Genomic DNA, 57,671 nt, shown 5'->3' with positions numbered 1-57,671 from the left:
TCGTACAGCCCTCGACCAGCACCCGCCGCAAGCCCTTCAGCGGTTGCCGAAACGTCGCCGTTTGGCTGCCTTGCTCCAGCCTTGGCGGGGCGGGTCTGCCGGGGCGGGAGGCCGGGGTGCGGGGCGGTGGAGGAGGGTGAGGCCTTCGTGGTCGGTGGGGTGCCAGGCGTGTTCGTGGGTCGCGAAGGCGAAGCCCTGTTCGTTGTCGGTCTGGTAGGCGAGGAGAGCGCGGCCCTTTCCGCGGTATTCGCGGACTTCCCGCCACAGGATGTCGCGGACGCGGGCGGAGGGCGCACCGAGGAACACGCCGGGGGAGATCTCCAGGAGCCAGCGGGTGAGGAAGCCGCGGAGTCCGGCGGGGCAGTTGGCCAGGACGATGACGGTCACCAGAGCGGTTCCTCCCCGGTGGAGGTCTCGGTGGAGGTCTCGGTGGAGGCCTCGGCGGAGATCGCCTTGGCGTCCGCCGACGTCCTGCCCCCGTAGTTGCGCCCGCCTTCGACATGCCGGTCGCCGTCGGACTGCAGAGTCACCTGGTCCGCCGCCTCGTCCGGTCCAGGACGACCGTGGGGTTCGAGGAGGCCCTTGATGTCCGCCACGCAACGGTCGAGCAGGCCCGCCGTGTTGATGCGGTCCCGCAGGGCCCGGCGGGTGCGGGAGGCGACGTCGTCGTCGCCCTGGGCCGCCGCGTCGAAGGCGGCGGGGATGCCGATCTCGGTCTTGTAGAGGTCGGCGATGTCGAGGACGAAGGAGCGTTCGTGTCCGGAGTGGATGAAGCCGAGGCCGGGTGAGCAGCCGAGGGCGGCGACGACCGCGTGGGCGATCCCGTACATGCACTGGGCGGCCGCCGTCACGGCTTGGTTGGCGGCGTCACCGGCGGTGAAGTCACCATGGTGGTACTCACGTCGGCGCCAGGGCACGCCGGTGCGGGCGGATTCCTGGCGGTAGCACTCCTTGACCCTGCGCCCCTCCATGTTCAGGAGCTCCTGCCTGCTCCGGGCCGACGGGTCGTCCTGCGGGAACCGCAGCCGGTACATCGCCCGTGCCACCTCGAGGCGAGTCCGGCGGTTGGCCCACGCGCCGGCCTGGGCCTCGACGAGGCGGGACGAGCGGGTCAGCGCCCGCCCGCCCGCGTAGAAGCGGACGCCCTGCTCGCCGACCCAGACGACTCCGGCTCCGCACTCGCCCAGTACGGACATGGCCTGGTGGGTCACGCGCGTACCCGGGCCCAGCAGCAGCGCCCCGACGGTGGCGGAGGGAATGTGCGTGACCCCGTCGGCGTCCGTGGCCGTGATGGCGTTGTCCTCGCGGTGAATCGTGCACCGCTCCAGGTAGACGAAGGAGATTCGGTCGGCTACCCGGGTCAGTTCACGCGGCGAAGAGGCGCCCCTGCCGCTGACGGTGCTCATGAGGCCGGTACCGGGGCGAGGGTCATCAGGCCGCAGCCGTACGCCTTCGCCTTGCCGAGCCCGTGCGTGAGGGTGCGGCGGAAGGCCTCGAGGTCGGTGATGCGCAGCCGCCCGTCGAAGGTGACCCGCGTGAACTGCACCGGCGGCGGACCACCGGACTTCCTGCCTGTGCCCGTCCGTCGGCCGGCGCCGCTGACGGGGCCCACCGCGTCATCCGCGTTCCCCTTGCGGAACTGCAGGGGAAGCCGGTCGTGCACGACCACTTGGTGCTCGTGACCGTGCTCGGTGAGGCGCTGCTCGGGCGGCGTGCGGAGGATCTCGAACCCGGCCGCCTCCTGACGCTGGAGCAGCCAGCCGATCTGGTGCGCCGGGGTGACGTGCGCGGCGCGCTTCGTACGGGACTTCGGGTCGTCGTCCGGCTTGCGCACATTGCGGACGGGGTTCGCGGTGAGGCGGAAGCTCCAGCTGCCCCCTGCCGCGAGTGCGTCCAGGAACTCGCCGTACGCGAACGTGTCCCACCCTCGCTGTTCGAGACCGGGCCAGCCCGCCTGCTCGACGAGGTGCGTCAGGTCGGGGCGGCCGGGGCCGACGATGAACAGGTCGGCACGTCCGGCAGCGGTGGGGTCGACGCGCCACAGCACGCGCGGCCCCTGGCCGTCCCGGGGCGGCGGATCAGGGAAGGACATGTTGACCGCCCCGTGGAGCAGGTGGGGTGACCCGAGGAGCCGACGGGCCTGCGGACGGCCGGTGTTGAAGCGGAAGCGGGTCAGGTACATCAGGACGTCCTCGAGGGCGGATCGGCCGGTCCGGTCGTGTCGATGAGGCGCAACCCGGGTGTCGGGTCGTGCGCGGGTGGGGCCGGGGGAGAGGGCTCGCGCGGGGGCGGGGCGCCGACGTGCCGGGTGAGGACGCCCCGTAGCGCGTACTGCCGGTGGCGCGGGTCGTAGCTGACCGGGGTGTCCCGCAGAGACAGGTGCGGCGTCTCGCCCGGCGGACAGTCCAGGAGCACGTCAAGGGCCTCGGGTCCGACCGGGGCCCCGCCGTGCGCGGCGGCCCGCTCCGCCTGCTGCACGTACCACGGAGATGCCTGCCACGGCGCGTCCCGCAACGCGTCCTCCATGCCGACGTCCCCCTGCGGCGGACCCATGTCGAGCGGACGGGACGGCGGGCAGGACCGGCGGCCGAGGAACGGCAGGAACCGTGGCGCGAGCACGGCCCGATGCAGGCGGTGGAGCAGCGCCGCGTCCCCCTCGACTCCGGCGACGAAGACGGCGTCGCTGAGGTAGAACCGCTCGGACAGCGGCATGGCCTTGCCCGAGTCGGCGTGGTGGGCGGTGTGGAAGTCCCGCAGGCGCGAGCCGGGTTGATCGATCCGCACGCCGAACCGCAGTGCCACCAGGTCGGACAGGTCCGCGTCGCGCGGTCTGCCCTCGGCCGCGGCCAGCATGCCGAGCACACCGCTCTTGGTGGGCGCGTTCTCCGTGCTGCGGCGGGCGAAGCGGGCTGCGGACCCCCACGACTGCAGCGGACCGGCGAGCCGCAGCAGCAGCACCGTCATGCCCCGGACCCCAGCCGCCGACCCACCGTGGCCGTCACGTCCCGCAGCAGCGTTTTCAGGGTGACGCCGGAGCCGAGCGGGGCCAGCGCCTTCGTGTCGTCGCCGACCCGGAAGACCCAGCTGTGCTCGGTGGACTCGATGCCGTACTGGCGCTCCAACTCCGGTACGTACGCCGCGAGACGGGCGCAGCTCTCCCGCAGGAAGCCGCCACCGGCCCCCTGCGGCACCGGCTCCTCGAAGGCGCCGACGAAGCTGACGGGGCGGCGTTCGCGGAGCTTGACGACGACGGCCGCGGGCAGGGTGTGGTTGCCGAAGGTGTTGATCTTCCCGGTGGGGAGGGAGGTGATGAAGGCGTCCAGGAACGCGCCGACGGCCTTCTCCACCGGAGCGCTCGGTGATTCGCCGTCCTGGAGCCCGGCACCGAGATTGCGCTGCAACTCGTCCACGTCCACGGCCGCGTAGCGGTAGAGCGTGGCGGAGTTGAAGTCGACGGTGCCGATCATTCCGGCGCCGGACTCGTCGTCCGGGCTGAGGTCGTCCACAGCTGTGTAGTAGTCCGACTCGATCTCCGACTTGTGCACGCCGATGGCGTGCGCCACCTGGACCGCCGCCTCCACGTTGAGGTCAGCGGAGTCCGCGACCATCCGCCCGAACAGCGCGATGTCCACGGAGTGCCGCGTGTCCACGGCCTGCTTGGCGCTCGCCTTGTTGTCCTTGACCTTGAGGTGGGCATCGAGCGTCTTGACGTCGCCTGCGGGGGCGCTACCCGTCACTGCCAGTTCGGCGAGGGCGTCCAACTGCCTTCTGCTCAGGAACATCAGGTACGAGGACTCGGGCGGTGCGGGAGCGTCCGCACCGTTCTTAGGCTTCCGCCCCGGCGCCGCGACCTTGGAACCCGTGGCTGTTTCGATCATCTTCGCCGCAAGATCGAGAGCCACCGCGTCGAGTGACTTGTCCCTGGCGACGATCCGTTCGGCCAGCGCCTCGACGACCTTTTTCGTCCTGACCCCGAGTGCTTCGGCCGGCAGCAGGTCGTCGAACGCCTTCCGTGTGGCGCGCTTCCACGCCTGGCTGGAGACCCTGGCCCGCCGCACCCCGCCGAAGACGGCTGACTTGGGCGTTCCGGTGTCGTCTCGGTTGAGGTTGCTCGGTGGGACGGTCTGCAGGATGTGGATGTCGAGGATGGTCCGGGTCACCGTGGTTCCGTTCTTCTCGGACTGCCCGCGCTTCACCCGCGACAGGCAGATGGCTGCATGGATGAGGACCCTGGGGCGGGTGGGCCCTCATGGCGCTACGAGGCCCCTGGTGTGCTACTCGTCCAGATCCGAGGCCACAGGATCCGAGCCCTCGGCCGGGGAGTCGGGTGTCGCTTCCGCGTCCGGCGCGGACGGGGCGTACACACGGTGGAAGCCCCGTCCCCACTCCCGCCTGACGTCGGCCCGGAACGCGGCCTGCTGCCAGCGGTCGAGCTGACCGGCGAGGAGGCCGTAGTCCAAGGGGATGCGGGCCGCACGCAGCAGCAGCACCATCTCGCGGAGCCGGACGCCCAGCGTCTCCACGTCGGTCGAGGTGCCGATGCGTACGAAGCGCGTTCGGACGGAAGAGCTGAGGTCCGTGTCCTGGACCGCCGCGGGCGGCTTGCCGCCACTCACGGCGCCGGTGGGATCGGCGCCGTGAGTGGCGGCGGTGCTGTCGGCACGGTCCTGCGTGCCCGTCCTGCCCTCGGCCAGACGTCGTGCGGCGCGGCCGAGCGTCCAGCGATGCACATGCATCGGTTCCTCGCGCAGCGACTGCTGGTGCAGTGCCCAGAGGGTCACCGCCAGGTGGACCGCCCGGTCCTCCCGCACCTGTACGTCCTCCCGCCAGCTCACCATCGGGTACGAGGCCGGGTCCGCCGAGTCGTCCTCCGCACGTCGTGCCGCCTGGTCGCGCAGCCTCGTCAGGGCCTCCAGGTCGTCCACGCCCCAACTGGTGGGCGTGCTGTGGGGGTCCCGTCCCGCCTCGCGGCGCAGCCTGGCGACGGCGGCGACCGATGCCGGGAGGTGGGTTCGATACCCCGTCTGCAGGCGGCCGATGGTCTCCTCGGCCGCCTGCCTGACGAGAGTGGGCGTGTCGGCCCTGGGAGCTGATGTCATCGGTCTGCCTCCGTACGTTCGTCGCGGGAGGTTCGGGATGCGGTGGAGGAGCGCGCCGCCGGAATTCCGGTCGGGGGCGGTCCCGCGGGCGGGCCGAGGACCTTCTGGAGCCGGGTGCGGAACCAGCTCTCGGCGCGGCCCGCGTCAAGGAGCCGCACCCCCAGCCTCGGGATGTCCACGAGACGCCCCTCGTCGGCGGCGGGTCCTGCGGAATCCAGGAGTTGGCTGCCGAGGCGCGTCACGTGCCGTCGTACCGTCGCGCGCCACTCCTGGCGGGCGATGTCCAGGTCGGGTTGGGCGAGCAGGTCTTTCAACCATGCGCGGTACGGGCCGTCGAGCGCTCCGAAGCCCATGTCGCGTGCGGTGGCGGTGGCGGAGGCGGGTTCGGTGCCCGCGGCGCGGGCGAGGTTCGTGGCGAGCTGTCCGAGTGCGGAGACCGCGCTCTCGGCGTCACTGACGGCGTCCACAGCGGCAGCGCCGTAGACCGGGTTCGCCTCGTGCAGGGTGATCATCGGCAGGACGACGGAGTCGTCGACGATCTCGTCGATCACGGATTGCTGGGTGCCGTACCTCGCTCCGATCAGTCGCAGTCGCACCAGCTTGCCGGGGGCGACATCGCCGTCCGTGATCACCTGAGTGATCCAACGAGTGATCCCGGAGCGCTGGGTGGCCGCCGCTTCACCGTGTCTCCCGGTGTCCGTCTCCTGCTGGCGCGCGGGCAGCAGGGAGGCGAGCCCGCGCCACGCTGCCCGGCTCGGGTCGTGCCGCTGGGACGTGTACACCAGCGGGCGCTGCTGCTTCTTCTCCTGCGCAGGGCTGCGTCGCCAGCCCGACATCGGCTCCGTCGTCGAGGGGGACGGCAGAGCGAGTGGGTCGCCGTAGCCGAGGACCACACCCGTCACCGCGCCGGCCTCGGGGTGCAGGCGGATCCTTCGGGTCTGCCAGGTGTACAGGTCCCGCAGCCCGTGCGGCCCTCCGGCAATGTCGTCGCGGGGTGCGGCACCGAGGGGTGGGCGTCGCCACACCGGCTTGTCGTCGGCCGTGCCCGGCAGGCCGGTGCCGTAGACCTCCTTGATCGCGATGAGGTTGAGCAGCAGCGTCTCCCGCAGCGTGTCGCCCTCGGCGAAGATCCCGCCGAGATCCCCCAGCGACCCCACGCCCAGCGGATAGACCTTGCCCGCCTTCCCCCTCTCGTCGCCCACCATGGCGGACTTGATCCCGGACGTGTCGTAGGCGTGGGCGTGCACGAGCCAGCGGGCCGCCTCCGCGTACGAAAGGCGGTCGATCCCGGGGCGGCGCATGGCGAAGAAGGGATCTCCCACGGGAACATCCGCGACGATGCGGGTGAGCGGGGCCAACTCGTCCTTCGCGGTGCGCAGATCCGCCACCTGGAAGAACGGGTGCCGGGGATGGAAGAGGTCGAAGCGGTCCCGGTGTCGTTCCAGGTAGTCCGGTACCTCGGCGAACGGGTCGGTCGCCAGCCAGAGGTCTTCCCAGTCCTCCAACTCGGCAGGAAATCCAGGCGAGTCCTCCGCGTCGGCCGGGTGCCCCAGCGCGTCGTACAGAATCGCGAGCAGCAGCCGCAGCAGGGCCGGATCCTGAGTCGGTATGTCCCCCACGAGCCGCCGCAGGCCGTGGGCCTTCTCGAAGAGGCCAAGGAGCGAGACCTCTTCCACGGTCCCGTCGGCGCGCTGGACGGGAATCCACGGCGAGGACACCAGGTCGAAGGACGGGGGTCCGGCGGCCTGCGCGGTCATCGAGGCCTCCGGAGACTCCGGCTGTGCGGTACCCGGAGCGAGGTGGCCTTGCTCGATGCCGATGCCGATGCCGATGCCGTCGGGCTCGGTAAGTCCCCTGAAATCTCCACAGCTTGGGCTCCTGTTCTCTGCATGCTCCTGTGGCCCGGCGTCTGTCACGGGGCGGTCGTCCGCCGTTGCGCCGGGAAGCGCCACCCGCAGTCCGTCGACCGGGCTGTAGGTGAGAAGAGAGCCTGACAGACGGGTCTGACAATCGGCGTCCAGAACGAGAATCAGCTCGTCCGCGAGCGAGGGGCACTCCTTGGCCTGCCAGGCGGGGACCAGGAAGCGTTCGAGTTCAGCGATGCTCCGGTCAATCATCCAGGGCGTGCTGAAGTGCCTCGGGAGCGTGAGAGCGCTCGCCGCCACCGCCTCGGCGGCGCGGCGCGGCGGCGGGAAGTCGGTCGGCAGTTCAATGCCGCCCCGCCCGCCCTCGGCGCCGCCGTCCAGCCACGGCACGGTGGTGAGCCGGCCGTCGGTCTGTCGCTGAACGACCAGTACCTCCAACGTCTGCTCGTTATCCCGTACTTGGGCACGCCCGCCACGTTCGTCGTCCGCCTCGCCGGCGTGTGCCTCGAGCCACCCGTACACCGGTCGTCCGGGCCGCCGCACCGGACTGAGGAGGAACCCCTCGGCCGCCTTGCGCTTCTCCGCGAGCAGCCGCTCGTGCTCGACCCGTGCCGCGGCCAGCCGGTCCGCCCACCTGTCCGGGCCGACGGGATCCTCGCCGTAGGCAGCCTGCACGAGAGGACTGATCCCATCGGGCAGCACCAAGGGCTCTCCGTCCAGGAATGGTCCGAGCACGGCCAGGGACCGCAGCAAGGTGTGCTCACTGCGGTAGACGGCCAGCGTCCCGGCCACGGGCTCCGGCGGATCCTCGTCCCACGCCACACCCGTGATGAGGCAACGCGGCCGCGCCAGGCGCGGGGGTCTCGACCGGGTGTGCCGGTGCAGGCGCCCCATGCGCTGCAGCACCAAGTCCACGGGGGCCAAGTCCGTGACGAGCAGGTCGAAGTCGACGTCGAGCGACTGCTCGAGGACCTGGCTCGCCACGACTACGTGCCGTCGTGGCCGATCCGTGGCATCCGGCCCGAACATCCCCAGCAGGGCGGTGTCCTTGGCGGCCCTGTCCGCGGCGAGGAACCGGGAGTGGGCCACGGTCACCACGTCATCGCCGAGCCGCGCCCGCAGTGCGTCGGCGGCCTCGAGGGCGCGGTTGACGGTGTTGCGGACGACCAAGGCGCAGCCGCCGTCGGCGAGTTCGCTGTCCAGGCGGTCGGCGAGGACGGTGAGGTCGTCGTCGAGCCGTTCGACGAGTACGTCGCTTCGGCGGCCGGAGGCGGCCGGGGGAGTGGAGGTGAGCGGTGGGTGTCCGGGGGCGGCTGCTGTGAGCAGCGGATAGGCGGTGTCGGTGGCGTGATCCCCGCTGGTTCCGCTGACCCCGCCGCCGCTGCCGCCACCGCCGTCGCTTCCCTCGCTGCCTGAGTAGGCGGCGACGAGGGCTTGCCTGCGGGCCGCCGGGAGGGTCGCCGAGAGCAGCACGACCGGAACACGGTAGGCGGCCAGCCACTCCAGCACGCGGTCCAAGTACCGCCCCATATAGGCGTCGTACGCGTGCACCTCGTCGATGATGACGACCTTCCCGGCCACGGCGAGGTGTCGCAGCGCGAGATGCCTGCTCTTCAGTCCGGCGAAGAGCACCTGATCGATGGTGGATACGGCGAAGGAGGCGAGGAGCTGCTTCTTCCGCCCGCGTAGCCACTGGTGGGCGTGGAGTCCGGCAGGTGGTAGGCCTGTGCGCTCAGCGCCCTCGTCGCCGTCGAGGTCCACGGCGACGACGGCCCGCCGCCCCTTGTCCAGCAGTCCGGCCCATTCGTCGTTGAGCGCGGCTTTCGCGTGCGCGAGAGCGACAGAATGCCCCGCCTTCCCCTCCCCGTCCGCCGGAAGCCGGTCCAGCCACGCCATCACCCGGGAGAACATGGCGTCGCTGGTCGCCCGGGTCGGCAGCGCGACCAGCACGCCACCGGCCCCGGAACGCGCGGCGAGAACCTCCGCCGCCGCGAGGGCCGCCTCCGTCTTGCCCTCTCCCATCGGCGCCTCGATGACCACAAGGCCGGGCGTGGGCATGGCGCGTGCCAGCCGTACGGCTTCGGTCTGCACGGGGCGTATCTCCGCGCCCGCCAGCCGGGGGAACCGCTCGGCGAACAACTCCGACGGAGTGCCCGGCGGGTCTACCGGCGCCCAAGGCCTCGGAAGGGCGAGACCCTCCCAGGCCGCCCACAACCGCCGCCGCTCACCGACGGGCCCTTCTGGCCGCCATGTCTCCGGGTCGTACGGGAACAGCTCGGGCGAGCTGGCGATCCAGTCGGCCAGGATCACGACGGCGGTCAGGGCGACCTGCGCGGGCTGGGGCAACCGGACATCGCCCCACTCGGGCAACCTGTCTGTGACACCTGCCAGTTCGGCGCAGCCGTCCATGAGCTCGTACTGCACGCGGCGCCAGGTTGCTTCGCTCGGCCCTGGGTGCCGCAACAGATGGGGCCGCAGCTGCAGATCGTGAATCTGCTGATGGTCGGGAGGTGTCCCGTGATGCCCACCGGCAACCACCGCGAACTGCCCGGCCACCCGGCCGCCCAACCCGAACCGCTCCCCCATCCACTCCTGCAACAGCAACTGCCCGGCAAGCCCGTGCGGCGCGAGCCGCCGGTCCTTCCCGTACTCCTTCTCCATCCGCATGTCGAGCCCGACGTCCCGCATGAGCCCGGCGAGCGATTCGACCTGGCAGGCGAACGCGGGTGTTGCCTTACCGGCGTCGTGAGCGGCCCCCAGAAACCGCACCAGCCGCAAGGCGTCCTCCCCGCCACCTGGCAGTGCCGCGCCCACCAACTCCACGACGCCCCGCGGCACCCACCGCTCCCACAACTGCCCGGCCGCCGCGGCACTGTCGGCCATGTGCCTCCACAGGGGCAGCGAACTGTCCGACGAGCGCTCGTGCTTCGCCCACACCTGACGTGCGGCCGGCGAGAGTCCGCTGAACGGCGCTGAAGCAGTCGTGGCTGTCGGGCTCATGCGTGCATGAAACATGGCTGCCTCATGGGGCGTGCGGAGCTGCGGGAAAGTGGCCAATTGTGGGTGGGGAAGTGCTACGGGCGCGGGGTACCCCGGTCAGGCGCCGGGTGACACCGGGACCTGTCGGACCGCTCTCGGTCTGGGGTCGGGTGAACACCGCTGGGGCCACCCCCCCCCGCGTGCGCGGGGACCACGCCTTGACGAACGGCGTCAGCCCCGGCAGGGCGGGGCTACCCCCGCACGCGCGGGGACCACTTCGCGTTCCTGATCACTCCGTGACTGGTGCTGGGACCACCCCCGCACGCGCGGGGACCACGCGACTGGTGCGCCGCTCCGACGGACGTCGCCGGGACCACCCCCGCACGCGCGGGGACCACTTCGCGCCGACCCGTGTGGTCTCGGCGAACTCGGGACCACCCCCGCACGCGCGGGGACCACCCGGTCGCACCAGACGCAGCAGCGGGTGAAGGGACCACCCCCGCACGCGCGGGGACCACGAGCTGGATGCGGTGATCCGGACGCACAAGGCGGGACCACCCCCGCACGCGCGGGGACCACCCGGATTCCGCCATGCCGACGGCTGCCCACACGGGACCACCCCCGCACGCGCGGGGACCACATGTACTGAGCGCGGTACTTGCCCGCGTCGCGGGGACCACCCCCGCACGCGCGGGGACCACACCCACTCGACGGCGAACGCGTCGACCTCGTCGGGACCACCCCCGCACGCGCGGGGACCACCTTCTTGGCCGCACTGTCCAGATTCTTGGACAGGGACCACCCCCGCACGCGCGGGGACCACCTGGATGGTCCTCGCCACCGCGCTCACCGGCGTGGACCACCCCCGCACGCGCGGGGACCACAGGCCGCGACCTGCGGCTTTATGCGGCGGCTAGCCTGTTTTTCTTCACTTCTTCCGATTCCGGCATTTAGCCCCTGAAGCCACAAGTTCACGCATCCTGCGCGCATCGGGTACGCGCCAGCTTGCCAAGACCAATTGTCGAAGCATTTCAGCTCGGACAGTCCTATTTCTATCCCCAGCGTTGGTCGATGGTGAGAGTGTCCGCAGCGGGCATGAGGAAGGCCCGGACGGCCTCGGCCGCATCGGTCATGTCCACCGGGGACGTCCCTTGTCGGCGGCAAGCCGCGCTGCGCGCACGGCCCGGCGCAGCCGGACACCCTGGCTGCACTCGACGCCCTTGCGGCAGCCCGGGCAGTCGTCGAGGTGGCGGAGTTGGATCCGGTACAGCTCGTCCGCATGCGCTGTCGCGCCGTCGGTGACGGTCATGACCCGGCCGCCTTCATCGCCTCGGCGAGCGTGAGCAGCGCGCGCAGGCGGGCGGTGGAGCACAGGTTCCCCGGGTATCGCGGGGGCACGACCCAGTGTGTGATCATCGAGGGGTTCCCGACGCGCGGGACGACGAGGAAGCTGCCCTTGCCGAGGCGTTCCTCCTGGCCGTTCCACTCGGCTCCGGGTGCCACGAGTACGTAGTAGTCACCGCGGGAGGCCCGCAGGTCGCGGACGACAGGCCCACCTAGCCAGTCGTCGAGGGCGGCGCCACCGTCGCCGGGTCTTCGCTGCACACGCAGCGGTGAATGCGTGATGCCGGGACGCGTACCGCGTCGAACCGCACGCCCAGAGGCAGCAGTGAGACGCCCCGATTCGCCCACTCGGTGACGGCCTCGCGGGGGGACGGATGAGCCCTCGCGAGCCAGTCGGCGATGGCGCCGCAGTCGGGCTTCCGCTCCCGTGTGCTGCTTCTCGGGCCTGGCGTGGGGGCCATAGCCTCGCCCATGTCGACTCCTCAATATTCGGCCATGCCCCCGGAATCGTTCGCGCTGTCGCCGGGGTCGTCTGTTCCGTTCACCATCAAGGGTCGTCTTGTGCGTGCAACTCCGGAATGACCGGCAGGAGTTACCGAGGCGGTAATACACTCGTTCCACTCGTGGAATCTTGCTTCGCCGTGCCTGCCCTGATGCGGAAGTTGCTGCCATGACCGCCACGAACCCTGGTCCGCTGCCCGCCGGAATCCTCGACCGGGTTGACGTGCAGCGCGCCCTCGCGGAACACGACTTCGCCGCCTTCTTCGCGCTGTTGAAGAAATACGGTGGCATATCCCAGAACAAGATCGCGGCAGCGTGTTCGCTTACTCCCGGCAAGGTTTCGCAGGTCGTAAACGGTGCGCAGCAGATTACGAGCTTCGAAGTGGTTTCGCGGATCGCCGACGGGTTACGAATCCCCGGCAAGCTGCTCGGACTCGCGGAACGTCCGTGGGAGTCGAGGAGAGAAGCGCCCGAGGAGACAATTGTCGAGGGGGCTTCGATCGACGGGACCGACGACATGCCATGGCGGCGCGAGACCACGGTGATCATGGCCACGCGCATGACCAGGAGTGACCTTGTGATGGATCGTCGTGCGGCGTCGAAGGCGATCGCCGCAGCCACAGTAGGTGGCGCCGCTCTGCTCGAACCGCTGGAGGGGTGGCTCCTGCCCCTCGATGCGTCGAGCGTCACCGTCCCTGTTGCTCTGCCCCGTGGGCGGCTTGGCGCACGGGAGTGTGGCGAGCTTGAATCGACAGCTCGCAAGTTCCGGGAGTGGGATCACGCGTACGGGGGCGGGCTGCGTCGGAAGGCGGTGATCGGGCAGCTCGCTGAGGTGTCGGACGCGCTCGACGGTCACCAGACCTCGGTGATCGAGCGACGTCTGCTCGGCGTCATGGCACAGCTCGCGGGCATGGCCGCGACGATGTCGTGGGACTCGGGCATGCAACGGGACGCACAGAAGTACTACCTACTCGCCCTGCGCTCCGCACACGCCGCAGGTGACGTCGAGTTCGGCACGAATGTGATCGCCGGGATGGCGCGCCAGATGCTCTGTCGCGGCCGTCCGAAGGATGCGGGTGACCTTGTTCGGCTGGCCCAGGACGGAGCCCGTGGAAAGGTCGGCCCCAAGGTACGGGCCATGCTCCACACGCGTGAGGCGTGGGCGTACGCCGCGATGGGACGCGTAGCGGCTTTCCAGCGCGCCACCCTGCAGGCGACCGAAGCGCTTCACGACGCGAAGGGGGCCGATACGCCCTTCTGGATTGCCTACTTCGACGAGGCCGAACTCGCAGGGGTCACCGGTGGTCGGCTGCTCGACCTCGCGCGGCAAGATGCGAGCAAGCATGCCGAGACGGCCGCAGGGAAGATCCGTACAGCTCTGGAACATCGTGGTGCAGAGGCGGGACGCAGCCACGCACTGGACCACGCCGGTCTCGCTGAGTGCTATTTCCTGATGGGTGACATCACGTCAGGCGTCGAGCAGACGCACAGAGCAGTCGACGCCGCCGAGCGGACGCAGTCGAAACGCGTACGCGACCTACTTGGCGAGCTGTACCCGTACACCGTGGGGCGAGACGCGAACCGCGGCATGAGGGAAGCGCGGGATAGGGTTCGCGGCCTGTTGGCGAGCTGACGAGAGGGGTACAGGCATGACGACGTACGCCGTTACCGGACACATGGACTTGACCGACAAGAGCGTCGGACTCGTGCGCGACGCGTTGCGCGAGATCTTTGCCCGGCACACCGAGGGCGACCTCGTCGGGATCTCGTGCATCGCTGCCGGTTCGGACTCGATCTTCGCCGAGGAACTTCTCGCTGCCGGCGGGCGTCTCGTCGTCGTGCTGCCGTCGCAGGACTACCGGCGGACGAAGGTGAAGCCCGAGCATGCCGAGACCTTCGACCGTCTTGTCGAAGCGGCCGCGGAGGTCGCCGTCATGCCGCACGAGACCGCGAACCGGCAGGCGTACGAGTCGGCGAACGGCGAGTTGCTGCGCCGCGGCGACCGACTCGTCGCGGTCTGGGACGGTACTCCGCCGTCCGGCAAGGGGGGAGGCACGGCCGACACAGTTGAGCAAGCACGCGCCGAGGGGCTTGCCGTCGACGTCGTGTGGCCGGAGGGCGCGGCGCGCCGGGGCTGACGAATCAGATCGGCTTCTGGTCTGTCTGGTTCTGCCCCAACGCTGGTCAGCGCCGGTGCGGTTGTACCCCTCGACGCGGCACGGACGACTGGATTCCGCCGAGACGCATCTGCGGGCGAGTTCGGAGACGCACTCGGTGAACGCGTAGACGGGTATGCGAAGTCGACCAGACCGTGGGCACGGCCATGCGGCTGCTCGACACAGTGCAGGGCATGGAGTCTCACCGGCTGTACGACCGCCTCGCTGGTGTCCGCCGCAACCTCGCTGGCGACGCGGAGCGGTGCGACCACTGAGGTCATCACCCAGATCGACGACACCCTCCGCATCCTGCTACGGCCACTGCGGCCACTGAGGTCGGTTGAGACGTGCCTGACGAGAGGCGGCAGCGTGTCAGTGTGGCGGAACCTCGGCGAACGCATCGTGGACGAGGACCGGTGGGCAAGGGCGGGGAATGTCCAGGGACCTCCCCCGCACGTGCGGGGACCACGAGCGAGAACGCGTCGGAGAGGTCGAGGTGGACGGGCCACCCCCGCACGCGCGGGGAACACTGCCACGCGAATTTCGCGATCGCGGCCTTCGCGGGACCACCCCCGCACGCGCGGGGACCACTCACGGCGCGGGCCTTCCGTGGGGTTAGGGCAGGGACCACCCCCGCACGCGCGGGGACCACATGGCGATCGGCTGCAGGCCAAGGGACTTGTCGGGACCACCCCCGCACGCGCGGGGACCACCCCGTGAGCCTGAGCCAGGTGCGGAGCGAGGAGGGACCACCCCCGCACGCGCGGGGACCACAGGCCACGACCTGCGACTCTATGCGACGGCTAGCCGGTTTTTCCTTACTTCCTTCGATACCATCATTTCGCCCTAAATCGCATAAATCAATGCATTCAACATGCGCAAGGCACACGGCAGTTCACCAATGAAGCCGCCGCAAGCCCCACGGCTGAACCACCCCCTTCATACCGTTCGCCCCGCCCCACCGGCGGGCGAAACAGCAGCGCACCCCCACTCCCACCCCCTCACCTCCCCCGAAACACAGCCCCCCGCCTCTCCACAAACGCCGCCACCCCTTCCTTCGCATCCGCCGAAGCCATATTGATCTCCTGCGCAGCAGCCTCCGCCGCCAACGCCGCCGCGCGGTCCGTGTCCAAGGACGCGTTCACCAGCTGCTTGGTGAGGGCCAGGGCCCGCGTCGGGGACGTGGCCAGGCGGTCCGCCCAGGACTGGGTCGTCTTCTCCAGGTCCGCGTCGGGGACCACTCGGTTCACCAGGCCCAGGCGTTCCGCCTCCGGCGCGGGGAGTGCGTCGCCGAAGAACATGAGTTCCTTGGTGCGTTGGGGGCCGATCAGGCGGGGGAGGAGGTAGGCGCCCGCGCCGTCGGGGACCAGACCGCGGCGTACGAAGATTTCTATGAAGCGGGCCGATTCGGCGGCCAGGACCAGGTCGCAGGCCAGGGCCAGGTGGGCGCCGAGGCCCGCCGCCGTGCCGTTCACCGCCGCCAGGACGGGCTTCTCGCAGTCCAGGATCGACGTGATCAGGCGTTGGGCACCCTGGCGGAGGGTGCGGGAGATGTCGCCCGCCGTGCGTTCCGTCTCCGGTGGGGGTGTGCCGGAGCCACGTAGGTCCGCGCCCGTGCAGAAGCCCTTGCCTGTGGCTGTGAGGACCACCGCTCGGATCGAGGGGGTCGACGTGGCCTCTTCGAAGAGGGCGATCAGGTGGTCCCGCTGCTCCGCCGTGATCGCGTTCAGGACCTCCGGGCGGTTGAGGGTGATCCAGGAGACGCCGTTGGGGGTGAGGGTGTGGAGGACGGGGGTGGGATTCGGGGTGGGGGCCTGCGTCGTCATCAGTGGCACACCGCCAACGCGTCCAGCGCCACCGCCCCCTGCCCCCGGGGCAGCACCAGGAGTGGGTTGATGTCCAGTTCGGCGAGCGTGTCGCCCAGTTCCAGGGACATCCGCTGGACCCGCAGGACCACCTCGACCAGGGCGTCCAGGTCGGCCGGTGGCGCGCCGCGGACGCCGTCGAGGAGGGCGCGGCCGCGCAGGGAGGTCAGCATGCGGCGGGCCTCCTCCTCGCCGAACGGGGGGACGCCCACCGCCACGTCCCGCAGGACCTCCACCAGGACACCGCCGAGGCCGACCGTGACGGTGGGGCCGAAGAGGGGGTCGGGGGAGACGCCGACGACCATCTCGACGCCGCGTTCGACCATCTGGCAGACCAGGACGCCGTCGAGGTCGACGCCTTCGTAGCGGGCGATGTCGGTGAGGTCGCGGTACGCGTCGCGGACCTGGCTGGCGGAGGTGAGGCCGACCTTGACCAGGCCGAGTTCGGTCTTGTGGGCGATGCGGGTGCCGGAGGCCTTCATGACGACCGGGTAGCCGACGAGCCCCGCGGCGCGCACGGAGGCCGCCGCGCTCGTGACCAGTTGCTCGCGGGGTACTCGGATCCCGTACGCCCGCAGGAGCTGCTTCGCCGCGTGTTCGCTGAGCCGCTGTCCGGGGCGCAGCAGGGCTTGCGCCTTGCGGTAGGAGGGGGAGACCGCGCGCGGCGCGTCGTCGAAGGGGGAGCGGTAGGAGGCGGTGAAGCGATGGTGGTCGAGGTAGGCGCGCACGGCGCCGATGCAGTTCGCGAAGGTGCGGAACGTGGCCACGCGGGACGAGCCGAGCAGCGTCTCGCGGTACGCAGCCTCCGTACCCAGCGGTGAACCCCACACCACGCACACCAGCTTGTCCGTCCGCTCCGCCGCGGCCACCAGGTCCTCGGCCAGCTTGTCGCTCATCGGAGGGAAGGGGCCCGTGATGGGGCAGATGAGGACGCCGACCTCCGGGTCCGCGAGGATCGCGTCGATGATCTTCCGGCCGCGCCAGTCGCCCACGGGATGGCCGCCGTTGTCGACGGGGTTGGCGACGTTCAGGTAGTGCGGGATCCAGTCGTGGAGTTCGGCCTGCTTGGCGGCGGAGAGCGTCGGCAGGCGCAGGCCCGCCTCGGTGGCCAGGTCGGCGAAGTGCGCGCCGGTACCGCCGGAGATGGAGTACACGACCACCCCGTCGGCCCGCGGCGGCCGCGCCCGCGCCAACAGCGTGGCCGTGTCCTGGAGTTCGTCGAGGCCGTCGACGCGGATCACCCCGTACTGCCGCATCGCCGCGTCCACCACCGCGTCCGCCCCGGTCAGCTTCCCGGTGTGCGAGGCGGCCGTGCGCGCCCCCGTCTCCGTCCGGCCGACCTTGACAGCGACCACCGGCACGCCGCGCCGCGCCGCCCGGTCGGCCGCGAGCAGGAAGGAGCGGCCGTCCTTGAGCCCCTCCACGTAACAGGCGATGGCGCCCACCTCGGGCCGCTCCGCGAAGTACGAGAGGAAGTCGGCCGTCTCCAGATCCGCCTCGTTGCCCGTCGGCGCCCAGTGCGAGAGGCGTACGCCCAGCTCCTGGAGCGTGAAGACGGGGCGGCCCTGGTGGCCGGACTGGGTGATGAGGGCGATGGCCGGGCCTTCGAGGTCGTCGCGGAACCGCTCGAAGGCGTTGAGGTTGGTGTTCGGGCCGAGCAGGCGCATGCCCGAGCGGCTGACGGCCGCCGCGAGGCGCTCCTGCGCGAGCGCGCCCGCCTCGCCGGTCTCCGCGAAGCCGGACGCGAACGCCACCGCGAACTTCACCTTCGCCTCGGCCAGTTCCTCGATCACCGGCAGCGGGTCGCCCACCAGGAGCACCGCGAGGTCGATGGGTTCGGGCAGGTCGGCGACGGCCGGGAAGCAGGGCCTGTCGAACACCGTCGCGCGGGTGGGGTGCACCGGGTGCAGCCGCGCGCCCACGCGCTCCGCCCACGCCACGAGCTGGCGCGTGATGCCGGTGTTCGGCCGCCCCTCCGCGTCTGACGCGCCGATCACGGCGACCGACTCGGGGCGGAAGAAGCGGTCGAGGTCGGGTACGTCGGCGGCCAGCGGCCGGCCGCCGACGTCCAGGTCGCCGGTCGCCGCCGCGCGGCCGTGCACGGTGGCGGCGGGGAGGTTGCCGCAGGCCACCGCGCGGGCGCGGCGGGGGTCGGAGGTGAAGGTGCCGTATGTCGATCCAAGCATCGGTCCGCCCGCTCCTGTGTGACAGCAACATAACTGACGCATAGTCAGATTACTGAACTGACGCTGTGTCAGGAATGGGGCTGCGGGTTTTGTACGACGGCGCGGGGGAGGCCGACTTGCCGTGGCACGGGGAGCCGCATGGGTGCGGTGCGTCTGCGGGGTGCGGTGAGCTGTCCGGGGGCGAGGTGGGTGGTGCTGTCGGGGTGGGTGCGACCGGGGCGTACGCCCGGTAACACCGGTACCACCACGGAACCGCAGAAGCCCGCCCCTGCCAAGGGTGCGGAAGCGAACTGGCCGGTTACTTGCGGCGCTTCGCCACCGCCCCGGCGATCTTCCCCGCGTCCCTGCCCAGTTCGCGCAGCATCCCGCTGATGGGGTTGGTGAAGCCGGTGAAGTACAGGTCGGGGGCCTCGGGGGCGGTGCGCGGGCCGCGCACGCGGGGGTGACCCCGGCCGTCCAGTACGTCGAGGTGGCCGAGCAGGGGCTCCAGGGCGCGGACGTAGCCGGTGGCGGCGACGACGGTGTCCGGGCCGACGCGGGTGCCGTCCGCGAGGACCACCTTGTCGTCGTCGAAGGACTCGACGGCCGCGACGGGCTCGACGCGCCCCTTGCGGACGGCATCGATCAGGCCGACGTCCTGCACCGGGATGGCGCCCTGGCGGGCCCGTGTGTACAGGCCCGCCTCAGGTCGCGGCAGCCCGTGCGCGGACAGGTCGGGCACGCTCACCTTGGCGATGGCGCGGCCCAGGCGGTCGACCACGGGCACCGGCAGCCTGCGGCACAGGATGCCGGAGCGCTGTGCGGGCCACCCGGCGGTGGAGCGGCGCACGATGTGCGGCGCCGTGCGCACCGCGAGCCGCACCCGCGCCGCGCCGCCCTCGGCCAGGTCGACGGCTATCTCGGCGCCGGTGTTGCCGACGCCGACGACGAGCACGTCCTTGCCCGCGTACGGGGAGGGCTCGCGGTAGTCGCTCGCGTGCAGCAGCTCGCCGGTGTACGCGGTGCGGCCCGGCCAGTCCGGCAGGTGCGGGGTGTGGTTGTAGCCGGTGGCGACGACGACCGCGCTGCCGGTCAGCTCGCGGCCGCCGGTGGCGTGCAGCAGCCAGCCCGCGCCGTCGGCGGTGCGCTCCAGGCGGGAGACCTCGACGCCGGTGACGACCTCAAGCTCGTGGTACTCCGCGTACTTCTCCAGGTAGCGCAGCACGTTGTCGCGCGCGACCCACCTGCCGAAGGAGCGCGGCATCGCGAGGCCGGGCAGGGCGGACAGGCGGCGTGTGGTGTGCAGGCGCAGCCGGTCGTAGTGGCCGCGCCAGGAGGCGCCCACGCGGTCGGACTTCTCCAGGACGACGGCGCGCACGCCGCGTGCGCGCAGGGCGGCCGCCACGGAGAGTCCGCCGGGGCCGCCGCCGATGACGTACACGGGGCGGTCGTCGGCCGGGCGGCCGGGCGCGGGGTGCCGGCTGCGGCGCGCTTGGGGGGTGGTGGAGTCGGCCATGTTCTGGAGAGTAACCACGCCGTCACTTGATGGGTGACGGACAAGTCCGAAACCGGTTGCGATCCGATCACGCGCCCACGGACCCCGCCGCGCCCCCGTCTTGCGCCCCGCCGCCGGGTGCGCTGAACTGACGTACCGTCAGAAGAGCTCGAGTCCTGTCCGTTACGTCCCCTCGCGGGATGTATGCGGCGCGCGGGGCGAGGGCCGGCGGCCGTCTGGCGTGGAGAACTGAGAAGAACTGGCGGGTGCTGACGGGAACTGGTGAGAACTGGCGAGGCCTGGGGAGGGCGTGGCGTGGACGGGATCTGGCTCGGCGGTGGTGGTGGAGGGCTCGGTGTGCCCGGTATCGGGCAGGGGGTGTGGTGGTCGGCGAGTGGGTGGTGTGCGGGGGAGAAGGGCTGGTTCGGGAGGGGTGCGGAGGGTGCGGGACGCGTCGGGGGCGCGGGCGTCGCGGTCGGGCGTGCGGGGCGTGCCGAGGGCGCTGGTGTCGCGGCCGGACGTGCGGGGCCTGCCGGGGGTGCGGGCATCGCTGCCGGGTGCGGGCGCGGGTGCGGGGTGTTCCGGTGAGCGGGGCGGAGGCTTCGGGCGTACGTTTCGACCTCCCCGAGCCCGACCCCTTCACCCGCCCCTACTGGGACGCCGCCGCCGAGGGCCACCTGCTCGTCCGCCGTTGCCACGCCCCCGCCTGCGGCCGCGCGCACCACTACCCCCGTGAGTTCTGCCCCCACTGCTGGAGCGAGCACGTCACCTGGGAGCGCGCGAGCGGCCGAGCCACCCTCTACACCTGGTCCGTGGTCCACCGGAACGACCTGCCGCCCTTCGGTACCCGCGTCCCCTACACGGCCGCCGTCGTCGACCTCGCCGAGGGCCCCCGCATGATGACGGAACTCGTCGCCCCCGCCGACGGCCCCCGCCTCGCCCCCCGCCCCGGCCTCCCTCTCCAGGTCACGTTCCGGGAGGTCGCCGAGGGCGTGACGGTGCCGGTGTTCCGGCCCCGGGGGGCGCTGTAGCGCGCCGTAGCGCACTGTCTGCGGTGACCGTGGTGACCGTGGTGGCCGTGCAGCCGTCGCGGCCGTCGACCACCGTGCCCGGCCGCCCATCCGCCCGGCCACGCCGTCAGCGCGTCGCGACCCGCTTCACATAGCGGTGGCACGGCACATGGATCGGGCCGCTGTCGCTCGCCGCCAGGTACTCGAACAGGCCCTCGTCGGTCCAGCCGTTGCGCTCGTAGAACCTGCGGGCCCGCGCGTTGCCGTTGACCACCGCGAGCCACGCGCGGGTGTGGCCCTTCGCCGCCACCCGGCGCTCCGCCTCGGCGAGGAGCGCGCGGGCCACTTCCGTGCCCCGGTGGCGCGCGTCGACGTACACCTGCTCCACCTCGTCGTCGACCACCATCACGAAACCGGCCACCTCGCCGCCGACCGTCGCCACCGCCGTGTCCGCGACCCGCTGCGGCGCCCGCATGCCGAACGACTGCGCCGTGCGCACCGCCACCAGCGCCGCCGGTACGTTGCCGAGGTGGCCGTCGGCCCAGCCCTCGTGCCAGATCCGAGCGATGGCCGCCACATCGGCCGGTGTCGCGGGGCGCAGTTCCACCACGGGTTCCTCGTGGGTCGTCACGGCCACATCAACTCCCTTGCCCAGCCCCCGTTTCCAGCCGCACGGTAGCGCAGCCGCACATGCCGCCTCCGCGCGTCACCCTGGAAGAATTCCACCTCTTGGGGCGCCAGCACGTACAGCGTCCAGCTCGGCGCGTCGGCGTCCGGTTCCCGCGCGGCCCGCTCCCACGCCGCGTCCGAGGCCCGCTCCAACTCCACGTACGCCGTGAGGGCTTCGCTCTGCCGCCCCACGAGCGCCGCCGCGAGCGCCCCCGCCGACCTCGCGTGCAGGTCGGCCAGGGCCTCGGAGTGCGGGGCCGTCCGCACCGGGCCACGCACCCTGACCTGGCGTCCTCGCGCCGGCCAGTAGAAGTGCAGTGCCCCGTACGGGTGCGCCGCGAGCTGTCGGCCCTTGACGCTGGTCGCGTGCGTCGCGAAGTGCCAGCCCTCTTCGTCGACGTCGTGCAGCATCACCGTCCGCACGTCCGGGTCGCCCGCCGCGTCCACCGTCGCCAGACCCATCGTGTGCGGCTCCGGCTGCCCCGCCCGCGCGGCCTCCGCGAACCAGCTGTGGAACAGGCCCACCGGGGCGGGCGGCGCCTTCTGAGGGTCGAACTCCGGCAGCAGCTCCTCGAACTCCGGCAGCCGGACGTCCCACACCTTCTGGGCGCGCAGCAGCCGCCGGAACTCCGTCGCGGGCACGGCAGGGGACTCGGACTCGGGCGTGGGTGTCGTCATGGGGGCATTGTCGTCCCGCCCGCCCCCGTCCCCGCCGCACGCCCCGCCATCGCGTCCACATGCGCGCCGCAAAACCCCGCCGTCACGTCCACATCCCGGCAACGGCGTGGACCGCCTATGTTCATGATCAACTACACAACTCCCTTCATATGCCTCTGGTCTAACGGGATGTACCGAAAGCACCACAGCGCACCGACATCCCGAAGGGCACTTCCGTATGCGCACCTACAGGACCCTCACCGCCACCGCCTCCCTCGTGCTCGCCCTCGGCGGAGCCGCCCTCGCGGCGCCCGCCGCCCAGGCCGCCCCGGCGACCTCGGCCGCGGTCGTCCACGACGGCGACGAACTCGTCTACAAGGCCACCCCCGGCCAGAAGAACCAGCTGAAGGTCGACGAGAAGATCGTCAGCCGCGGCGAGTTCGAGCAGTACCACGAAGTCACCTTCCGCGACCGCGCCGCCATCACCATCAGCGCCGCCGCGGCCGAGTGGGACGAGTGCGTCCACCCCTCGCCGGGCGACCGCACCGTCGTCCGCTGTGCCTTCGAAGTCCCCCTGGGCTCCGACGACTCGGACACCTACCAGGTCGACCTCGGCGACCGTGACGACACCGCGACCCTGCCCGCGGACGGCGAGGCGTGGGGCCGGGTCCACGGCGGCACGGGCGACGACCGCCTCAAGGGCTCCGCGAACGCCATGCTCCACGGCGACGCCGGCAAGGACCACCTCGACGGCGGCGGCGGTCCCAAGGGCTTCGGCTCGTACGGCGGTTCCGGGGACGACACCCTTGTCAACTGCGGCCAGGACTGCTTCGGCGGCACCGGGAACGACTCGCTCTCCGGCACCCGCGAGGAGAACAACCTGCACGGCGACGACGGCAACGACGTCCTGCGCGGCAAGGCGGGCGCCGACACCCTCTACGGCGGCAAGGGCAACGACAAGCTGTACGGCGAGGCCGGCAACGACGCGCTGTGGGGCAACAGCGGCGACGACGTCCTGTGGGGCGGCACCGGCACCGACAAGCTCAAGGGCGGCTCCGGCCGCAACGAACTCCACCAGGACTGACCCGTCCCGGGCGTGTGTGGGGGAGCGGGGGCTCCCTCACACACGGCGCCGCGTCACCGCCTCCGCGACCCGCTGCGTCATCGTCGGCTGCCCGGCCGCGCTCGCCCCGACGGGGTTGTACGCCAGGACGAACCTCCGCCGGCCGTCCACCGTCGAGAACGCCGCCGACGCGTAGCCGTACTGCTCGCCCGTCTTGCCCCACAGCTCCACGCCGTTGACCGTGGCCGTCTGCAGGCCCGCGCCGTACCGCGCCGGGGAGCCGTCCAGCATCCGCACGTCGTCCGGCGGCAGCGTGTGCATGAGCCGGAGCAGGTGCGGCGGGAGCAGGCGGCCCGCGAACAGCGCGGTCAGGAAGCGGTCCAGGTCGTCGCCGGTGGATATCAGCTCGCCCTCGCCCCACGAGTAGGACTGGTCGTACTCGGTGAAGTCCTTGAGGCTGCCGTCGGCCATCGTCAAGTAGCCGCGGACGTGCGGGCCGTGGATGCGGGGGTCGTGGCCCGGTGACGTGACCTCCGTCAGGCCCAGGGGGCGGGTGACGCGGCGGTGGATCTCCGCTCCGTGCGAGCGGCCCGTGAGTTCGCGGATCAGCAGGGCCAGGAGGACGTAGTTCGTGCCGCGGTACTCCTGCGCGCTGCCCGGGCGGAACTTCGTCCGGGGCTCGCGTGTGACCGTCGCGAGCAGGCGCTCCGGCGTCCAGCGGTCGTGGCGGTGCGCGTCTATCGCCTCCGGCGTGGACAGGTCCGGCACGTCCGGGCCGCTCTCGTTCGGAAGGCCGCTGGTGTGCGTCAGGAGGTGCGTGATCCGCACCGGTGCGTAGGTGTCGGGGAGCAGGCCCGGCAGGTAGCGCTGGACCGGCGCGTGCAGGTGGAGTCTGCCCTCGTGCGCCAGTTGCAGCACGACCGTCGCCACGAACACCTTCGTGATGCTGCCGATCCGGAAGCGGTCGTGGCGGCCCACCTCCCGGCCCGTCGTGACGTCGGCGACACCCGAAGTCCCGTACCAGGACGTGCCCGAGCTGCCCGTGCCTCCCATGTCGGCCACCCGCAGGTGCGCCGCCGTGGCCCGCGGGTGGGACAGGTCCGCTATCGCCGCCCGCAGCGCCGCCGGATCCAGCGGTGCCAGGTCGTCGCTACGACGTGAGGCCCGTCCCGTCCGCCCGGCCGCGAAGGCCGGTCCCGTCCCCGCCGACCCGGCCGTCGCCGCGAGCACGCCCCCGGCGACCGCACCCCGGACGAGGGCTCTGCGGGAGGGCCGGAGCCCCGCTGCGGACGGGGAAGCGGTCGGGGAAGGAGCGGACGAGGAGCACGGACCAGCAGAAGAAGTAGCCATGCCTCAAGGCTCCGCCGATTCGCCCCCGCAGTGATCAGGGACAGCCCTGGCCCGACCCTGAAACACCCCTTAGGGCAAGGGAGTTGCACGGGCCCCGACGGACCTACAGGCACCGCCGGACGCACGACCCCCGACAGACGTACCGCACCCCGCCTACCTCCCCAACACCACCGTCCCCGAAGAACAGAACCACCCACCCGTCCCCGACACCACCGCCACCTCCGGCAGCCGCTCCCCGCCGTACGGGGCGGCCCGCCGCACCTGCCGTGCCTCCCCCGCGTCGCCGCGCAACTGCCGTACCGCCTCCACGATCAGGAAGAGGCCCCGCATCCCGGGGTGCTGGGCGGAGAGTCCGCCGCCGTCGGTGTTGGTCGGCAGCTCGCCGTCCCGCAGGAGGCGGCCCTTCTCCACGAACGCGCCCCCTTCCCCCTTGGCGCAGAAGCCCAGGTCCTCCAGGGTCACCAGGGTCATGTAGGTGAAGGCGTCGTAGATCTCGGCGATGTCCACGTCCGCCGGGCCGACCCCGGCCCGTTCGAAGGCGAGCCGCCCGCTGACCGCCGCCGGGGACACCGTGAAGTCCTCCCACTCGGACATCGTGGTGTGCGAGACGTGCTCGCCGGTGCCGAGGACCCACACCGGCGTGGACGCGCAGTCCGCCACGTACTCCTCGGCGGCGAGCAGCACCGCGCAGCCGCCGTCGGAGCGCAGACAGCAGTGCAGCTTGGTGAAGGGGTCCGCGATCATCGGTCCGGTCAGGACGTCGTCCACGGTGATCGGCTCGCGGTACATCGCCTCGGGGTTCGTCGCCGCGTTCGCCCGTGCCTGCACGGCGACCTGCGCCAACTGCTCCAGGGTCGTCCCGTGCTCGTGCATGTGGCGGCGCGCCGCCATCGCGTACTTGGCGACCAGGGTGTGCCCGTAGGGGACCTCGAACTGGAGCGGGCCGCGCGCACCGAACGACAGGTTCGCCGTGCGCCGCCGCGCCTTGAGGTCGGCGCGGGCCGTGGATCCGTACACGAGCAGGACGGCGTTCGCGTGCCCCGCGGCGATCGCGTCGGCCGCGTGCGCCGCCATGACCTCCCAGGTCGCGCCGCCCACGGACGTGGAGTCCACCCAGCGCGGCCGCAGGCCCAGATACTCGGCCACCTCCACGGGCGCGAGCGTCCCGAGGCCCGCCGACGCGATCCCGTCGACGACCTCACGGCCGAGCCCGGAGTCCGCGAGCGCGCGCCGGGCCGCCTGCGCGTGCAGCGCGTACGCCGTCGCGTCGTCGACGCGCCCGCAGTCCGAGAGCGCCACCCCCACGACGGCGACCTTCCGGCGTCCGGAGCCGCGCCCGCCCGCGAAGCCGCGCGCACCTCCCGAACCGCCCCTGCGGACGGGCCTGCGTGAGCCTCCGGAACCACGTGCACCAGCGTCAGCGGCCATGAACCTGACGGTACATCAGATACGCCGGGACGCGGGAGGCCGCACGGCCCTGGGCAACCACGCCCCGGAGTCCTAGCATGTCGGCCCGTCAGTACATGTGACGGTTCGTCAGATCCGGGTCCGCTGGGCCCTGGAGAGGAGCCCGCCGATGGACGCCGCCCTCACCGCGGAACAGGACGAGATCCGCCGCACCCTGCGCGAGATCGTCACCAAACGCTGCGGCCCCGACGACGTCAAGGCCGCCGTCCGCACCCCCGCCGGCTACGACGCCGGGCTGTGGGCCGCCCTCGCCGGACAGCTCGGCCTGCCCGGCCTCGCCCTGCCCGAGCGGTACGGCGGCACCGGCTGCGGCACCCTCGAACTCGCCCTGGCCTGCGAGGAACTGGGCCAAGGCCTCGCCCCCTCACCGCTCGTCGCCACCGCCGGGCTCGCCGCCCCGCTGCTGCTCGCCCTCGGCACCCCCGGCCGCCGCGCCGAACTGCTGCCCCGCGTCGCCACCGGCGAGCTGACCGCCGCCCTCGCCGTCCCCGGCGCCGCACTCGCCACCGCTCTCGGGCTCGTCGGCGAGCACGACGAGCACCGAGCCCACCGTGACGACTGGTCGGGCGGCGGCCGCGCGGGCGGCGTGCAGGCCCGGACGGCCGACGGCGCCTGGCGCCTCTACGGGCAGGTCGACCAGGTCCTCGACGGGCACAGCGCGGAGCTGCTTCTCGTCGCCGCGCACACCGGCGGCTTCGCCCGGTCCCGGGCCCTGCTGTTCCTCGTACGCGGTGACGCTCCCGGTCTCGTACGCGTCCGGCAGACCGCGCTCGACGAGACCCGGCCGCGCGCCCGCCTCGAACTGCGGGACGTGGCAGGCGAGTTGCTGGGTGAGGCGGAAGCGGGCACGGGCCCGGACGTGGGCGCCGCGCTGACCGACACCGGCGAGCGCGTCGCCGTCCTGCTCGCCGCCGAAGCCGTCGGCGCCGCCGACCGCGCGCTCGCCCGCACCGTCTCCTACGTCAAGGAGCGCGAGCAGTTCGGGCGCGCGATCGGCTCCTTCCAGGCCGTGAAGCACCGGCTCGCCGATGTGTACGTACGGGTGCAGGCGGCCAGATCGGCGGCGTACTACGCGGCGTGGGCGGCGGACGTCCACAGCGGGGACGACGAGGGCGGCGGGGGCGGCAGGGACGACGGGGGCGGCGTGGGCGCCGAGCGGGCCGGTGGGCTCGCCCTCGCGCAGGGACTCGAAGCCCTGCGCACCGCCGCTGCCGAGGCCGTCCAGCTGCACGGCGGCATCGGCTTCACCTGGGAGCACGACGCCCACCTCTACCTCAAGCGGGCCTCCGGCGACGAGCTGCTGTTCGGGCCGGTGCACCGGCTGCGGGCGCACGCGGCCGAGCGTGCCGGGGTGTTCGCGGGGGAGGGGGCGGACCGGGCAGAGGGGGCGGCGGCCGCGCGTGCGCCGGAGCGGGGCGCGCCCGCCGTTCGGGTGGTCGGCGCCGGCCGGGGGCGGTCGGCCGACGGGGCGGGCCGCTGATGGCCGCCGGGGTCGGGCTCCGCCTGATGCGCAAGGTGTCCGCGACCCGGGCCTTCGCCCGCGTGGCCCCGCGCGTCGTGCCCGCCGTGGACCGGGGCGTGCACCGGCTCACACGCGGAAAGGTGCTGCTCAGCGCCCGGATGCTGCCCGGTGTGATCTTGACGGCGCGGGGTGCGCGGAGCGGGCTCGACCGGCGTACTCCGCTGGCGTGCGTGCCGGAGGAGGGCGGGAGCTGGCTGCTGGTCGGGTCGAACTTCGGGCGGCCCGCGCATCCCGCGTGGACCGCGAACCTGCTGGCAGGGCCTGACGTCTCCATCAACTGGCGCGGCAGGGACATCCCGGTGCGGGCCCGCCTGCTCACGGGGGAGGAGCGGGCGGAGGCCTGGCGGACGGCGCTGGCGTTCTGGCCGCCGTACGCGACGTACCAGGAGCGGGTGGACCGCGAGATCCGGCTGTTCCGACTGGAGCGGAGGTAGCACACCCGAACGGGTGCGGGCGTCCGGCACCGCGTCGCGCCGTCGCGAAGACGCGCCGTCGCGAAGACGCGCAGCCGCGAAGACGCACCGCCGCGCAGGCGCGCGGAGAGCACAGCGGCGGATCACAGACAGTGATCCGCCGCCGTGGTGACAGGACTCCGGCGCTTGACGCGCCTGGTTGCTGCGGCGCTCGGCGCCCGCTTCGTCGGCTACTTCGTCGGCTTCTTGCCCGTCACGCCCAGGTGCACCAACAGCGCGAGGTTCGGCTTCAGTTCCGCCTGCTTGACGCCCCAGGTCTGGAAGCCGCGCTGGTGCGAGGCGACCGCGGCGAGCATCGCGACCAGGGAGCCGGCCATCGCCGCCGGGCTCACGTCCTTGTCGACCTTGCCCTTGGACTGGAGCTCCTTGACGGTGTCCGTAAGGGAGTTGTTCACCGAATTGAGGATCTTCATCCGGATTTTGTAGAACCGCTTGTCGCCCTCGGCCGCGCCGAGGTCGACCACCCGGAGGATCGCGTCGTTCTTCCGCCAGAAGTCGAGGAACCCGTCGACCAGGTCCTGCGAGGTCTGCAGGGCGGCCTTGCCGACCCAGGAGCGGCCCTCCAGGAGCTGCGTCAACTGCGCGCCCTCGGCGGCCATTTGCTCGGCGATCTCCAGAACGGCGCCCTCGACGTCCGGGAAGTACTGGTAGAACGTCGCCGGCGAAGTGCCCGCCTTCCGGGCGACGTCGATGACTTTGACGTCCCGGTAGGGCGAGGAGCTGAGCATCTCGCTCAGGCAGTCCAGCAGTTTCTGACGTGTCGCCTGACCACGCCGACCGGCCACACGGCCGTCGACGGTACGTACCTGTCCTGTCATGCCGTCAGCTTACCGAGGGGTGATCGGAGCGCGATTCGGCCGAGTGCAAATGGGGTTGAAGGGGTGCCAGAGGGGTGTCAGAGGGGCGCCGGAGAGGTGCAGAGGGGTGACGGGAGGGGGGTGGGGAGCGGGCCGGGGGCGCCCGGGGCGGGTGATGCGCTCCGGCCGGAAACGATCGTCCGCCAGTGCCCCGTCGCCTTCCCTGTCGCCTTCCCTGTCACCGGCCCCGTCACCTCCTCGCCGCCCCGTCGTCGCCCTGAGTCACCCCGCCGGAATTGGCCAAGTGTTCGAATCGAAGTGCTGCGGGCCCGTCGGCGTGCGGCTAGCTTGACTGTGACGGAGGCCACAGGGCGGCCCTCCGCGGGTGAATCGAGGGAACGGGCTCATGGAATTCGCGGAAGGCGTCCCCTGCTGGGTGGACGCGATGCTCCCCGACGTCGAGGGCGGCAAGCGCTTCTACGGCGAGCTCTTCGGCTGGACCTTCGACGACGGCGCCGGAGCGGAGTACGGGAACTACACCCAGGCGTTCCTCGCCGGTGAGCCCGTCGCCGCGCTCGCCCCCAAGCCGGACGGGCGCATGCCCACGTCCTGGACGGTCTACCTGGCGACGCCGGACGCGGCCGCCCTCGCCGCGCGGATCAAGGGCGCCGGTGGGCAGATGATCATGGACCCGATGCCGGTCGGGCCGTTCGGCACGACGGGGCTCGCGGCCGACCCCGAGGGCGCCGTCTTCGGCCTCTGGCAGGCGGGCACGCACGTGGGCTTCGGTGTTCAGCGCGAGCCCGGCGCCTTCTGCTGGACCGAGGTGTACGCCCGGGCCAAGGAGACGGTCGACCCCTTCTACGAGGGCGTCTTCGGCTACGGGGGTCAGGACCTGGACGACGCGGGCGAGGACTTCCGGATCTGGTCGCCCGCCGGGGCCAGGCCGGGGCCCGAGACCGCGATCGGCGGCCGGGCCCTGATGGGCGGGTCCTTCCCCGCCGAGATGCCCCCGCACTTCCTCAACTACTTCGTCGTCGCCGACTGCGACGCGGCCGCCGCCACCGCCCGCCACCTCGGGGGCCGCGTCCGCGACGAGCCGCAGGACACGCCGTACGGCCGCATCTGCACCCTGGTGGACAACCAAGGGGCCGCTTTCGCCGTCCTCCAGGAGCCGGGTATCTGAGGGCATCACCCCATTTGATGTACCAGTACGTCACCTTTGTCCCGAAACAGCCCGATCTTGCCCCGGGTTCGCAACCGTGGCCCGAGCCAGGAAGAATCAGGGTGCGTGCCGCCGTAGCGGCTCGGTGGTGAGACGCTGCACGGGGCTGCTCCAAGCGGTGGCCGCGCGTACGGGGAGGTGGCAGGCAAGTGGTGGACCAGCTGACGCAGCACGATCCGCGGCGGATCGGCCCGTTCGAGGTCCTTGGACGGCTCGGCGCCGGTGGCATGGGACTCGTCTATCTCGCGCGCTCCGCCTCCGGGCGACGCGTGGCGATCAAGACGGTCAGAACCGAGCTCGCCGAGGACCAGCTGTTCAGAGTCCGCTTCACGCGCGAGGTCGAGGCGGCCCGGGCCGTGTCCGGCTTCTACACGGCCGCCGTGGTCGACGCCGACCCGCGCGCCGCCGTGCCCTGGCTCGCCACCGCGTACGTGCCCGCGCCCTCGCTCGAGGAAATAGTGAACGAGCACGGGCCGCTGCCCACCCAGGCCGTGCGCTGGCTGGCCGCAGGCGTCGCCGAGGCCCTGGAGTCCATCCACGGCGCCGGGCTCGTCCACCGCGACCTGAAGCCGTCCAACGTGCTCGTCGTCGAGGACGGCCCCCGCGTCATCGACTTCGGCATCGCCTCGGGCGTCTCCAACACCCGCCTGACCATGACCAACGTCGCCGTCGGCACCCCCGCCTACATGTCGCCCGAGCAGGCCAAGGACTCCCGCAGCGTCACCGGCGCCAGCGACGTCTTCTCCCTCGGCTCCACCCTCGTCTTCGCCGCCACGGGACACGCCCCCTTCCACGGCGCCAACCCCGTCGAGACCGTCTTCATGCTCCTGCGCGAGGGCCCCGACCTGGAGGGCCTGCCCGACGAGCTGCGGCCCCTCATCGAGTCCTGCATGCAGATGGAGGCCGCGCTCCGGCCCACGCCCGGCGACCTCCAGGCCCAGCTCGCCCCGCACCTCTTCGCCTCCGAGGGCAACGGCGACGACAGCGGCACCGCATCCGCCTGGCTGCCCGAGCGGGCCGTCGCGCTCATCGAGGCACGCCGGGGCGGACGCCCGCCCGCGCGCGCCGCCGCCACCTCGGGCTCCGGGGGCCGGGGAGCCCGCGGCAACTCCGCGGCCGGGGCCTCGGCCGCGCCCGTGTCCGCCGTCCCGCCGCCGCCCCGGCAGGCCCCCGCCGTGCCCTCGCACGCCCCCGGTCTGCCCTCCCAGGTGCCCGCTGGGGCCTCCCAGCCGTTCCACGCGCCGCCCCCCGGCGCCTCCCAGCCCTTCCACGCGCCCGGCCACGCCGCGCCCGACGCCGGACCCGTGCAGCTCGCCGGGGCCCAGGTGCCGATCGGGCCCGGGCCGCGCGTCGCCGAGGCCCGCGGCGCGGCGGCGCCCGTCGACTCCGGGCTCGCCGGGTCGTGGTCGCGGTCGGCGCAGGCGCCGGGGCGGCCCGGGGCCAACGGGGTCGACGCGGGCGTCACCGGCGGTGCGGGCGGTGCGGGGGCGGGCGCTCCGGCGCCGGGCTCCGGCGCCCCCGCGTCCTGGCGGCCCTGGCGGTTCCGCATGTCCAACGACGTCTGGGGGACGCCCGCCGTCGCCGGGAACCTCGTGTACGTCACGTCCTTCGAGGTGCACGCCCTCGACGTGAGCACCGGCCGGCGCAGCTTCAAGACCCGCGACGTCGCCTGGTCCATGGCCGTCGCCGACGGCCGCATCCACGCCTCCGACGGCCCCACCCTCTACGCCCTCGACGGCACCGACGGCTCCGACCTGTGGCGGATCCAGACCGACGCCTGGGTGTACGCCCTCCAGGCCGACCGGGGCACCGTCGTCACCGCGACCCGCGGCGGCGGCGTGCAGGGCTGGGAGGCCGCGAACGGCGAGAAGCTCTGGGAGATCACGAACGCCCAGACCGAGTTCGAGACGCCCGAGGCCGCGCCCGTCATCGTCGACGGCACCGTGTACGTCTGGAAGGACGCCCGGCTGCGCGCCGTCGAGGCCCGCACCGGCATCGAGCGCTGGTCCTACCCCGTCGGCGACGCCGCGTCCTGCGGCGGCGTGCCGGTCCGCGTCACCCAGGCGCCCGACGGGTACGCGTACATCGCCGCGGGCACCCGCGTCCTCGCCGTCGACGTGGCCGCCGGGCACGTGCGCTGGCACTTCGAGGCGCCCGCCGCGTTCCTCTGTCCGCCCGCCTTCGCCCCCGGCCCCGCCGTCACCGGCGGCGGCGTGTACCTCGCCGACTATCTCGGCACCGTCTACGCCCTCGACGCCACCGACGGCCGCGACCGCTGGCGCATCGCCACCGAGGCCCGCTCCTCCGTCGACCCCGTCCTCGTCGCCGACGGCCATGTGCACGTGGGCAGCGGCAAGGGCCTCTACACCCTCGACGCCGTCACCGGCACGCCCAAGTGGCGCTTCCAGGCGGGCGGCGAGGTCGTCGGCTCCCCGGTCGTCGCCGACCGGCGCATCCACTTCGGCGCCACCGACCACCTCCTCTACACCCTCAAGGCCGACGACGGCCGCCTCCGCTGGAAGCTCGCCACCGGCGGCGAGATCACCGGTGCCCCGGTGGTCAGGGACGGGGTGGTGTACGCGTGCAGCAAGGACCGCTGCGTGTACGCGCTTGACGCGGAGCGGGGCACGGCGACGTCGCGCTGAACCGCGGACCGGGGTGACCTGGCGCCCGGCGTGGCGCCGGACGCCTGCCCCCGCCGGACGCCTGCCCCCGCCGGGCGCAGGGCGCCCTACCGGACGCGGAAGCCGGCGCCCCGGCCGCGCCCCGCGAACAGCTCCGCCTGCCGTGCGGCGTCCGCGTTGCCGAGCGCGATGAGGTGCGGGGCGTGCGCCATGGCCTGCGTGCGGGCGGCCTCCTTCGCGGACCAGACGGCCCGCACCGTCCCCTGCACGGCCTCCGTGGGGAACGACGCGACGGTCGCGGCGGCCCGCACCGCCGCGGCCACCACCTCCTCGCCCGCCACCACCTCCGACACCAGGCCGATCTCGTACGCCCGTCGCGCGGACACCCGCTCCGCCGTCCCCATCAGGGACATCCGCGCCACCTCCCCGAACGGCATCCGCTGCGCCATCGCGATCGCCTCGTACGCGCTCACCATCCCGTACGTCGTGTGCGGGTCGAAGAACGTGGCGTGCTCCGCCGCGATCACGAACTCGCACTCGCCGATGAGGTAGAACGCCCCGCCGCACGCCATGCCGTTCACGGCGGCGAGCACCGGCTTCCACAGGTCGTTGGCCTTCGGTCCGACGGCGAGGAGGGGGTCCTCGATCGAGTACGGGGACGACGGCTGCGGGACCTCGGCGGTGCGGTCGATCCCCGTGCAGAAGGCCCGGTCGCCCGCGCCCGTGAGGACGACCGCCCTGACCGTGTCGTCGCCCCGGAACTGCCGCCACAGCCAAGCGAGTTCGGCCGCCGTCTCCGGGGTCAGCGCGTTGTGCCGCTCCGGGCGGTCAAGGGTCACCACGGCGACCCCGGTCCTCTCGTCCCGCTCGACGCGCAGCCCGGCCGCCTCCGCGTCCGTCATGACCGCTCCAGGACCCACTGCGGCAGCACGACGCCGCCGCGCTCGGCGAAGACCACGTGGACGCGGGCGCCGATGCGGAGGCGTTCCGGTGGGACGGAGTTGGGGGGCGCCCCCGCCCTGGCGACCAGGTTGCCGACCAGGCGGATCCTGGGGGCGTCGGTCAGTTCCACGAGGATCGCGTTGTACGGGGAGAGGGCGGCGTAGGCCGGGAGGAGCGGGGGGTGGGGGATCACGTAGGACCAGATCCTGCCCTTGCCGGTCATGCGGCGCCAGGTGGTGTCGAAGGAGTGGCAGTGGGGGCAGCAGGGCCTCGGGGGGAAGCGGGGCTCGCCGCAGGCGTCTTCTGCGCAGGCCTGGATGCGGAGTTCGCCTCGGGCGGCGTAGGTCCAGAAGGGGGTGCCGTCGTCGTCCACGACCGGGGTCAGGAGTTCCGTCGTCGCTGTCGGGGTCGCGTCTGCCATGTTGCTCTCCCTTTTCCGTGTGCGGGTCCGTTGTGGCTGGTCGCGCAGTTCCCCGCGCCCCTGGGTGGGTCCGCCTCCGCAGGCCGTCGGGTGCTCCCGCACGCTCCCTACGAGGCGCGCAGCAGCAATGCCGATGTCGGGACTCCCTCGCCCGCCGTCACCAGGCACGTCCTCGCTCCCGGCACCTGGGCCGTGCTCGTGCCCCTGAGCTGCTTCACGCCCTCGTTGATCAGGTTGAAGCCGTGGACGTAGGCCTCGCTGAGGCCGCCGCCGCCCGTGTTGAGGGGGAGGCGGCCGCCTATCTCCAGGGCGCCGCCCTCCGTGAACGCGCCGCCCTCGCCCCGGTCGCAGAAGCCGTAGCCCTCCAGGGAGAGCGGGATGAGAGGGGTGAAGGCGTCGTAGATCTGGGCGACGTCGACGTCGTGGGGGCCGAAGTCGGCCTGTTTCCAGAGCTGTCGGGCGGCCGTCCAGGCGGGGCCCGAGAGCGGGTCGTCGTTCCAGTAGTTGACCATGCCGTGGTGCTGGGCGGGCAGGCCCTGGGCGGCGGAGTGGACGTAGACGGGCCGGTGGCGGCAGTCGCGGGCGCGCTCGGCCGAGACGACGACGCAGGCCAGCGCGCCGTCCGTCTCCAGGCAGTTGTCGAAGAGGCAGAGCGGCTCGCTGATCCAGCGCGAGGTCATATACATGTCCCGGGTCAGCGGGCGTTCGTACATCATCGCGGCCGGGTTCTGGTTGGCGCGGTTGCGGCAGGCGAGGGCGACGTTGAAGAGGTGGTCGCGGGTCGCGCCGTACTCGTGGAGGTAGCGGCGGGTCAGCATGGCGATCTCGTCGGCGGGGCGGAGCAGGCCGAAGGGGCGTGTCCACTGGGCGGGGGTGGGGAGTTGGGCGGTGGTGTTGCGCCAGGGCCGGGGCCCGCTGCCGCGTTTGCGCGAGCGCCAGGCCACGCCGACGCTCGCCTGCCCGGTGGCGACGGCGGACGCCAGATGCGCGACGGTCGCGCAGGAACCGCCGCCCCCGTACCCGACCTTGCTGAAGAACGTGACGTCCCCCGCGCCGATCGCCTTGGCGACCTCGACCTCGTCGGTCTCCTCCATCGTGTACGAGGCGAACGCGTCGACCTCGGACGGCGCGATGCCCGCGTCGTCGAGCGCGGCGAGGACGGCCCGGCAGGCCAACGTCTTCTCGCTCTCGGGGAGTTGTCTGGCGAAGGGGGTCTGTCCGATACCGGCTATCGCTGTGGCGTCCTTGAGTGAGGCCATGGCTTGCACACCTCCGCGCGCGTCGTGGGCGAGCCCTCGCTGCTGACAGCGCGTCAGGCTACCGCTAATCTGACGGATAGTCAGCTAGTGGGCGACGGCGGGAGGGGCGGCCATGCGCGGCGACCTGGAGTGGGGCAGCGTGCCGGGCCTGGTCCGGGCGGCGGCGAAGCGGTACGCGGACCGGGAGGCGGTCGTCGAGGGCCGCACCCGGGTGACGTACCGCGAACTCGGCGACCGGATCGAACGGGCCACCGCCGCCTGCATGGCCACCGGCGTCGAACCGGGCGACCGCGTCGCCGTCTGGGCGCCCAACACCCTCGACTGGATCGTCTCCGCCCTCGGCGCGGTCGGCGCGGGCGCCGTCCTCGTCCCCCTCAACACCCGCTTCAAGGGCACCGAGGCGGCGTACGTCCTCGCCCGCTCCCGGGCGAAGCTGCTCTTCGTCACCGGTACGTTCCTGGGGACTTCGTACGTGGCGTCGCTGCGGCGGGCGGCCGGGGAGCCGCCGGAGTTCGGGGGCGGGGCGGCGGGCGACGTCTCAAGCCCCGGGCCCCTGCCCGGACTTCCGCATCTCGAACAGGTCGTCGTCCTCGCCGACGACGCCCCCGAGGACTTCCGCACCTGGAAGGACTTCCTCGCCGGGGGCGACCGGATCACGCACGAGGCCGTCCGCGCCCGCGCCGCCGCCGTCACCGGCGCGAGCCCCTCCGACATCGTCTACACCTCGGGCACCACGGGACGCCCCAAGGGCGCCGTCATCACCCACGCCCAGACCCTGCGCTGCTACGCGATCTGGAGCGACCTCGCAGGGCTCCGAGAAGGCGACCGCTACCTCATCGTGAACCCGTTCTTCCACACCTTCGGCTACAAGGCCGGGATCATCGCCTGCCTGATGCGGGGCGCCACGATGGTCCCCCAGCCGGTCTTCAACGTCGACACCGTCCTCGCGAACATCGCCGCCGAACGCATCTCCGTCCTGCCGGGACCGCCCACCCTCCACCAGTCCCTCTTGGACCACCCGGCCCGCGACGCCCACGACCTCTCCGCCCTGCGCCTCGTCGTGACCGGCGCGGCGGTGGTCCCCCTGCGCCTCGTCGAACGCCTCCGCGCGGAGCTGCGCATCGCCACCGTCCTGACGGCGTACGGCCTCTCCGAGGCGAGCGGCATCGTCTCGATGTGCCGCAGGGGCGACCCGGCCGAGGTCATCGCGTCGACGTCGGGCCGGGCGATCCCCGGCACGGAGGTGAAGGTGGTGTCCCCCGCGGGCGACCCCCTGCCCCCCGGCACCCCCGGCGAGATCCTCGTCCACGGCCACAACGTCATGAGCGGCTACTTCGAGGACCCCGCCGAGACCCGCAAGGTCCGCACCCCCGACGGGTGGCTGCGCACCGGCGACGTCGGCGTCCTGGACGCGGCCGGCAACCTGCGCATCACCGACCGGATCAAGGACATGTTCATCGTCGGCGGCTTCAACGCCTACCCCGCCGAGATCGAACAGCTCCTCGGCACCCACCCCGAGATCGCCGACGCCGCCGTCATCGGCGTCCCCGACGCCCGCCTCGGCGAGGTCGGCAAGGCGTACGTGGTGCGGCGCCCGGGCTCGACCCTCACCGCGGACGACGTGATCGCCTGGTCGCGGCGCGAGATGGCCAACTACAAGGTGCCGCGTGCGGTGGAGTTCGTGGCGGAGCTGCCGCGGAACGCGAGCGGGAAGGTGGTGAAGGGGGAGCTGCGGCGGCGCGAGGGCTGGGGTGCGGACCACGGCCGCCACTGACGCCACTCGCACACTCGTGCGACTTCGGCGTTGCCCGCGCACTCCTACGAGTGGCGATACCGTAATACGGGTAGGACGCAACATCCCCTCTTGCACGATCGCCTCCATGGGAGCAGTCATGGCCGCAGAGGCACACGGCGAACACCGCGAGCAGCAGGTGTCGGCCAACTCCGAGAACTGGATGTACCCGCCGGAGGACGGCTGGACATGGGACCAGGTTCAGGAGCTGGACGTCCCGTTCGACTGGGATCTCGTGGACGGGAAGATCGTGGTACGTGGGGTGGCGAAGGTATGGCATCAGCAGGTGCGGGACGAACTGCACTTTCAACTTCGCCTGGCGAGGCGTCCGCCATGCGCCACCCTGAGTGAGCAATGGGTCATGTTCGACCAACGTAACGTCCCCAAGCCTGACGTGATCGTCTTCGACAAGACCGGCCTGGACCTCGCGAGTCTGGACTGCATTCCCGTTGCGAGCGTCGTTCTCGCGATCGAGATCGTCTCCCCCGGCTCCCGCAAGGACGACCGCTTCCTCAAGCCGGGCATGTACGCGGAGGCGGGCATCGCCTCCTACTGGCGCGTCGAGCGCGGCGAGGACGACGTCCCCGTCGTGCACGAGTTCTGGCGCCACCACGAGGCGGGGGTCTACGCCCCCAGCCCCGAGCAGCCCACGCACATCGGCAAGCTGACCACGGATGTGCCCTTCCCGGTCGACATCGACCTGCGCGGCCTGATCGAGTTCTGAGGGCTGACCGGGCCCCGGGGCGGTCACGCCGTCGCGGCGCGCTCTCCCGTGCTGCGCTCCACGCAGAACTCGTTGCCCTCGATGTCGGCGAGGGTCACCCAGCCGCGTCCGTCCGGCAGCCGGTGGTCGGCCACGAGGGTCGCGCCGAGCGCGATCACCCGCTCGACCTCCTCGTCCCGCGTGCGGTCCTGCGGCTGCAGGTCGAAGTGCACGCGGTTCTTCACGGTCTTCTCGTCCGGCACGGTCACGAACAACAGCGTCGGCCCGCCCGGCGTGCTCACCAACGCCTCCGGGTCCCCCGGAGAGTCCTCGTCGGAGACCGCCCCCTCCAGGACCTGGGCCCAGAACGACCCGAGCTTGTAGGCGTCGGAGCAGTCGAAGGTGATGTGGCGCACGAGAGTTGTCATGGGCGCACTATCAAGCACGGGGGTGGGGCGGGTCCACCCAATTCCGTGGGGTGGGGCGGTGCGGTTCCGGCCCGTGCGGCAGGCCGGGGCCGAGCGGCGGCTCGGCCCCGGCCCGGTCAGGCCGTCAGGCCGGCGGCGCGGGCAGGTGGCCCTCGCCGAACGGCGCCAGCGGAAGGTGCCCCTCGGCAGGAGGAGCGGGCAGGTGACCCTCGCCCTGCGGCGAGGTGGGCAGGTGCCCCTCGCCTCGCGGCGCGACGATCGGCAGGTGGCCCTCGCCAGGAGGCGCGGGGGCGTGGCCGTCGGCGAGCGCCGGGGATACCGCTCCCGCGGTGGCTGCGGCCATCACGGCGACGGTCACGAAGATCTTTCTGGTTCGGGTCATTCGAACTCCTTGGAGGGGGCAGACTTTCAACAACTGACTCTAGCCGTACATAAGTGCGAGAGTCCGAACAAATCCCGCTAAAGTAACGGGAGTTGGAGCTCAGCGAGCTGCGTCGAGGCATCCCGCGGGCGTTCGGAAAGACTTCGGCCGCGACGGCTCCCCCTCCGCGCCGCCGCGGCCGATCCCCGTCGGAATGAAAGTCTCAGGCGTCCTTCGCGGGCGGGGCCGGGATGTGGCCTTCGCCCTTGGTGGTCGCTCCGCCCTTCGGCGGCGGCGCCGGGATGTGGCCTTCGCCGGTCGGGACGACCGGGCCGTCCTGCGGCGGGGCGGGTATGTGCCCCTCGCCCATCGGCGCGAGGTTCTGCGGCTTCTTCTTCTTGGCTTCGCTCATGGTCGCAACTCCTGAAGGTGCGGGGCTCCGGGACTGGACCGCCCGCTCAGCAACTCCCCCGAGGGTCGCTGAACGGGCGATCGGGCCGCTCACGATAGCTGTGGGGCCCACGCGACCCGTCTGCCCCCCGACGCGACGGATCGATAAGTAGAGAGTGGCAGCCACTCATAAACGTTCGATGAACGCCCTCGACAGGCGTGTCACGCCGCCGCTACAGGATGGAGCAGGGCACGCACCGTGTCGGCCTCCCGGGCTCCGGCCTCCTCGTGCAGCGCGAGCGCCTTGAGCCAGCAGGCCCGTGCCCGGTCGAGTTGCCCGAGGGCGTTGAGGGCGCTGCCCAGCAGCGTCAGGATGTTGGCGCGCATCCAGTCGCCGCCGACGCAGCCGGTGGCGAGGGCCTGCTCGGCGTGCTGAGCCGCCTGTGCCGGGCGGCGGGCGGCGAAGTGGACCTGGGCGATGCGGTAGTGGGACGTACCCTCCCACAAGCGCTGGCGACTCTCCACGAACAGTTGCAGCGCGTCGGTCAGATGGTCGAGCCCCTCCGCGTGCCGGCCCGCGTGGCTGAGGCAGATCCCGAGAGCGGTCCGCGCGTTGGCCATCCGGAAGGTCAGGCCGAGATCGTCGTAGATGGCCACACCCTGGCGGGCGAGCTCGATCGCCTGATTGGTGCGGCCGAGCGCGACCAGGACCCTGGACCAGTTGCAGAGCGCGCTCGCCTCGCTGGGGCGGTTGCCGTCGAGCCGGAAGACCTCGATCGCGTCGAGCAGATGAGCCTCGCTCGCCGCGTGCTGGTTCAGGCAGTAGGAGTTGATGCCCAGCTCGTTCGCGGCGTTGCCCTTGGTCCAGAGGTCTCCGGAGGCCTGGGCCAGCGCGGCGGCGTGCTCCAGTTCGGCGATGGCGTCCTCGAACCGGCCGATCTTGGACAGCACTTGGGCGAGGCTCACCCGGGCGCGGCCCTCGGCACGGCCGTCCTCGATCTCCGCCGCGGCGTCGCGGGCCGCACGCGTCGCCAGCTCGTACCGGTACGAACTCGCTCCCGACTCCGCCAAGTCCTTCGCCGCGAGCAGGAGATCCACCGCGCGCCGCAGCCCGACGGGTCCCAGCGACTGCTGCACGCAGGCGAGGATGCACGCTGCCTCGGCGTGCAGCCAGTCCAGGGCCGTGGTGGCATCGCCGAAGCTCAAGCCCGCCCGCTGCGGCGTCTCCAGGTGATCCACCGTCCTGTCCCCGGGACGCTCCACCGTGTAGACCTGCACCGCCGACGCCAGATAGAAGTCCAGCAACCGCGACAGCGCCGCGTCCCGCAGGCCCGGCGGGAGTTCGTCCCGTTCCGCGCAGGCGCGGGCGTAGAGCCGTACGAGGTCGTGGTAGCGGTAGCGGCCGGGTGCGGCGGACTCCAGGAGGGAGGTGTCGACGAGGGACTCCAGGAGGTCCTCGGCGTCCTCCACCGGGAGGTCGAGCATCGCGGCGGCGGCCGCCAGGGAGATGTCGGGGCCGTCGGCGAGGCCGAGGAGGCGGAAGGCGCGGGCCTGGGCGGGCTCCAGCTGGCCGTAGCCCAGCTCGAACGTGGCCTCGACCGCGAGGTCGCCCGCCTGGAGCTCGTCGAGGCGCCGCCGCTCGTCGGCGAGCTTGGCGGCGAGCGTGGCGACGGTCCAGGTGCGGCGCGCGGCGAGACGGGACGCCGCGATCCGGATCGCCAGCGGCAGGAACCCGCACGCCGCGACGACGTCGAGCGCCGCCTCGCGCTCGGACGCCACCCGCTCCTCGCCGATGATCTTCGTGAAGAGCTGCAGGGCCTCGTCGGGGGACATGACGTCGAGGTCGACGAGGTGCGCCCCGGCGAGGTCCACCATCCGCATCCGGCTGGTGACGAGCGCCGCGCACCCCTCCATGCCGGGCAGCAGCGGCCGCACCTGCGCGGCGTCGCGGGCGTTGTCGAGCAGGACGAGGACACGCCGGCCGTCGAGGACGGAGCGGAACAGCGCGGCCCGCTCCTCCAGCGTCTCCGGGATGGCGTCGTCCGCCGTGCCGAGGCCCCGCAGGAACGCGCCGAGCACCGTCTCGGGCTCGGCGGCGCGCGGCCCGGCGCCCTGGAGGTCGACGTACAACTGCCCGTCGGGGAAGTGGGCCCGCGCCGCATGGGCGACGTGCACGGCGAGCGTCGTCTTCCCCACGCCCCCGATCCCGGCGAGCGCCGACACCGCCATCACCCGCCCCTCCGCCGTCGACAGGATGTCGCTCAGCTCCTTCACGAAGGAGACGCGGCCGGTGAAGTCCTGGACGGTGGCGGGCAGCTGGGCCGGGCGGACGACGCCCGCCGAGGGTTCCGTCGCGGGGGCGGAGGGCTCGGCGAGGGCCGGGTCGGCCTGGAGGATGCGCTGTTGGAGTTCCTGGAGGCCGGGGCGCGGGTCGACGCCGAGTTCGTCGGCGAGGAGGCGGCGGGTGTCGGCGTAGACGGCGAGGGCCTCGGCCTGGCGTCCGGAGCGGTAGAGGGCGAGCATCAGGAGTTCGCGCAGGCGCTCCCGCAGGGGGTGCGCCGCGGTGAGAGCGGTCAGCTCGGAGACGGACTCGGCGTGCCGGCCCTGCTCCAGGTCCATGTCGAGGCGGGCTTCGAGGAGTTGCAGGCGCCACTCCTCGAGGCGCGTGCGCTGGGCGTCCGCGTAGGGCCCGGGGACGTTGGCGAGCGGCTCGCCGTCCCAGAGGGACAGGGCCTTCTTGACCAGGGAGCGGGCCTGGTGCAGGTCACCGAGCCCCCGCGCCCGCTCGGCCGCCGACCACAGCTGCTCCGCCTCGGCGAGGTCGAGCACACTGTCGGCGGCCCGTACGGCATAGCCGCCGGACTCGCTGACGAGGGCGCCGGAGGGCAGCACCTTGCGCAGCCGGGAGGCGTACGTACGGATCGCGGCGAGCGCCTGCGAGGGCGGGTCCTCGCCCCAGATGGCGTCGATGAGTTCGGAGGCGGTGGCGGTGCGTCCGTCGCGGAGGAGCAGGGCCGCGAGCAGGGCGCGCTGCTGGGGGGAGCCGGTGGGCAGGGGCTCTCCGCCGAGCCAGGCACGCACGGGCCCGAGCACGCTGAAGCGGGCGGCGGGCTGCGGCGCGTCGGGGGCGCCGGCGCCGTCCACGGGCACGGCGCCTTGCGGACCCGCGGACCCGTCCGGCCCGTCGGCCCCGAGCGCACCCGAAGGCACGCTCCGCGCCTCCCCGTCCACAGCTCGCGACACCCGCGCCGTTGTGCCAGGGTCGCTTTCCGCCGCCGAACGCCGCTGCTCCGGCACTCGCGGTAGTCCGTCCATCGCTCCCCCTGCTGCCCTGCCGTACGCAGTTGCTGAAGTCTTCTCAAATACGCCCAACTGTGCCCGGCTGTGCCTGGTTTGTGCCCGCATCGGACCTGCCCTGCCCGTGCGGCTTGCTGCGGTGCACAGTTTGCCTTGTCCGGAGCGGATGCGTCAGCCGTGGGAGACGGCTCTCACAGGGTTCCCGCACCAGTGACTGAATCCGGACAACTGACGGATCGTCAGATGCGCGCTACCGTGAGCCGTATGGAGACCATGGAGAGCACTCAGGAGGCCGCCCCCGCCGAGCCGCCGTTCCCGAGGATCATCTCGGTGGACGACCACACGGTGGAGCCGCCGCACGTCTGGCGGGACCGCCTCCCGGCGAAGTACCAGGACCGAGGGCCCCGCATCGTCCGCGCCCCGCTCAAGGAAATGACCTTTTTGGGCGGTAAGTTCGCCCCTGTGATGGGGGAGAAAGGGGATGATGGCCCCATAGGGGACTGGTGGGTGTACGAGGAGCTGCACCGCCCGCTGACCCGCCTCGACACCGCCGTCGGCTACGACCGCGACGAGATCAAGCTGGAAGTGATCACGTACGAGCAGATGCGGCGCGGCTCCTTCAGCGTCCCGGACCGGCTCGCCGACATGGACGTCAACCACGTCCAGTCCGCCCTGTGCTTCCCCACCTTCCCGCGCTTCTGCGGCCAGACGTTCACCGAGGCCCCCGACCGTGACCTGGGGCTTCTCGCGGTGCGGGCGTACAACGACTGGATGGTGGACGAGTGGTGCGGCCCCGCCGCACAAGGTCGGCTGATACCGCTCACCCTCATCCCCCTCTGGGACGCCGAGCTCGCGGCGGCGGAGGTGCGGCGCAACGCGGCGCGCGGGGTGCGGGCCGTCGCCTTCTCGGAAATCCCGCCACATCTCGGACTTCCCTCGATCCACACGGACTACTGGGACCCGTTCCTCGCCGCCTGTGACGAGACGGGCACGGTGGTGGCGATGCACATCGGGTCGTCCAGCAGGATGCCGTCGACCTCCGCCGATGCACCACCCGCCGTCGGCTCCACGATCACGTTCGCGAACTGCTGCTTCTCGATGGTCGACTGGCTGATGAGCGGCAAGTTCGAGCGTTTCCCCCACGTCCGCGTGATGTACGCCGAGGGGCAGATCGGCTGGATCCCCTACATCCTGGAGCGCGCCGACGTCGTCTGGGAGGAGAACCGGGGCTGGGGCGGCGTCGCCGACAAGGTGCACCGCCCGCCGTCCGAGCTCTTCGCCGACCACGTCTTCGGCTGCTTCTTCGACGACGCCTTCGGCCTGCGCAACCTCGACGCGATCGGCGTCGGCAACGTCCTGTACGAGACCGACTACCCGCACTCCGACTCCACGTGGCCCACATCCCGCCAGGTCGGCGAGGAGCAGATGGGACACCTGGCCCCGGACGTGGTCGAGCGGATCGTCCGCGGCAACGCCATCGACCTGCTCGGCCTGACGAAGGACGGCCTGTGGCCGGGACCGGGGGCCTGAGCGCCATGGCGGAGCACTTCCCGGCGGGGCGGCTCGCGTACGGGATGCAGCTTCCGGTGCAGTCCCAGAGCGCCCTGTTCGCCGAGCCGTGGGAGGCCGACGCGGGCCCCGCCGACCTGGTCGAGATCGCCCGCACGGCCGACCGCGCGGGCTTCGCCTACCTCGCTTCTTGCGACCACGTGGCGATCCCGCGGCGGCTCGCGGACGCGATGGGCACCATCTGGTACGACCCCGTGGCCACCCTCTCCTTCCTGGCCGGGGTCACCGAACGCGTCCGCCTGCTCAGCCATGTCGCGATCGTCGGCCTGCGCCACCCGCTGCTGAGCGCCAAGCAGTACGCGACCCTCGACCACCTCAGCGGCGGCCGCCTGATCCTCGGTGTCGGCGCCGGGCACGTGGCGGAGGAGTTCGACGTCCTCGGCGCCGACTTCGCGGGGCGCGGCCCGCTGCTCGACGAGTCCGTGGACGCGCTGCGGGCCGCGCTCGGTCCTGAGGAGTTCCCCGAGCACCACGGCGAGCGCTTCGCCTTCGAGGACCTCGGGCAGCGGCCCAGGCCCGCCCAGGAGCGGGTGCCGATCTGGGTCGGCGGCTCCTCGCCCGCCGCCGTCCGCAGGGCCGCGACCCGCGGCGACGGCTGGCTGCCGCAGGGCGACCCGCGCGACCGGCTGCCCGGCCAGATCGCCAAGCTGCGCCGGCTGCGGGCCGAGGCGGGTGTCGAGGCGCCCGTCACCATCGGGGCCATCACCGAGCCGCTGTACGTGGGCGAGCCCTCCTGGCCGGTGGGGCGGCGCACGCTCAGCGGGAAGCCCGACGCCCTCGCGGAGTCGCTGCGCGCGTACGGGGCGATGGGCGTGCACCAGATCCAGGTGCGCTTCCGCAGCCGCGGGCGCACCGAACTCACCGACCAGATCGCGGCGTTCGGCGCCGAGGTCGCGCCGCACCTGGACCCACCCACCTAGGAGGCCGGCATGGGCAAGCTGGACGGGCGCGTCGTCATCGTCACCGGCGGCGCGCGCGGGCAGGGGGAGCAGGAGGCGCGGCTGTTCGTCGCCGAGGGCGCGCGGGTGGTCGTCGGGGACGTCCTCGACGAGCAGGGCGAGGCCCTGGCGAAGGAGCTGGGGCACGACAGTGCCCGGTACGTCCACCTGGACGTGGGCGAGGAGGCGGACTGGGCGGCCGCCGTCACCGCCACCAAGGACGCCTTCGGCACGGTCGACGGTCTGGTCAACAACGCGGGCATCCTGCGCTTCAACGAGCTGGTGAAGACGCCCCTCGAGGAGTTCGAGCAGATCGTCCGGGTCAACCAGACCGGTGTCTTCCTCGGCATCAGGGCGACCGCGCCCGAGATCGCGGCGGCGGGCGGCGGCTCGATCGTGAACACCGCCTCGTACGCGGGGATGACGGGCATGGCGTACATCGGGGCGTACAGCGCGACCAAGCACGCGATCATCGGCCTCACCCGGGTCGCCGCCCTCGAACTGGCCAAGCGGCACATCCGCGTCAACGCGATCTGCCCCGGCGCCATCGACACCGCCATGAGCAATCCGGCGCAGCTCGACCCGGAGGCGGACGTGGCGAAGGCCTCGCGCGGCCTGGACGCGCTGTACCGCAAGCTCGTGCCGCTCGGCCGGGTGGGCAGGGCGGAGGAGGTGGCGCGGCTCGCGCTGTTCCTCACCGCGGCGGAGGACTCGGCGTACATCACCGGGCAGCCGTTCGTGATCGACGGCGGCTGGCTCGCCGGGGTCAGCGTGCTCTGACGGATCGTCAGGCACGGGCGGGTGCGGGTCTTGACGCTCCCAGGGCGCGGTGGAACAGTCGGACCAGCGAATCTGACGGTCTGTCAGAAACTCACGAGGACGGTGAACCGCCTTGGAATTCGGGCTCTTTGTACAGGGATACGTGGGCAAGCGCGCCGAGACCGACCCGCTCGCCGAGCACAAGGCGCTGATGGAGGAGACCGAGTACGTCATCGAGGCGGACAAGGCGGGCTTCAAGTACGCCTGGGCGTCCGAGCACCACTTCCTGGAGGAGTACTCGCACCTCTCCGCCAACGACGTCTTCCTCGGCTACCTCGCCCACGCCACGGAACGGATCCACCTCGGCTCGGGGATCTTCAACCCCCTGGCCCAGGTCAACCACCCGGTCAAGGTCGCCGAGAAGGTCGCCATGCTCGACCACCTCTCCGAAGGGCGCTTCGAGTTCGGCAGCGGGCGCGGCGCCGGGTCGCACGAGATCCTCGGCTTCCTGCCGGGCATCACCGACATGAACCACACCAAGGAGATCTGGGAGGAGACCATCGCGGAGTTCCCCAAGATGTGGCTCCAGGAGGAGTACGAGGGGTTCCAGGGCAAGCACTGGCAGCTGCCGCCGCGCAAGGTCTTCCCCAAGCCGTACGGCGCCTCGCACCCCGCCATGTGGTATGCGGCCGGGTCCCCGCCCTCGTACGCCATGGCCGCGAAGAAGGGGCTCGGCGTCCTCGGCTTCAGCGTGCAGAAGGTCTCCGACATGGAGTGGGTCCTCGAGCAGTACAAGACCGCCATCCGGGACGCCGAGCCCATCGGGGACTTCGTCAACGACAACGTCATGGTGACGTCCACGGCCATCTGCGCGGAGACGCACGAGAAGGCCGTCGAGATCGCCGTGCACGGCGGGCTCAACTACCTGCAGTCGCTGGTGTTCCGCTACCACGACACCTTCCCCCGGCCCGAGGGGATCCCCGAGTGGCCCGAGGTCCTTCCCGACTACACCGAGGAGATCATCGAGCTGCTCATCGCCGAGGAGCTGATGATCTGCGGGGATCCCGACGAGGTGACCCGGCAGTGCAAGCGGTGGGAGCAGGCCGGGGCCGATCAGCTGTCGTTCGGGCTGCCCATCGGGATCTCGCCCGAGGACACGAAGAACACGATCCGGCTGATCGGGGAGCACGTGATCCCCAAGATCGACACCGATCCCGTCCACCGGACCTCGCGGATGCGGCAGGGCGCCGCCGGGTGACCGCCGATCGCGCTGCGCGCTCGTCCTCGAACGCCGGACGGGCTGAGACTGCTCGCCCCGGACGTGGGGCGAGCTCAAAAGCCCTAGGGGAAGGGGTAGCTCGTCATGCTTGACCACCTCATCAAGGGGGTGACCCTCGTCGACGGGACGGGGGCCGCCGCCCGCGTCGCCGATGTGGGCATCCGGGACGGGCGCGTGGCCGTCGTCGCGCCCTCGGTCACGGAGGAGGCGCGTACGCAGGAGGAGGCCCACGGCCTGATCCTCGCGCCCGGGTTCGTCGATCCGCACACCCACTACGACGCGCAGCTCTTCTGGGACCCGTACGCGACGCCGTCCCTGAACCACGGCGTGACCACCGTCGCGGGCGGGAACTGCGGGTTCACGCTGGCGCCGCTGCACCCGGACCGGCCCGAGGACGCCGACTACACGCGGCGGATGATGTCCAAGGTCGAGGGGATGTCCCTGGTGGCCCTGGAGGAGGGCGCGCCCTGGTCGTGGCACTCCTTCGGGGAGTACCTGGACGCGCTGGAGGGGCGCATCGCCGTCAACGCGGGGTTCATGGTGGGGCACTGCGCGCTGCGGCGGTACGTCATGGGGGCGGACGCCGTCGGCGGGCAGCCGTCGGCCGCGCAACTGGAGCGGATGCTCGCCCTGTTCCACGAGGCGATGGACGCGGGCGCCTGGGGGCTCTCCACCACGCAGTCGTCCACGCACTCCGACGGGGACGGGCAGCCGGTGGCATCCCGGCACGCCGGGCCCGACGAACTGCTCGCCCTGTCGCGGGCCGTCGCCGAGCACGAGGGCACACAGCTGGAGGCGATCGTCGCCGGGTGCCTCGACCAGTTCGACGACGCCGAGATCGACCTGTTCGTGGAGATGAGCGCGGCGGCAGGGCGCCCCCTGAACTGGAACGTCCTCACCATCGACGCCGCCGTGCCCGAGCGCGTCCCGCGCCAGCTGATCCCCAGCGAGCGCGCCCGCAAGGCCGGCGGCCGCGTCGTCGCCCTCACCATGCCGATCCTCACGCCCATGAACATGTCCCTCGGCACGTTCTGCGCGCTCAACCTCATCCCCGGCTGGGGCGACGTCCTCGGCCTGCCCATACCGGAGCGCATCGCGAAGCTCCGCGACCCGGACGTCCGCGCGGAGATGCTGCGGCGCGCGGGCAGCAAGGAGGCCGGGGTCTTCCGCCGCCTCACGCACTTCGGGCGGTACGTCATCGGGGACACCTACTCCGCCGAGAACGAGGGCCTGACCGGGCGGGTGGTGCGGGACATCGCCGCCGAGCGGGGCCAGGAGCCCTTCGAGTGCATCGTCGAGATCTGCGCCAACGACCGGATGCGCACCGTCCTGTGGCCCATGCCGACCGACAACGACCCGGACTCCTGGGCCCTGCGCGCCGAGACCTGGGCCCACGAGGACGTCCTGCTCGGCGGCTCCGACGCGGGCGCCCACCTGGACCGCATGTGCGGCGCCCCGTACACCACGCGCTTCCTCGGGGACTGTCTGCGCGGCCGGAAGCTGGTCGGCCTGGAGCAGGCCGTGAAGATGCTCACCGACGACCCGGCGCGTCTTTTCGGCCTGCGCGAGCGCGGCCGGATCGCTGAGGGCTTCCACGCCGACCTCGTCCTCTTCGACCCCGAGCGGATCGACGCGGGCAAGGCCACCCTCGTGCACGACCTGCCCGGCGACAGCCCGCGCCTGGACTCCAAGGCGATCGGTGTGAACGCCGTGTGGGTCAACGGCGTCGAGGTGATCCGCGACGACGTGGTGACCGGGGCGGTGCCGGGGACGGTGCTGCGGTCCGGGCGCGACACCAGGACGGTGAGCACGAGGTGAGCGGGGGTGTGGGGGGTCCGGGGGGTCCGGGGGGTCCGACGGGTCCGGCCAGAGGCCCGCAGCGGCTCTTCGTCGGCGGGGAGTGGGTCGAGCCGGACGGCGGGCACCACGAGGTGATCGACCCGGCGACCGAGGACGTCGTCGGCCTCGCCCCCGAGGCGAGCCGCGCCCAGGTGTGGCAGGCCGCCGCGGCCGCCAGGGAGGCCTTCGGGACGTGGTCGCGTACGACACCGCAGGAACGCGCCGCCGTCCTGGACCGGACCGCCGACCTGCTGCAACGCGACTTCGCGAGCCACACCGAGCTGGCCCGCGCGGAGACCGGCGCGACCACGGCGACCGCGCGCGGCATGCAGGTCGCGGTGGCCGTGGCCCGCTTCCGGCGGTACGCGCGCGGCGCCCTCGAACCCGTCGAGACCGGCATCCCGCCCCAGATCAACGAGGCGGGCCCGCTCGGCCGCGCCGCGGCACTCGGCGCCGTCGCCGTGCGCCGCCCCGTCGGCGTCGTCACCTGCATCACCTCCTACAACAACCCCTGGGCGAACCCGGCGGGCAAGGTCGCCCCGGCCCTGGCCATGGGCAACACCGTCCTCGTCAAGCCCGCGCCCCAGGACCCGCTGTCCGTCTACCGGTTGGCGGCGGCCCTGGAGGAGGCGGGCGCCCCGCCCGGCGTCGTCAACGTCGTCTCCGGCACCTCCGTGGACGTGGGCGAGGCCGCCGTCGACTCGCCGGACGTCGACATGGTGAGCTTCACCGGCTCCACGGCCATCGGGCAGCGCATCGGCGAGGTGTGCGGGCGCGGCATGAAACGCCAGCTCATGGAGCTGGGCGGGAAGGGCGCCGCGATCGTCTTCGCGGACGCCGACCTGGACGCGGCGGCCGCGGGCATCGGCACGACCTTCTCGTTCTACAGCGGGCAGATCTGCACGGCGCCGACGCGGGTCCTCGTCCAACGGGAGGTGTACGAGCCGCTGGTGGAGCGGCTCGTCCGGTACGCGGGCCACCTGAAGGTGGGCGACCCGCGCGACCGGGACACGGTCGTCGGACCGCTCATCTCCGCCGCGCACCGCGAACGCGTCGAGTCCTACGTGGAGTTGGGGCGCAAGGAGGGCGCGCGGGTCGTGGTGGGAGGCGAGCGCCCCGGCCTCGGCAAGGGCTTCTACGTGGCCCCGGCGCTCCTGGTCGACTGCGCGCCCGAGATGCGGGTGGTCCGCGAGGAGATCTTCGGGCCCGTCGTCGTGGTCGTGCCCTTCGACGGCACGGGCGGGACGGCCGGGTCCGCCGGGTCCGCCGGGTCCGCCGGGTCCGCCGAAGACGCAGCCGTCGCCCTCGCCGACGACAGCGACTACGGCCTGATCGACTACGTCTGGTCGGCCGACACGGCCCGCGCCTTCCGTGTCGCGGCCCGGCTGCGGGCGGGCGGCGTCGGCGTGAACACCATCGGCCGCAACATGGAGGCTCCTTTCGGCGGCTTCAAGCGGAGCGGGGTGGGGCGCGACTGCGGGTCGTACGCCCTGCACGCGTACAGCGAGACGCAGGCGGTGGTGTGGGCGGGGTGAGGGTCCCTCGCGGGGGCGCGACCGTGGTGGGGTGGGCGCCCTCCGTGGGGTTCGTCCCCTGCGGGGCGCCCTCCACATCCCCTACGTGATATCTGCGTAGATCCCTTACAGGTCAACTCGCCAGTGTTGCCTGGAGAGTTGACCCGCACCGGGGCGGCCGGGGCATTGTCAGTGGGGGATGTCATAGTCGGCCGCATGACGACTCCACTCGCGTGGGTGCACGCGCATCAGGGCCATGAGCTGGCACTGGACGGGACGGACCTGAGATGCCGGAAGCCCGGCGGCAAGGTCCTGAGATCCGTGCCCGCCGCCGTGCGCGAAAGCTCTGTCGGCGAGCGCTTCGAGGCGCTGCGGGAGCAACTGCTCCGGCACGAGCGGGAGTGCCGGGCCGCCGTCGAGTCGTGGCTGCTCGGCGACGTACCGGTGCCCGGCCCGCTCCTCGCCCGCGTGTGGGACGACACCGGCTGGCGCGTCTGCCTGCGGCACCTGGTCGTGCGGGTCGAAGGGCGGCTCGGCCTGCTCGACGACGTGTCCGGGGACGGGCGGGCGAGCGTCCGGGAGGCGGACGGCGCGCTGTACGAGGCGGCGGCGGGGGCCGCCGTGACGCTCGTGCATCCGGTGCTGCTCGACGATCCGGACGGGTGGCGGCTGCTGCTGGCCGAGCACGGGGGTGCCCAGGGGGTCGAGCAGGTGGACCGGCGAGTGCATCGTCGGCGGGCCGGGCGGGGGCCCGAGGGTGTCGGGGTGGAGGTGTCCGGGGGCGCGTACGCGTACGCGGCGGTGCCCGGGGCCGCGCGGAGGCGGGCCGTGGAGCACGGGTTCGCGGTGCGGGGCGGGTTCGCGGTCCTGGGGGTGAGAGAGCGGGGTGCCGCGGTCGAGGTGCGGTGCTGGCTGGGGAGCGAGGAGGCCGGGGGGTCCGGCGCGTCCGGGGCCGGGGAGGCCGGGCGGCTGCTCTGGGTCGACGGGGCGGAACGGCCGCTGCCGGTCGGCGAGGTGGGGCCGGTGGCCTGGTCCGAGGGCCGACGGATGGCGGAACTGGTGTACGGCGAGATGGGCGCACGGGGGAACGAAGAGCGATGACGCGGGACATGCGGGACGTACAGAGGAACGACGGCGGCCCGGCCTCAGCCCTGGCGGCGGGCCTCGCCCCGCCCGGAACCCCCGGCGGCGAGGACGTCACCGCCCGGCGGTACGGCCACCCCTACCTGGGCGCACGCCCCGTGGTCCGGCTGACCGCGCGGCCCCTCGCCCCCATCGAGGACCGGCTCCTGGCCGACCTCGGCTACACCGCGCCCGACACCGGGGACCCCGTGGCGGCCGGACACCTCCCCGAACTGCGTTATCCCGCCTGGGCGTTGGTGCACGACCTCGCGCACGCCGAGGCCGCGCTGACGGCGGGCGTCGAGATGGCGCGCGCCGGACGCCTGGTCGGGCCGCGCCCCGGCCCCGCCCTCGACGACTTCCAGCGGATCGCGGCGACGCTGCCGCTCGACCACCTCCCCCTGTTCTGGGAGGAGGTCGGCCGGATGTTCGTCGCCGCCGGGCGGGACAAGCAGGGCGCGCTGATGTTCGGCAGGGCGCGGGCCGCCGACCGGCACGCCACGGCGGGCGTCGACCCGGCCGGGCGGCGCGCGGTGTTCCTGGAGTTCGCGCTGGCGGGGGCCCTCTCGGCCAAGGACATCAAGGCGTACGTGGCGGAGCTGGCCCAGGGGCCCGACCCGCTGGCGGCGTACCGCGAGCTGCGGGATCTTGCCGTGCGCAGGACCACGGGCGGGCTCCCGCCCTGGCCGGAGATGCTCAAGCAGCTCGGCAAGCTCGCCAAGTCGGCGGGCCTCGACGTCGCCACCGAACACCGCCTGGTCCTGGAGGACTTGGTGGACACACCCGCCCTGTGGCGGGCGGCGGACACCTTCTGGACGGCGCAGCGCAAGCTCCTCGTGCCCGCGGTCACCGCTTCGGCGGTGCTGCGGCAGCGGCTGCTGTGGCGGCTGGCCGACGTACCGCCGTCGGATCTGGACGCCTGGTGGTGCGGCCTGCTCGTGGAGACGGGGGCGCTGGACGGGCTGGGCGGCGGGGCGGGGGCCGGGGCCGCGGGGGAGGGCTCCGCGGAAGCCGGGGTCGCGGGCGCCGGTGCCGAGGGAGGCGGTGCCGCGGGGGAGTGGCTGTCCGCGCTGCTGTGCCGGTACGGCGATGCCTCGGCTCCGGCCGTGCCCGCGGAACTCCTGCGCCTGCCCGGCCTGTTGGCGGACCGGATCCCCGACGACGGGGCGCCGGTGCGGTTCGGTTCCGGGGCGCCCGGGGACTACTGCGGGATCGACGCCGTGGCGCTGGTGAGCTGCCTGGAGGCGGGGGTGCCGGTGGCGGACCCGGGGCCGGGGGCGGCGCTGCGGAACTGGGAGGGGTTCGACGACGCGGGGCTGCGGGCGCTGCTCGCGGACGAACGGTTCGGACCTGTCCTCGCCCGGTCCGTCCCGCAGGGCGCCTACGACCACGAGGAGTTCCGCGCGCTGTGGGGGAGGCAGGCCCTGCGGCCGGTCCTGCGGGAGATCGTCGACGGCAATGTCCTGCGGGTGCGGTCCGGTGGACTGACGGCCGCCGGCCACGCGCTGCGCTGGCTGGAGGACAACCTCCGGTCGGACATGCTGACCGACAGGCCCGACCTGGCCGCCCGTCTCACGGGGCTCGATCTGGTGACACCGCTGGCCCGCACGCTGCGCGCGGGCATCCTGGACGAGCTGGGCTGGGCCGCGCTGGACGAGGCCGCCGCCGAGATGAAGGGCGGCAGGTTCTGGTGCCGGGCGAGCTGGCCCGTCCTGACCGTCCACGACCGCGGCAAGGCCGTCGCGATCGACCCCGGCGGCCGGATCGCGGAACACCGCATGCGGGTGCCGAGCGAGGCCTCCCGCTTCGACCACACCCCCAGGGCGTACTTCTCCGACGGCCAGTTCCTCGTCCTGCACTACGTCAACGGCAGGCAGAGCCACTACTGGTCGGACGCGCCGGACGAACTGTTCGACGTGCGGCCGGGGCTCTGGGAGTCGCTCCACCACGAACCGGCGCGGCCCGGGTACACGTTCATGGCGCCGAGCGGACGCCGGTTCATGGGGCACCGGGTCCTCGACCCCCACGAGGAGCGGGTCGGGCCGAACGGCCACATGTTCCACGACGGCGGGGACTTCTGGTGGCTCACCGAGGACGCGGGCGAGCCGCAGGTGCGCCGCATCGACCTGACGACGGGCGACCTCGCCGCCCCCGGCGCGGCCCTGCCCGACTTCTTCGACCCGTCCCACCTCGGCGAGCACGAACGCTGGAACTTCACGTCCTCCTCCCTGGCGCCCCTGCCGTACGGCGTGAAGGAGTCACCGCTGGGCAGCGACGGCGTGCGGGTGGGCCTGCGGATCGCTCAGGACGAGGTGACCGGGCAGGTCCGCTATTACCGGGTCGACGGGGTCCACGGCGTGCTCGACGGATCCGGGAGCACCGCCGTCTGGGGGCTGCTCGACCTACCGGGGACCGACCGGCCGCTGGTGCTCAGCGGCGGCGTCGGCCGGTACGACCCGGTGGTCGCCCGCGACGCCAAGACCGGGGAGCCGTACTGGCACGCCGAGTTGAAGAACGACGGCTGGACCTCCACGGAGCCCGACGCGATGGCCGCGGGGACGCGGCTCATACCGCCGCCCGCGTTCTGGCACTTCCTCGCCCCGCGCGACCCCGCGGGATCGGCGGCCCTGCGACGGCTCACCGAGGACGCCGTACGCGACCTCCTCGCCGCCGCGGCCACCTCGGAGGAATCCCTTCGGACCGCCGTCGGCAAGCTGCTCCCCGATGTCGGGCACCCGTTGCTCGCCCGCGGCGTAGCGGGCTGCGTCCAGGCGGCCGCGGACCTGGCCGCCCGCGGGGAGCGACTCCTGACCCGGCTGAGTCGGCCGGCCCAGGGGGTCTGAAGCCGTACGGACCTTCCGCCCTAGTCCCGGGGACGGCCACCCCTTGGTCCCCCCGACCGATACGACCGCCGTCCTGCCCCAACTACCGTCCCCACCATGCGAATAGCACTGATCGGAACAGGCAACGTCGGCCGCGCCCTCGCCAAGGCCTGGGCCGCGGCCGGCCACGACGTCGTGCTCGGCTCCCGCGACCCCGTGGCCAAGGAGGACCTGGCCAAGGTGCTGGGCGTGCCGGTCGTCGGGCTCGCGGCGGCGGCGGAGCACGGGGAGGCCGTGGTGAACGTGACCCCCGGAACGGAGTCGGTGGCCACCCTCCGCGCCGTGGGCGCCGCGGCCCTCGCGGGCAAGCTCCTCATCGACATAGCCGTCGGCTTCACCGAGGAGCCGCACGGCATGGCCCTCTCCCACCCCGGGGTCTCCCTCGGCGAGGAGATCCAGGCGGCGTTCCCCGAGGCCCGGGTGGTCAAGACCTTCTCCACGATGGACGCCATCGTCATGACGGCCCCCGGCGACCTGACAGGCCCGTCCACCGTCTTCCTTTCGGGCAACGACCCCCAGGCCAAGAAGGCGACCGCCACCCTCCTCACCGACCTCGGCTGGCCCGAGTCTGCCCACATGGACCTGGGCGGCATCGAAACCGCCCGCGGCCAGGAGCACTTCGCGCTCCTCTTCATGGGCATCGCGGGAGCCCTCGGCTCATACGACTTCGGACTCCAAGTGGTGCCCCACCGCTCGAACGGATGATGCACCGCCATATTCCAGAGGCAGTTGCCGAACTCGCCCTAGCGTTCCGCACATGGTGAGTTCATCCCACGAAGCGATGCACCGCATCTTCCAGAAGGAGCCCGGCGTCTTCGGCCGCGCGTTCCGGGCACTCGACCTACCGTTCCCGGAACCGATCGCGGTGTCCCTGTTACCCAACGACCTGACCGAGACGGCTCCCCTTGAGCGGCGGGTGGACACGCTGCTGCGCTTCGACACGGAGAAGCAGGGGAGCTATCTCGTGGCCGTCGAGGCCCAGAGCCGAAAGGAGCCCACGAAGCCCGCCAGCTGGGCCTACTACACCTCGTACCTGCACGCGAAGTACCAGCTCCCGACCGTCCTGCTCGTCACCTGCCAAGAGAAGTCGACGGCGGTCTGGGCCGCGGGTCCCTTCAGCGTCGGCCCGGTCCACTGGCCCATGCTCACGATCCGCCCCCTCGTCCTCGGCCCGCACAACGTCCCGGTCATCACCGACGTACGGGCCGCCGCATCGGACATTCCGCTCGCCACCCTCTCCGCGATCACACATGGTAAGGACGCGAATGCCGGTGCCATACTGAGGTCACTGGCCGACGCCCTGAGGACCATCGACCGAGAAGACGCGGACATCTTCTCCGAACTGACCGAACAGGGCCTGGCCAACAGTCCGGCCCTCAAAATCTGGAGGGAACTGATGGCCGTCGACACTGCATTTTTCCGCTCGGAGAGGGCGATGAAGCTCCGCGCCGAGGGGCGTACGGAGGGTCGTGCGGAAGAGCGCGCGGAGGCCGTGCTGAGGGTCCTTCAACGGAGGGGCATCGAGGTGCCCGAGCATGTGCGGCAGCAGGTCGTCGGGTGCGACGACCTCGACACCCTCGGGGTCTGGTTCGACCGGTCGTTGACGGTGGCGGCCGCCGAGGAGTTGTTCGTCGAGGGGTGACCGACCTCGGCGCTCCGGGGTGGGTCACGCCACGCGATAGCGCAGCAGCGCCACCCCCGACGTGAAGGGGCGGGTCTCCACCAGGTGGAGGTTCGCCTTGTGGCGGTCGAAGAGGCGGGCGCCGTGGCCCAGGACGACGGGGTAGACGAAGAGGCGGAACTCGTCGACCAGGTCGGACTCGATGAGGGCGTGGGTCAGGCGGATGCTGCCCGTGGTGACGATGTCCTTGCCGGGCCGGGACTTGAGGGTGGTGATCTCCTCCTTCAAGTCGCCGGCGAGGATGGTGGTGTTGGCCCACCGGGGGTCTTGCAGGGTCGTCGAGACGACGTACTTCTGGACCTTGTTCAGGTAGTCCCTGACGCCGGTCGTGTCGGTCGTCTGCTGTGGCCAGTAGCCGCGCATGTCCTCGAAGGTGACCCGGCCGACCAGGAACGCGTCCGCCGCTGCCGCCTGCTGGTGCAGGGCCGCGTTGAGGTCCGACTGGTCCGTGTCGTCGTTCGCCGGGGCGAACCAGCCGTCCGTCGCGTCGATGACGCCGTCCAGCGTGATGTTCTGGGTGATGATCAAGTCGCGCATGGGGCCGCCTTCTCCCTGGGGCAGTGTCTGTAGTGGTGACTGGTGCGGCGGGGCCTACTCATCGCCGGGGGGAGCTTTCCGGGGCAGGGTCAGGGCCAGGGCCGTCAGTACGTACGGGGTCGCGAAGAGCGCGAACGTCGTGGCGTGGGTGGTCGTGGGGGCCAGGAGGCCGTACGTCGCGTACACCGCCACCGTCGTCAGGTCCGTCGCCGCGCCCGCCAGGGACGTCACCGTCGCCCGGCTCGGGCCCCTGACGGCTGCCTGGAGGCGGGCGTCGGCCAGGACCGTGGTGAGCTGGAAGGCGCAGAAGGCCAGGGCGACGAGGGTGATGCCCGCCGGGAGCGGGAGGCCGTGCGGCGGGAGTGCCGCGCCCGCCGCCAGCGCCACGCCCGCGCCCGCGAGGAGCCCCGCGAGGCCCCCCGCGCCCACACCCCGCACCGCCCCCGCGAGCAGGCTGCCCACCGTCGCCCCCACCCAGATCACGAGCAGCCACCACGGCACCTCCGCGTCACCCGCCCCCGCCTCCCGCACGAGCAGCGGCGTGTACTCGTCCAGCGCGCCCCACACCGCCGTCACGGCGGGTACGAGCAGCAGCGCCCCGCGCACCGCCCGGTCGCCCCTGGCCTCGGCGACACCGGCCCGCAGGGCACCCCACCAGCCCGCACCGCCGGCCTCGGCCCCGGCGTCGCCTCCGAGTTCGGCGCTGCCTCCGAGTCTGGCTTCGCCTCCGAGTCTGGCTTCGCCTCCGACTCTGGCTTCGCCTCCGACTCTGGCTTCGCCTCCGACTCTGGCTTCGCCTCCGACTCTGGCTTCGCCTCCGACTCTGGCTTCGCCTCCGACTCCGGCTTCGCCCCCGACTCCGGCTTCGCCCCCGACTCCGGCCTCGGACCCGACTCCGGCCTCGGACCCGACACCGGCGTCGCCCCCGACACCGGCGTCGACCTCGCCCCCACCCCCCGCCCCCCGATGCTCCGGCAACCCCCAAGCCACCCCCGCCGTCAGCACGCACGCCGTCACGCTTGCCGCGCCCACCAGGCCGTATCCGCCCGCCGCCAGGGCCGGGCCCGCCAGGGCCGTCGCCGTCATCACGCCCGCGAGGGAGGCAGCGCGGGCGCGGCCCATGACTCGGGCGTAGCTGTCCGCCGCGTCCAGGTGCGCCAACTCCTCGTACACGAGGGCCTCCAGGGCGCCGGAGCCGAAGGCCCCTTTCGCGCCCCACAGCGCGAAGCCGAGGGCGAAAGTCCAGTACGAGGGGGCGAGGACCCACAGGGCGAAGCCCGTGGCGGTGAGGAGGGGACCGGTCCACAGGAGCAGGCGGCGCGAGACCGCGTCGGCCAGGGCGCCGGAGGGGACTTCCAGGAGGATGCCGGTCAGGGACCAGAGGACGAAGAGGGACGAGATCTGCGTGACGGAGAGGTCCGCGTCGCTGAACAGGAGCGCGTACACGGGATAGAGCAGGACGCAGTCGTCCAGGAAGGAGTAGCCGTACAGCGTGGCCGCCAGTCGGCGGCGGGCCGCAAGGCGGGCGCGGGCCGCGGGGCGGCGGCCGCGTGAGGTGACGCTCGTGGATCAATGTCGTCGGCTCATGCCTCGATGGTAGGCACACACCCCACGCCGAGGGAACCCGATTCG

45 protein-coding genes, 1 pseudogene and 2 CRISPR repeat arrays are annotated in these 57,671 nt (G+C 72.4%); of the genes and pseudogenes, 20 read left to right on the top strand and 26 right to left on the bottom strand.

The window, feature by feature from the left end:
* Window positions 1–36 precede the first annotated feature (36 nt).
* The 9 genes from cas2e to AB6L24_RS21915 form a co-directional block, all read right to left on the bottom strand.
* Window positions 37–387, bottom strand: coding sequence for a type I-E CRISPR-associated endoribonuclease Cas2e (gene cas2e / locus AB6L24_RS21955; RefSeq protein ID WP_405657629.1), 351 nt, complete (start codon window positions 385–387; stop codon window positions 37–39).
* Entirely contained in the window at window positions 384–1,406 is a 1,023-nt protein-coding gene (cas1e, locus tag AB6L24_RS21950; RefSeq protein ID WP_405657628.1) for a type I-E CRISPR-associated endonuclease Cas1e, read from the bottom strand. The genes cas2e and cas1e overlap by 4 nt, the downstream gene beginning before the upstream one ends.
* Complete coding sequence (gene cas6e / locus AB6L24_RS21945) at window positions 1,403–2,182, bottom strand: type I-E CRISPR-associated protein Cas6/Cse3/CasE (protein ID WP_405657626.1); 780 nt, start codon at window positions 2,180–2,182, stop codon at window positions 1,403–1,405. The genes cas1e and cas6e overlap by 4 nt, the downstream gene beginning before the upstream one ends.
* The gene (gene cas5e, locus AB6L24_RS21940; protein WP_405657625.1) at window positions 2,182–2,964 is read right to left on the bottom strand and encodes a type I-E CRISPR-associated protein Cas5/CasD; all 783 of its coding nucleotides are present in this window, start codon (window positions 2,962–2,964) and stop codon (window positions 2,182–2,184) included. Before cas5e ends, cas6e begins: the two co-directional genes overlap by 1 nt.
* Window positions 2,961–4,160 (bottom strand): type I-E CRISPR-associated protein Cas7/Cse4/CasC, encoded by a 1,200-nt coding sequence (gene cas7e, locus AB6L24_RS21935; protein ID WP_405657624.1) that lies wholly within the window; start codon window positions 4,158–4,160, stop codon window positions 2,961–2,963. The genes cas5e and cas7e overlap by 4 nt, the downstream gene beginning before the upstream one ends.
* 114 nt (window positions 4,161–4,274) lie before the next feature.
* Window positions 4,275–5,099, bottom strand: coding sequence for a type I-E CRISPR-associated protein Cse2/CasB (gene casB, locus AB6L24_RS21930; protein WP_405657623.1), 825 nt, complete (start codon window positions 5,097–5,099; stop codon window positions 4,275–4,277).
* Window positions 5,096–9,964 carry a type I-E CRISPR-associated protein Cse1/CasA gene (gene casA, locus AB6L24_RS21925; protein ID WP_405657621.1) on the bottom strand — a complete coding sequence of 1,623 codons (4,869 nt, stop codon included), beginning with the start codon at window positions 9,962–9,964 and terminating at the stop codon, window positions 5,096–5,098. Before casA ends, casB begins: the two co-directional genes overlap by 4 nt.
* A 226-nt stretch (window positions 9,965–10,190) precedes the next feature.
* Window positions 10,191–10,827: direct repeats of the CRISPR family, unit length 29 nt; unit sequence GGGACCACCCCCGCACGCGCGGGGACCAC.
* Between the two features lie 245 nt (window positions 10,828–11,072).
* Window positions 11,073–11,252, bottom strand: a complete 180-nt coding sequence (locus AB6L24_RS21920; RefSeq protein ID WP_405657620.1) for a hypothetical protein — start codon at window positions 11,250–11,252, stop codon at window positions 11,073–11,075.
* The gene (locus tag AB6L24_RS21915) at window positions 11,249–11,548 is read right to left on the bottom strand and encodes a hypothetical protein (protein ID WP_405657619.1); all 300 of its coding nucleotides are present in this window, start codon (window positions 11,546–11,548) and stop codon (window positions 11,249–11,251) included. The genes AB6L24_RS21920 and AB6L24_RS21915 overlap by 4 nt, the downstream gene beginning before the upstream one ends.
* A gap of 409 nt (window positions 11,549–11,957) precedes the next feature.
* On the opposite strand from AB6L24_RS21915, the gene AB6L24_RS21910 reads away from it, so the two are divergent.
* Together AB6L24_RS21910 and AB6L24_RS21905 are read left to right on the top strand one after the other, a co-directional pair.
* The gene (locus tag AB6L24_RS21910; protein ID WP_405657618.1) at window positions 11,958–13,421 is read left to right on the top strand and encodes a helix-turn-helix domain-containing protein; all 1,464 of its coding nucleotides are present in this window, start codon (window positions 11,958–11,960) and stop codon (window positions 13,419–13,421) included.
* Window positions 13,422–13,437: 16 nt separating this feature from the next.
* Entirely contained in the window at window positions 13,438–13,926 is a 489-nt protein-coding gene (locus tag AB6L24_RS21905; RefSeq protein WP_405657617.1) for a hypothetical protein, read from the top strand.
* A 458-nt stretch (window positions 13,927–14,384) separates the two neighbouring features.
* Window positions 14,385–14,718: direct repeats of the CRISPR family, unit length 29 nt; unit sequence GGGACCACCCCCGCACGCGCGGGGACCAC.
* A gap of 227 nt (window positions 14,719–14,945) precedes the next feature.
* Here the strand turns inward: AB6L24_RS21905 and AB6L24_RS21900 are convergent.
* The 3 genes from AB6L24_RS21900 to AB6L24_RS21890 all read right to left on the bottom strand — a co-directional run bounded on the left by AB6L24_RS21900 (window position 14,946) and on the right by AB6L24_RS21890 (window position 19,490).
* Window positions 14,946–15,770 (bottom strand): enoyl-CoA hydratase/isomerase family protein, encoded by an 825-nt coding sequence (locus tag AB6L24_RS21900; protein ID WP_405657616.1) that lies wholly within the window; start codon window positions 15,768–15,770, stop codon window positions 14,946–14,948.
* Complete coding sequence (locus AB6L24_RS21895) at window positions 15,770–17,995, bottom strand: acetate--CoA ligase family protein (protein ID WP_405657614.1); 2,226 nt, start codon at window positions 17,993–17,995, stop codon at window positions 15,770–15,772. Before AB6L24_RS21895 ends, AB6L24_RS21900 begins: the two co-directional genes overlap by 1 nt.
* Window positions 17,996–18,293: 298 nt before the next feature.
* Window positions 18,294–19,490 (bottom strand): flavin-containing monooxygenase, encoded by a 1,197-nt coding sequence (locus AB6L24_RS21890; protein WP_405657612.1) that lies wholly within the window; start codon window positions 19,488–19,490, stop codon window positions 18,294–18,296.
* Window positions 19,491–20,053: 563 nt separating this feature from the next.
* Here AB6L24_RS21890 and AB6L24_RS21885 point away from each other — a divergent pair.
* Window positions 20,054–20,500, top strand: a complete 447-nt coding sequence (locus tag AB6L24_RS21885; RefSeq protein ID WP_405657611.1) for a Zn-ribbon domain-containing OB-fold protein — start codon at window positions 20,054–20,056, stop codon at window positions 20,498–20,500.
* A 106-nt stretch (window positions 20,501–20,606) separates the two neighbouring features.
* Here AB6L24_RS21885 and AB6L24_RS21880 read toward each other — a convergent pair whose 3' ends face one another.
* Window positions 20,607–21,110 (bottom strand): GNAT family N-acetyltransferase, encoded by a 504-nt coding sequence (locus AB6L24_RS21880; protein ID WP_405657610.1) that lies wholly within the window; start codon window positions 21,108–21,110, stop codon window positions 20,607–20,609.
* Window positions 21,107–21,826: a pyridoxal 5'-phosphate synthase gene (locus AB6L24_RS21875; protein WP_405657609.1), complete on the bottom strand. Its 720-nt coding sequence runs from the start codon at window positions 21,824–21,826 to the stop codon at window positions 21,107–21,109. Before AB6L24_RS21875 ends, AB6L24_RS21880 begins: the two co-directional genes overlap by 4 nt.
* Before the next feature lie 217 nt (window positions 21,827–22,043).
* Here AB6L24_RS21875 and AB6L24_RS21870 point away from each other — a divergent pair, with 217 nt between their 5' ends.
* The gene (locus AB6L24_RS21870; RefSeq protein WP_405657608.1) at window positions 22,044–22,889 is read left to right on the top strand and encodes a calcium-binding protein; all 846 of its coding nucleotides are present in this window, start codon (window positions 22,044–22,046) and stop codon (window positions 22,887–22,889) included.
* Between the two features lie 36 nt (window positions 22,890–22,925).
* Here the strand turns inward: AB6L24_RS21870 and AB6L24_RS21865 are convergent, their stop codons facing one another.
* Together AB6L24_RS21865 and AB6L24_RS21860 are read right to left on the bottom strand one after the other, a co-directional pair.
* Window positions 22,926–24,098, bottom strand: a complete 1,173-nt coding sequence (locus AB6L24_RS21865) for a serine hydrolase domain-containing protein (RefSeq protein ID WP_405657606.1) — start codon at window positions 24,096–24,098, stop codon at window positions 22,926–22,928.
* A gap of 273 nt (window positions 24,099–24,371) precedes the next feature.
* A complete protein-coding gene (locus AB6L24_RS21860) occupies window positions 24,372–25,523 on the bottom strand; it encodes a thiolase C-terminal domain-containing protein (protein WP_405663222.1) in 1,152 nt (383 codons plus the stop codon).
* Window positions 25,524–25,794: 271 nt separating this feature from the next.
* Between AB6L24_RS21860 and AB6L24_RS21855 the strand changes: the two genes are divergently transcribed.
* Window positions 25,795–27,165 (top strand): acyl-CoA dehydrogenase family protein, encoded by a 1,371-nt coding sequence (locus AB6L24_RS21855; RefSeq protein WP_405657605.1) that lies wholly within the window; start codon window positions 25,795–25,797, stop codon window positions 27,163–27,165.
* Complete coding sequence (locus AB6L24_RS21850; protein WP_380845943.1) at window positions 27,165–27,641, top strand: nitroreductase/quinone reductase family protein; 477 nt, start codon at window positions 27,165–27,167, stop codon at window positions 27,639–27,641. Before AB6L24_RS21855 ends, AB6L24_RS21850 begins: the two co-directional genes overlap by 1 nt.
* A 209-nt stretch (window positions 27,642–27,850) precedes the next feature.
* Here the strand turns inward: AB6L24_RS21850 and AB6L24_RS21845 are convergent, their stop codons facing one another.
* The gene (locus tag AB6L24_RS21845; protein WP_016639324.1) at window positions 27,851–28,498 is read right to left on the bottom strand and encodes a TetR family transcriptional regulator; all 648 of its coding nucleotides are present in this window, start codon (window positions 28,496–28,498) and stop codon (window positions 27,851–27,853) included.
* A gap of 385 nt (window positions 28,499–28,883) precedes the next feature.
* Here AB6L24_RS21845 and AB6L24_RS21840 point away from each other — a divergent pair, with 385 nt between their 5' ends.
* Window positions 28,884–29,663, top strand: a complete 780-nt coding sequence (locus AB6L24_RS21840) for a VOC family protein (protein WP_405657604.1) — start codon at window positions 28,884–28,886, stop codon at window positions 29,661–29,663.
* Window positions 29,664–29,851: 188 nt separating this feature from the next.
* On the top strand, window positions 29,852–32,347 hold the full coding sequence (locus AB6L24_RS21835; protein WP_405657603.1) for a PQQ-binding-like beta-propeller repeat protein: 2,496 nt from the start codon (window positions 29,852–29,854) through the stop codon (window positions 32,345–32,347).
* An 86-nt stretch (window positions 32,348–32,433) separates the two neighbouring features.
* Here the strand turns inward: AB6L24_RS21835 and AB6L24_RS21830 are convergent, their stop codons facing one another.
* The 3 genes from AB6L24_RS21830 to AB6L24_RS21820 all read right to left on the bottom strand — a co-directional run bounded on the left by AB6L24_RS21830 (window position 32,434) and on the right by AB6L24_RS21820 (window position 34,948).
* Window positions 32,434–33,228, bottom strand: a complete 795-nt coding sequence (locus AB6L24_RS21830) for an enoyl-CoA hydratase/isomerase family protein (RefSeq protein ID WP_405657602.1) — start codon at window positions 33,226–33,228, stop codon at window positions 32,434–32,436.
* Complete coding sequence (locus AB6L24_RS21825) at window positions 33,225–33,689, bottom strand: Zn-ribbon domain-containing OB-fold protein (RefSeq protein ID WP_405657600.1); 465 nt, start codon at window positions 33,687–33,689, stop codon at window positions 33,225–33,227. Before AB6L24_RS21825 ends, AB6L24_RS21830 begins: the two co-directional genes overlap by 4 nt.
* A 107-nt stretch (window positions 33,690–33,796) precedes the next feature.
* Window positions 33,797–34,948: a lipid-transfer protein gene (locus tag AB6L24_RS21820; RefSeq protein ID WP_380845928.1), complete on the bottom strand. Its 1,152-nt coding sequence runs from the start codon at window positions 34,946–34,948 to the stop codon at window positions 33,797–33,799.
* A gap of 112 nt (window positions 34,949–35,060) precedes the next feature.
* Here AB6L24_RS21820 and AB6L24_RS21815 point away from each other — a divergent pair, with 112 nt between their 5' ends.
* Window positions 35,061–36,722 carry a fatty acid--CoA ligase family protein gene (locus AB6L24_RS21815; RefSeq protein ID WP_405657599.1) on the top strand — a complete coding sequence of 554 codons (1,662 nt, stop codon included), beginning with the start codon at window positions 35,061–35,063 and terminating at the stop codon, window positions 36,720–36,722.
* A 118-nt stretch (window positions 36,723–36,840) separates the two neighbouring features.
* Window positions 36,841–37,464: a Uma2 family endonuclease gene (locus AB6L24_RS21810; RefSeq protein ID WP_405657597.1), complete on the top strand. Its 624-nt coding sequence runs from the start codon at window positions 36,841–36,843 to the stop codon at window positions 37,462–37,464.
* Window positions 37,465–37,487: 23 nt separating this feature from the next.
* On the opposite strand, the gene AB6L24_RS21805 is transcribed toward AB6L24_RS21810, so the two are convergent.
* From AB6L24_RS21805 to AB6L24_RS21790, 4 genes are all read right to left on the bottom strand, one after another.
* On the bottom strand, window positions 37,488–37,871 hold the full coding sequence (locus tag AB6L24_RS21805; protein ID WP_405657595.1) for a VOC family protein: 384 nt from the start codon (window positions 37,869–37,871) through the stop codon (window positions 37,488–37,490).
* A gap of 124 nt (window positions 37,872–37,995) precedes the next feature.
* On the bottom strand, window positions 37,996–38,253 hold the full coding sequence (locus AB6L24_RS21800) for a hypothetical protein (RefSeq protein WP_405657594.1): 258 nt from the start codon (window positions 38,251–38,253) through the stop codon (window positions 37,996–37,998).
* A gap of 202 nt (window positions 38,254–38,455) precedes the next feature.
* Window positions 38,456–38,644: a sigma-like protein gene (locus tag AB6L24_RS21795; protein WP_087884557.1), complete on the bottom strand. Its 189-nt coding sequence runs from the start codon at window positions 38,642–38,644 to the stop codon at window positions 38,456–38,458.
* A gap of 200 nt (window positions 38,645–38,844) precedes the next feature.
* The gene (locus tag AB6L24_RS21790; protein ID WP_405657593.1) at window positions 38,845–41,937 is read right to left on the bottom strand and encodes an AfsR/SARP family transcriptional regulator; all 3,093 of its coding nucleotides are present in this window, start codon (window positions 41,935–41,937) and stop codon (window positions 38,845–38,847) included.
* Window positions 41,938–42,183: 246 nt separating this feature from the next.
* On the opposite strand from AB6L24_RS21790, the gene AB6L24_RS21785 reads away from it, so the two are divergent.
* The 10 genes and pseudogenes from AB6L24_RS21785 (at window position 42,184) to AB6L24_RS21740 (ending at window position 55,463) form a co-directional block, all read left to right on the top strand.
* Window positions 42,184–43,449 (top strand): amidohydrolase family protein, encoded by a 1,266-nt coding sequence (locus tag AB6L24_RS21785; protein ID WP_405657591.1) that lies wholly within the window; start codon window positions 42,184–42,186, stop codon window positions 43,447–43,449.
* 5 nt (window positions 43,450–43,454) lie between these two features.
* Window positions 43,455–44,408: an LLM class F420-dependent oxidoreductase gene (locus tag AB6L24_RS21780; RefSeq protein ID WP_405663219.1), complete on the top strand. Its 954-nt coding sequence runs from the start codon at window positions 43,455–43,457 to the stop codon at window positions 44,406–44,408.
* Window positions 44,409–44,417: 9 nt separating this feature from the next.
* Complete coding sequence (locus AB6L24_RS21775; protein WP_405657589.1) at window positions 44,418–45,206, top strand: SDR family NAD(P)-dependent oxidoreductase; 789 nt, start codon at window positions 44,418–44,420, stop codon at window positions 45,204–45,206.
* Between the two features lie 112 nt (window positions 45,207–45,318).
* Window positions 45,319–46,443: an LLM class flavin-dependent oxidoreductase gene (locus AB6L24_RS21770; protein WP_405657587.1), complete on the top strand. Its 1,125-nt coding sequence runs from the start codon at window positions 45,319–45,321 to the stop codon at window positions 46,441–46,443.
* 105 nt (window positions 46,444–46,548) lie between these two features.
* Window positions 46,549–48,282 (top strand): amidohydrolase family protein, encoded by a 1,734-nt coding sequence (locus AB6L24_RS21765; RefSeq protein WP_405657585.1) that lies wholly within the window; start codon window positions 46,549–46,551, stop codon window positions 48,280–48,282.
* Window positions 48,283–48,290: 8 nt separating this feature from the next.
* Entirely contained in the window at window positions 48,291–49,838 is a 1,548-nt protein-coding gene (locus tag AB6L24_RS21760; protein WP_405657583.1) for an aldehyde dehydrogenase family protein, read from the top strand.
* A gap of 195 nt (window positions 49,839–50,033) precedes the next feature.
* A complete protein-coding gene (locus AB6L24_RS21755) occupies window positions 50,034–50,918 on the top strand; it encodes a DUF4132 domain-containing protein (RefSeq protein WP_405657581.1) in 885 nt (294 codons plus the stop codon).
* Window positions 50,915–53,782: a hypothetical protein gene (locus tag AB6L24_RS21750; protein WP_405657579.1), complete on the top strand. Its 2,868-nt coding sequence runs from the start codon at window positions 50,915–50,917 to the stop codon at window positions 53,780–53,782. Before AB6L24_RS21755 ends, AB6L24_RS21750 begins: the two co-directional genes overlap by 4 nt.
* 90 nt (window positions 53,783–53,872) lie before the next feature.
* Window positions 53,873–54,526, top strand: a pseudogene (locus AB6L24_RS21745) (NADPH-dependent F420 reductase); the annotation flags it as partial.
* Between the two features lie 52 nt (window positions 54,527–54,578).
* Window positions 54,579–55,463, top strand: a complete 885-nt coding sequence (locus tag AB6L24_RS21740) for a hypothetical protein (RefSeq protein WP_380845886.1) — start codon at window positions 54,579–54,581, stop codon at window positions 55,461–55,463.
* A gap of 24 nt (window positions 55,464–55,487) precedes the next feature.
* On the opposite strand, the gene AB6L24_RS21735 is transcribed toward AB6L24_RS21740, so the two are convergent.
* Complete coding sequence (locus AB6L24_RS21735; protein WP_405657577.1) at window positions 55,488–56,039, bottom strand: dihydrofolate reductase family protein; 552 nt, start codon at window positions 56,037–56,039, stop codon at window positions 55,488–55,490.
* Window positions 56,040–56,093: 54 nt separating this feature from the next.
* Window positions 56,094–57,485, bottom strand: coding sequence for an MFS transporter (locus AB6L24_RS21730; protein WP_405657575.1), 1,392 nt, complete (start codon window positions 57,483–57,485; stop codon window positions 56,094–56,096).
* Window positions 57,486–57,671: the final 186 nt, after the last annotated feature.

This window comes from Streptomyces sp. RK9 (assembly GCF_045070545.1).
Taxonomy (GTDB): Bacteria; Actinomycetota; Actinomycetes; order Streptomycetales; family Streptomycetaceae; genus Streptomyces; species Streptomyces alboflavus.
The sequence above is the reverse complement of the archived record's forward strand: the minus strand, read 5'-3'. Positions and strand labels throughout refer to the sequence as shown.

Coding starts and splice junctions, on each gene's coding strand:
- AB6L24_RS21855 (WP_405657605.1), top strand. CDS start 25,795: ATGGACGCCGCCCTCACCGCGGAACAGGACGAGATCCGCCGCACCCTG.
- AB6L24_RS21920 (WP_405657620.1), bottom strand. CDS start 11,252: ATGACCGTCACCGACGGCGCGACAGCGCATGCGGACGAGCTGTACCGG.
- casA (WP_405657621.1), bottom strand. CDS start 9,964: ATGAGCCCGACAGCCACGACTGCTTCAGCGCCGTTCAGCGGACTCTCG.
- AB6L24_RS21805 (WP_405657595.1), bottom strand. CDS start 37,871: ATGACAACTCTCGTGCGCCACATCACCTTCGACTGCTCCGACGCCTAC.
- AB6L24_RS21850 (WP_380845943.1), top strand. CDS start 27,165: ATGGCCGCCGGGGTCGGGCTCCGCCTGATGCGCAAGGTGTCCGCGACC.
- cas5e (WP_405657625.1), bottom strand. CDS start 2,964: ATGACGGTGCTGCTGCTGCGGCTCGCCGGTCCGCTGCAGTCGTGGGGG.
- AB6L24_RS21815 (WP_405657599.1), top strand. CDS start 35,061: ATGCGCGGCGACCTGGAGTGGGGCAGCGTGCCGGGCCTGGTCCGGGCG.
- AB6L24_RS21740 (WP_380845886.1), top strand. CDS start 54,579: ATGGTGAGTTCATCCCACGAAGCGATGCACCGCATCTTCCAGAAGGAG.
- AB6L24_RS21895 (WP_405657614.1), bottom strand. CDS start 17,995: ATGCTTGGATCGACATACGGCACCTTCACCTCCGACCCCCGCCGCGCC.
- AB6L24_RS21825 (WP_405657600.1), bottom strand. CDS start 33,689: ATGGCAGACGCGACCCCGACAGCGACGACGGAACTCCTGACCCCGGTC.
- AB6L24_RS21820 (WP_380845928.1), bottom strand. CDS start 34,948: ATGGCCTCACTCAAGGACGCCACAGCGATAGCCGGTATCGGACAGACC.
- cas1e (WP_405657628.1), bottom strand. CDS start 1,406: ATGAGCACCGTCAGCGGCAGGGGCGCCTCTTCGCCGCGTGAACTGACC.
- AB6L24_RS21775 (WP_405657589.1), top strand. CDS start 44,418: ATGGGCAAGCTGGACGGGCGCGTCGTCATCGTCACCGGCGGCGCGCGC.
- AB6L24_RS21795 (WP_087884557.1), bottom strand. CDS start 38,644: ATGAGCGAAGCCAAGAAGAAGAAGCCGCAGAACCTCGCGCCGATGGGC.
- AB6L24_RS21875 (WP_405657609.1), bottom strand. CDS start 21,826: ATGACGACACCCACGCCCGAGTCCGAGTCCCCTGCCGTGCCCGCGACG.
- AB6L24_RS21830 (WP_405657602.1), bottom strand. CDS start 33,228: ATGACGGACGCGGAGGCGGCCGGGCTGCGCGTCGAGCGGGACGAGAGG.
- AB6L24_RS21845 (WP_016639324.1), bottom strand. CDS start 28,498: ATGACAGGACAGGTACGTACCGTCGACGGCCGTGTGGCCGGTCGGCGT.
- AB6L24_RS21910 (WP_405657618.1), top strand. CDS start 11,958: ATGACCGCCACGAACCCTGGTCCGCTGCCCGCCGGAATCCTCGACCGG.
- AB6L24_RS21840 (WP_405657604.1), top strand. CDS start 28,884: ATGGAATTCGCGGAAGGCGTCCCCTGCTGGGTGGACGCGATGCTCCCC.
- AB6L24_RS21900 (WP_405657616.1), bottom strand. CDS start 15,770: ATGACGACGCAGGCCCCCACCCCGAATCCCACCCCCGTCCTCCACACC.
- AB6L24_RS21870 (WP_405657608.1), top strand. CDS start 22,044: ATGCGCACCTACAGGACCCTCACCGCCACCGCCTCCCTCGTGCTCGCC.
- AB6L24_RS21765 (WP_405657585.1), top strand. CDS start 46,549: ATGCTTGACCACCTCATCAAGGGGGTGACCCTCGTCGACGGGACGGGG.
- AB6L24_RS21800 (WP_405657594.1), bottom strand. CDS start 38,253: ATGACCCGAACCAGAAAGATCTTCGTGACCGTCGCCGTGATGGCCGCA.
- AB6L24_RS21755 (WP_405657581.1), top strand. CDS start 50,034: ATGACGACTCCACTCGCGTGGGTGCACGCGCATCAGGGCCATGAGCTG.
- AB6L24_RS21890 (WP_405657612.1), bottom strand. CDS start 19,490: ATGGCCGACTCCACCACCCCCCAAGCGCGCCGCAGCCGGCACCCCGCG.
- AB6L24_RS21780 (WP_405663219.1), top strand. CDS start 43,455: ATGGCGGAGCACTTCCCGGCGGGGCGGCTCGCGTACGGGATGCAGCTT.
- cas6e (WP_405657626.1), bottom strand. CDS start 2,182: ATGTACCTGACCCGCTTCCGCTTCAACACCGGCCGTCCGCAGGCCCGT.
- AB6L24_RS21790 (WP_405657593.1), bottom strand. CDS start 41,937: ATGGACGGACTACCGCGAGTGCCGGAGCAGCGGCGTTCGGCGGCGGAA.
- AB6L24_RS21735 (WP_405657577.1), bottom strand. CDS start 56,039: ATGCGCGACTTGATCATCACCCAGAACATCACGCTGGACGGCGTCATC.
- AB6L24_RS21785 (WP_405657591.1), top strand. CDS start 42,184: ATGGAGACCATGGAGAGCACTCAGGAGGCCGCCCCCGCCGAGCCGCCG.
- AB6L24_RS21750 (WP_405657579.1), top strand. CDS start 50,915: ATGACGCGGGACATGCGGGACGTACAGAGGAACGACGGCGGCCCGGCC.
- AB6L24_RS21810 (WP_405657597.1), top strand. CDS start 36,841: ATGGCCGCAGAGGCACACGGCGAACACCGCGAGCAGCAGGTGTCGGCC.
- casB (WP_405657623.1), bottom strand. CDS start 5,099: ATGACATCAGCTCCCAGGGCCGACACGCCCACTCTCGTCAGGCAGGCG.
- AB6L24_RS21905 (WP_405657617.1), top strand. CDS start 13,438: ATGACGACGTACGCCGTTACCGGACACATGGACTTGACCGACAAGAGC.